The 57,227-nt window shown below is 65.1% G+C and carries 52 protein-coding genes (2 of these 52 cut by a window edge); 24 read left to right on the top strand and 28 right to left on the bottom strand.

The window, feature by feature from the left end:
- The 3 genes from I6F28_RS23035 to rpmB all read right to left on the bottom strand — a co-directional run.
- A protein-coding gene (locus I6F28_RS23035; RefSeq protein WP_225141205.1) for a serine/threonine-protein kinase crosses the window boundary here: on the bottom strand, positions 1–203 show its 5' portion. 796 nt of this gene lie to the left of the window's left edge; 203 of the gene's 999 nt are visible here — the first part of the coding sequence; its start codon is at positions 201–203; its stop codon lies beyond the left edge, outside the window.
- Entirely contained in the window at positions 203–670 is a 468-nt protein-coding gene (locus tag I6F28_RS23030; protein WP_225141203.1) for a hypothetical protein, read from the bottom strand. The genes I6F28_RS23035 and I6F28_RS23030 overlap by 1 nt, the downstream gene beginning before the upstream one ends.
- A 297-nt stretch (positions 671–967) precedes the next feature.
- Positions 968–1,276, bottom strand: coding sequence for a 50S ribosomal protein L28 (rpmB, locus tag I6F28_RS23025; protein WP_036045358.1), 309 nt, complete (start codon positions 1,274–1,276; stop codon positions 968–970).
- Positions 1,277–1,858: 582 nt separating this feature from the next.
- Here rpmB and I6F28_RS23020 point away from each other — a divergent pair.
- From I6F28_RS23020 to I6F28_RS23000, 5 genes are all read left to right on the top strand, one after another.
- The gene (locus I6F28_RS23020; RefSeq protein WP_420887893.1) at positions 1,859–2,662 is read left to right on the top strand and encodes a DUF3108 domain-containing protein; all 804 of its coding nucleotides are present in this window, start codon (positions 1,859–1,861) and stop codon (positions 2,660–2,662) included.
- 703 nt (positions 2,663–3,365) lie between these two features.
- Positions 3,366–6,809: a helicase-related protein gene (locus I6F28_RS23015; protein WP_225141201.1), complete on the top strand. Its 3,444-nt coding sequence runs from the start codon at positions 3,366–3,368 to the stop codon at positions 6,807–6,809.
- A gap of 28 nt (positions 6,810–6,837) precedes the next feature.
- Positions 6,838–7,089, top strand: coding sequence for an RNA-binding S4 domain-containing protein (locus I6F28_RS23010; RefSeq protein WP_081494484.1), 252 nt, complete (start codon positions 6,838–6,840; stop codon positions 7,087–7,089).
- Positions 7,090–7,221: 132 nt separating this feature from the next.
- Positions 7,222–7,560, top strand: a complete 339-nt coding sequence (gene fdxA, locus I6F28_RS23005; RefSeq protein WP_018643465.1) for a ferredoxin FdxA — start codon at positions 7,222–7,224, stop codon at positions 7,558–7,560.
- Positions 7,561–7,904: 344 nt separating this feature from the next.
- Positions 7,905–8,729, top strand: coding sequence for a CarD family transcriptional regulator (locus I6F28_RS23000; RefSeq protein WP_225141199.1), 825 nt, complete (start codon positions 7,905–7,907; stop codon positions 8,727–8,729).
- A gap of 84 nt (positions 8,730–8,813) precedes the next feature.
- Here I6F28_RS23000 and I6F28_RS22995 read toward each other — a convergent pair whose 3' ends face one another.
- Together I6F28_RS22995 and I6F28_RS22990 are read right to left on the bottom strand one after the other, a co-directional pair.
- Positions 8,814–10,202 carry an adenylate/guanylate cyclase domain-containing protein gene (locus I6F28_RS22995; protein WP_225128588.1) on the bottom strand — a complete coding sequence of 463 codons (1,389 nt, stop codon included), beginning with the start codon at positions 10,200–10,202 and terminating at the stop codon, positions 8,814–8,816.
- A gap of 28 nt (positions 10,203–10,230) precedes the next feature.
- Positions 10,231–10,608, bottom strand: a complete 378-nt coding sequence (locus I6F28_RS22990; RefSeq protein ID WP_057028499.1) for a winged helix-turn-helix transcriptional regulator — start codon at positions 10,606–10,608, stop codon at positions 10,231–10,233.
- 108 nt (positions 10,609–10,716) lie between these two features.
- Between I6F28_RS22990 and I6F28_RS22985 the strand changes: the two genes are divergently transcribed.
- On the top strand, positions 10,717–11,421 hold the full coding sequence (locus tag I6F28_RS22985) for a glutathione S-transferase family protein (protein ID WP_225128411.1): 705 nt from the start codon (positions 10,717–10,719) through the stop codon (positions 11,419–11,421).
- Positions 11,422–11,606: 185 nt separating this feature from the next.
- Here the strand turns inward: I6F28_RS22985 and I6F28_RS22980 are convergent, their stop codons facing one another.
- Genes I6F28_RS22980 through cyoA form a run of 7 tightly spaced genes read right to left on the bottom strand, consistent with a single transcriptional unit; the run spans position 11,607 to position 18,543 of the window.
- Positions 11,607–12,140, bottom strand: coding sequence for a response regulator transcription factor (locus I6F28_RS22980; protein WP_225128413.1), 534 nt, complete (start codon positions 12,138–12,140; stop codon positions 11,607–11,609).
- Positions 12,130–13,533 carry an ATP-binding protein gene (locus tag I6F28_RS22975; RefSeq protein WP_225128415.1) on the bottom strand — a complete coding sequence of 468 codons (1,404 nt, stop codon included), beginning with the start codon at positions 13,531–13,533 and terminating at the stop codon, positions 12,130–12,132. Before I6F28_RS22975 ends, I6F28_RS22980 begins: the two co-directional genes overlap by 11 nt.
- Complete coding sequence (locus I6F28_RS22970; RefSeq protein ID WP_225141197.1) at positions 13,505–14,356, bottom strand: SURF1 family protein; 852 nt, start codon at positions 14,354–14,356, stop codon at positions 13,505–13,507. The genes I6F28_RS22975 and I6F28_RS22970 overlap by 29 nt, the downstream gene beginning before the upstream one ends.
- Positions 14,353–14,733 (bottom strand): cytochrome o ubiquinol oxidase subunit IV, encoded by a 381-nt coding sequence (gene cyoD, locus I6F28_RS22965; protein ID WP_036001948.1) that lies wholly within the window; start codon positions 14,731–14,733, stop codon positions 14,353–14,355. Before cyoD ends, I6F28_RS22970 begins: the two co-directional genes overlap by 4 nt.
- Complete coding sequence (gene cyoC, locus I6F28_RS22960) at positions 14,730–15,359, bottom strand: cytochrome o ubiquinol oxidase subunit III (protein WP_225141195.1); 630 nt, start codon at positions 15,357–15,359, stop codon at positions 14,730–14,732. The genes cyoD and cyoC overlap by 4 nt, the downstream gene beginning before the upstream one ends.
- Positions 15,360–17,357: a cytochrome o ubiquinol oxidase subunit I gene (cyoB, locus tag I6F28_RS22955; protein WP_225141193.1), complete on the bottom strand. Its 1,998-nt coding sequence runs from the start codon at positions 17,355–17,357 to the stop codon at positions 15,360–15,362.
- Positions 17,358–17,382: 25 nt separating this feature from the next.
- Entirely contained in the window at positions 17,383–18,543 is a 1,161-nt protein-coding gene (cyoA, locus tag I6F28_RS22950; protein ID WP_109142143.1) for a ubiquinol oxidase subunit II, read from the bottom strand.
- A gap of 181 nt (positions 18,544–18,724) precedes the next feature.
- Between cyoA and I6F28_RS22945 the strand changes: the two genes are divergently transcribed.
- Positions 18,725–20,053 carry an MFS transporter gene (locus I6F28_RS22945; protein WP_225128423.1) on the top strand — a complete coding sequence of 443 codons (1,329 nt, stop codon included), beginning with the start codon at positions 18,725–18,727 and terminating at the stop codon, positions 20,051–20,053.
- A gap of 59 nt (positions 20,054–20,112) precedes the next feature.
- Here I6F28_RS22945 and I6F28_RS22940 read toward each other — a convergent pair whose 3' ends face one another.
- A complete protein-coding gene (locus I6F28_RS22940; protein ID WP_225114901.1) occupies positions 20,113–20,607 on the bottom strand; it encodes a VOC family protein in 495 nt (164 codons plus the stop codon).
- An 89-nt stretch (positions 20,608–20,696) separates the two neighbouring features.
- Positions 20,697–21,242: a carboxymuconolactone decarboxylase family protein gene (locus I6F28_RS22935; RefSeq protein WP_036001930.1), complete on the bottom strand. Its 546-nt coding sequence runs from the start codon at positions 21,240–21,242 to the stop codon at positions 20,697–20,699.
- A 127-nt stretch (positions 21,243–21,369) separates the two neighbouring features.
- Here I6F28_RS22935 and I6F28_RS22930 point away from each other — a divergent pair, with 127 nt between their 5' ends.
- Together I6F28_RS22930 and I6F28_RS22925 are read left to right on the top strand one after the other, a co-directional pair.
- The gene (locus tag I6F28_RS22930) at positions 21,370–22,584 is read left to right on the top strand and encodes an acyl-CoA dehydrogenase family protein (protein ID WP_225128424.1); all 1,215 of its coding nucleotides are present in this window, start codon (positions 21,370–21,372) and stop codon (positions 22,582–22,584) included.
- A 145-nt stretch (positions 22,585–22,729) separates the two neighbouring features.
- Positions 22,730–23,869, top strand: a complete 1,140-nt coding sequence (locus tag I6F28_RS22925) for an acyl-CoA dehydrogenase family protein (RefSeq protein ID WP_225128425.1) — start codon at positions 22,730–22,732, stop codon at positions 23,867–23,869.
- A 169-nt stretch (positions 23,870–24,038) separates the two neighbouring features.
- Here the strand turns inward: I6F28_RS22925 and I6F28_RS22920 are convergent, their stop codons facing one another.
- The 10 genes from I6F28_RS22920 to I6F28_RS22875 form a co-directional block, all read right to left on the bottom strand.
- Entirely contained in the window at positions 24,039–25,076 is a 1,038-nt protein-coding gene (locus tag I6F28_RS22920) for an amino acid ABC transporter substrate-binding protein (protein WP_036001959.1), read from the bottom strand.
- A 130-nt stretch (positions 25,077–25,206) separates the two neighbouring features.
- The gene (locus I6F28_RS22915) at positions 25,207–25,800 is read right to left on the bottom strand and encodes a L,D-transpeptidase (RefSeq protein ID WP_057028489.1); all 594 of its coding nucleotides are present in this window, start codon (positions 25,798–25,800) and stop codon (positions 25,207–25,209) included.
- 383 nt (positions 25,801–26,183) lie between these two features.
- Entirely contained in the window at positions 26,184–27,155 is a 972-nt protein-coding gene (locus I6F28_RS22910) for a hypothetical protein (RefSeq protein ID WP_225141190.1), read from the bottom strand.
- A gap of 103 nt (positions 27,156–27,258) precedes the next feature.
- Positions 27,259–27,822: a thioredoxin family protein gene (locus I6F28_RS22905; protein ID WP_036020278.1), complete on the bottom strand. Its 564-nt coding sequence runs from the start codon at positions 27,820–27,822 to the stop codon at positions 27,259–27,261.
- Positions 27,823–27,853: 31 nt separating this feature from the next.
- Positions 27,854–28,552: a cytochrome c biogenesis CcdA family protein gene (locus I6F28_RS22900; RefSeq protein WP_225141188.1), complete on the bottom strand. Its 699-nt coding sequence runs from the start codon at positions 28,550–28,552 to the stop codon at positions 27,854–27,856.
- Positions 28,553–29,035: 483 nt separating this feature from the next.
- Entirely contained in the window at positions 29,036–29,647 is a 612-nt protein-coding gene (locus I6F28_RS22895) for a sigma-70 family RNA polymerase sigma factor (protein ID WP_036020284.1), read from the bottom strand.
- A 408-nt stretch (positions 29,648–30,055) separates the two neighbouring features.
- Positions 30,056–30,787 (bottom strand): response regulator, encoded by a 732-nt coding sequence (locus tag I6F28_RS22890; RefSeq protein ID WP_036020286.1) that lies wholly within the window; start codon positions 30,785–30,787, stop codon positions 30,056–30,058.
- Positions 30,788–30,826: 39 nt separating this feature from the next.
- Entirely contained in the window at positions 30,827–32,572 is a 1,746-nt protein-coding gene (locus I6F28_RS22885; RefSeq protein ID WP_109142153.1) for an ATP-binding response regulator, read from the bottom strand.
- Positions 32,542–34,572 carry a sensor histidine kinase gene (locus I6F28_RS22880; RefSeq protein WP_192893386.1) on the bottom strand — a complete coding sequence of 677 codons (2,031 nt, stop codon included), beginning with the start codon at positions 34,570–34,572 and terminating at the stop codon, positions 32,542–32,544. Before I6F28_RS22880 ends, I6F28_RS22885 begins: the two co-directional genes overlap by 31 nt.
- 54 nt (positions 34,573–34,626) lie before the next feature.
- On the bottom strand, positions 34,627–35,637 hold the full coding sequence (locus I6F28_RS22875; protein WP_346656743.1) for a TRAP transporter substrate-binding protein: 1,011 nt from the start codon (positions 35,635–35,637) through the stop codon (positions 34,627–34,629).
- Between the two features lie 299 nt (positions 35,638–35,936).
- On the opposite strand from I6F28_RS22875, the gene ugpB reads away from it, so the two are divergent.
- From ugpB to I6F28_RS22820, 11 genes are all read left to right on the top strand, one after another.
- Positions 35,937–37,259: a sn-glycerol-3-phosphate ABC transporter substrate-binding protein UgpB gene (ugpB, locus tag I6F28_RS22870; protein ID WP_197424430.1), complete on the top strand. Its 1,323-nt coding sequence runs from the start codon at positions 35,937–35,939 to the stop codon at positions 37,257–37,259.
- Positions 37,260–37,510: 251 nt separating this feature from the next.
- Positions 37,511–38,470, top strand: a complete 960-nt coding sequence (locus I6F28_RS22865) for an aminoglycoside phosphotransferase family protein (protein ID WP_225141185.1) — start codon at positions 37,511–37,513, stop codon at positions 38,468–38,470.
- A 352-nt stretch (positions 38,471–38,822) separates the two neighbouring features.
- Positions 38,823–40,442, top strand: coding sequence for an ABC transporter substrate-binding protein (locus tag I6F28_RS22860; RefSeq protein ID WP_225141183.1), 1,620 nt, complete (start codon positions 38,823–38,825; stop codon positions 40,440–40,442).
- Positions 40,443–40,660: 218 nt separating this feature from the next.
- The gene (locus I6F28_RS22855) at positions 40,661–41,674 is read left to right on the top strand and encodes an ABC transporter permease (protein ID WP_225141181.1); all 1,014 of its coding nucleotides are present in this window, start codon (positions 40,661–40,663) and stop codon (positions 41,672–41,674) included.
- Between the two features lie 3 nt (positions 41,675–41,677).
- Positions 41,678–42,577, top strand: a complete 900-nt coding sequence (locus tag I6F28_RS22850) for an ABC transporter permease (RefSeq protein ID WP_225141179.1) — start codon at positions 41,678–41,680, stop codon at positions 42,575–42,577.
- A 94-nt stretch (positions 42,578–42,671) separates the two neighbouring features.
- Positions 42,672–44,501 (top strand): dipeptide ABC transporter ATP-binding protein, encoded by a 1,830-nt coding sequence (locus I6F28_RS22845; protein ID WP_225141177.1) that lies wholly within the window; start codon positions 42,672–42,674, stop codon positions 44,499–44,501.
- 26 nt (positions 44,502–44,527) lie between these two features.
- Positions 44,528–44,707 carry a DUF4089 domain-containing protein gene (locus I6F28_RS22840; RefSeq protein WP_036001861.1) on the top strand — a complete coding sequence of 60 codons (180 nt, stop codon included), beginning with the start codon at positions 44,528–44,530 and terminating at the stop codon, positions 44,705–44,707.
- Between the two features lie 4 nt (positions 44,708–44,711).
- Positions 44,712–46,106, top strand: a complete 1,395-nt coding sequence (locus tag I6F28_RS22835; protein WP_225141175.1) for an AtzE family amidohydrolase — start codon at positions 44,712–44,714, stop codon at positions 46,104–46,106.
- A 1-nt stretch (position 46,107) separates the two neighbouring features.
- Positions 46,108–46,503, top strand: coding sequence for an oxalurate catabolism protein HpxZ (gene hpxZ / locus I6F28_RS22830; protein ID WP_036020310.1), 396 nt, complete (start codon positions 46,108–46,110; stop codon positions 46,501–46,503).
- Positions 46,500–47,222 (top strand): GntR family transcriptional regulator, encoded by a 723-nt coding sequence (locus tag I6F28_RS22825; RefSeq protein WP_025033634.1) that lies wholly within the window; start codon positions 46,500–46,502, stop codon positions 47,220–47,222. Before hpxZ ends, I6F28_RS22825 begins: the two co-directional genes overlap by 4 nt.
- A gap of 100 nt (positions 47,223–47,322) precedes the next feature.
- Positions 47,323–47,463 (top strand): hypothetical protein, encoded by a 141-nt coding sequence (locus I6F28_RS22820; protein WP_225141173.1) that lies wholly within the window; start codon positions 47,323–47,325, stop codon positions 47,461–47,463.
- A 90-nt stretch (positions 47,464–47,553) separates the two neighbouring features.
- Here I6F28_RS22820 and atzF read toward each other — a convergent pair whose 3' ends face one another.
- Positions 47,554–49,362, bottom strand: a complete 1,809-nt coding sequence (gene atzF / locus I6F28_RS22815) for an allophanate hydrolase (protein ID WP_225141171.1) — start codon at positions 49,360–49,362, stop codon at positions 47,554–47,556.
- A 185-nt stretch (positions 49,363–49,547) separates the two neighbouring features.
- Positions 49,548–50,054 carry a MarR family winged helix-turn-helix transcriptional regulator gene (locus I6F28_RS22810; RefSeq protein WP_225141169.1) on the bottom strand — a complete coding sequence of 169 codons (507 nt, stop codon included), beginning with the start codon at positions 50,052–50,054 and terminating at the stop codon, positions 49,548–49,550.
- A 151-nt stretch (positions 50,055–50,205) separates the two neighbouring features.
- Here I6F28_RS22810 and I6F28_RS22805 point away from each other — a divergent pair, with 151 nt between their 5' ends.
- Entirely contained in the window at positions 50,206–52,053 is a 1,848-nt protein-coding gene (locus I6F28_RS22805) for a feruloyl-CoA synthase (protein ID WP_225141167.1), read from the top strand.
- A gap of 345 nt (positions 52,054–52,398) precedes the next feature.
- Here the strand turns inward: I6F28_RS22805 and I6F28_RS22800 are convergent, their stop codons facing one another.
- Positions 52,399–52,905 (bottom strand): MarR family winged helix-turn-helix transcriptional regulator, encoded by a 507-nt coding sequence (locus I6F28_RS22800; RefSeq protein WP_036001836.1) that lies wholly within the window; start codon positions 52,903–52,905, stop codon positions 52,399–52,401.
- Between the two features lie 83 nt (positions 52,906–52,988).
- Between I6F28_RS22800 and I6F28_RS22795 the strand changes: the two genes are divergently transcribed.
- The 3 genes from I6F28_RS22795 to I6F28_RS22785 are packed head-to-tail and all read left to right on the top strand — an operon-like array spanning position 52,989 to position 55,790.
- Positions 52,989–54,197, top strand: a complete 1,209-nt coding sequence (locus tag I6F28_RS22795) for a cytochrome P450 (RefSeq protein ID WP_225141165.1) — start codon at positions 52,989–52,991, stop codon at positions 54,195–54,197.
- Positions 54,198–54,208: 11 nt separating this feature from the next.
- Positions 54,209–54,532: a 2Fe-2S iron-sulfur cluster-binding protein gene (locus I6F28_RS22790; RefSeq protein ID WP_225141163.1), complete on the top strand. Its 324-nt coding sequence runs from the start codon at positions 54,209–54,211 to the stop codon at positions 54,530–54,532.
- A gap of 46 nt (positions 54,533–54,578) precedes the next feature.
- Positions 54,579–55,790, top strand: a complete 1,212-nt coding sequence (locus tag I6F28_RS22785; RefSeq protein ID WP_225141161.1) for an ABC transporter substrate-binding protein — start codon at positions 54,579–54,581, stop codon at positions 55,788–55,790.
- 220 nt (positions 55,791–56,010) lie between these two features.
- Here the strand turns inward: I6F28_RS22785 and I6F28_RS22780 are convergent, their stop codons facing one another.
- Positions 56,011–57,227 carry the 3' portion of an NAD(P)/FAD-dependent oxidoreductase gene (locus I6F28_RS22780; RefSeq protein WP_036001827.1) on the bottom strand. Its footprint extends 46 nt past the window's final position, so 1,217 of the gene's 1,263 nt are visible here — the last part of the coding sequence; its start codon lies beyond the right edge, outside the window — the gene reads right to left on this strand; its stop codon occupies positions 56,011–56,013.

Raw genomic sequence — 57,227 nt, 5'->3', positions numbered from 1 at the left:
TTGTCGTGTTTGCACTTATGAAGAATTTGTCCTTCGTAATGCGCTTTGAATTCTGTTGGATTCGTATTTTCTACGAACTTCAGCGCGCAATCTCGCGCAAGAAGGTTGTCGCGCATCTCGTAGACAGTGCCAAAAGAACCCTGTCCCAAGTGCTGCTTGGTCGTGTACTTGGGACCGATCTGATCTCCGGGCGCCAGCTGCATCAATTGTTCTCCAACAATGCTCGCCAAGCAACTAACACGGCGCCGCGGTGGAGATCGTCCCAATGAGGAGGATGGTCTCCGAACAGAGCGTCTACTTCCCTGATTGGCTTCTTCGACCTATCCAGACCGAACGCCTTCCCTGAGCGAAGAGCCTGTGGTGTATATTGATAGAGTGTTCGCCCCTTCTCGTGGCAGATCAAAGCGAGAAGTCCGGCAGGCATGATTTGCGATTTTGCGGCATCGAGGCTGGCTGATTCGTAGACAAGCCGAACAGCGACCGAATCCGTTGGCGTTTCATCGAGTAGTCCACGAAGGTTCGAAACGTACCTGTGTGTGAGCTCCGGCAAAGGTAGGTTTGGATCGATGTCGACCAACTTTCTGCTCAAGAACGTTGCCTTGCCTTCGATGAATTCCAAGACGACGACTCGGATCCTGCCTTTGTGAAAATTGAAGCCGATAGCTTTCATTTCTTGTCCGTTAGTAGGCGGCCAATGTGGGATACGCCGCGAATCTAAAGGAAAAGCTGTCACAACCTTTGAGCGATCACAATCGCCTCGCTCGATTTGGTCGGAGGCAGCTGTTGAACAAAGGCGCAGCAGAGGAAAACAGGATATCCGGCGGTCAACGCGCTGCACTCCGGAAGCTGCTCTCCTGTGTACAAACAAAAACGGCCGGATCTTCCGATCCGGCCGCTACTCGAACTCTTACTCGGCTAAGCCTACGCCACGCGACGCAACTTAGCCCCCGCCCTATCCTGAAAAATCTCAGCTTGCCTGCTTGGCCGGCTGGGTGTCGCCGACCTTCTTCTGGATGGCGCGCTTCAGCTCGACCGCGCGCGGGGAGAGCGCGTCGGCGTTGGCCTTGAGCAGGTAGGCATCGAGGCCGCCATTGTGGTCGACGCTCTTGATCGCGTTGGTGGAGACGCGCAGGCGCACGTTGCGGCCCAGGGCTTCCGAGATGAACGTCACGTTGACGAGGTTCGGCAGGAAGCGGCGCTTGGTCTTGATGTTGGAGTGGCTGACCTTGTGGCCGACGAGGGGGCCCTTGGCCGTCAGTTCGCAGCGGCGAGACATGGCATAAATCCTTTAGTTCGAACCCCCAACGAGTGCGGCCGCCATTTCGGCGCCACGGGGGCAAATTCTTTCGTCCTTGCAGGGAGCGGGCGGACGTATAGGGGGGAAGGGGCCTTGCGTCAAGGCGACGGGCCGTTTTTGGCCCGTCGTCCCGGGGCGGGCAGAGCCCGAACCCGGGATCTCGCGCCCCACCTCGGTGTCATCGCCCGCGAAGGCGGGCGATCCAGTACTCCGCGGCGGCGCGGCTGACCAGAGGCGCTGCGGCGTACTGGATGCCCCGCCTTCGCGGGGCATGACAGCGGAGGTGGGGAGAGGTCGGAACGCCCCCCGTTACCGCCCGATCACCAAAACGGCAATGATTGTCGCGCCTTACCATCACATAAAGGGCGTATTCGCCGTCGAAGAGTCCGGTGGAGTTCCCGGGGCTGCGCGCCCCGACACATTGTTTGCCGCCGGTTTTGGCTTAAGTAACAGCATATCGCGCTCTGATTGGATTGTTTCGTGCCGACAACGGTTCATTTCGCGCAAGTCCTGCGCTCAGCCTGTCTGCTTCCGGCCGGCCGGCTGATGGCGCTTTGTGGCCTGGCGGCGGTGCTGGGCCTGGCGTCCGGCGCAGCGCCCGCGGCGGCGCAAGGTAAGCTCGAGGCGCAATATGAGGCGACGCTGGCGGGCATTCCCGTCGGCAAGGGCGCCTGGAACATCGATATCCAGGACGACGTGTTCTCGGCGGCGGCCGCCGGCGGCACCACCGGGCTTTTGAAGTCGTTCACGGGCGGGTCCGGCACCGGCGCCAGCCAGGGGCGCGTCGTTGGTGGCGCGCTGGTTGCGACCGGCTACCAGGCCTCCACCACCACCCAGAAAAAGACCGAAGAGATCCGCATCACCCTCGACAAGGGCAATGTGAAGGATTTTGCCATCCTGCCGGAGCCGCCGGTCGATCCCGATCGCATCGTCGTCACTGAGGCGCATCGCCGCGGCGTTTGGGACCCCATGACCGCTTCGCTCTTGCGCGTCCCGGGCACCGGTGATCCCGTCTCGCAGGACGCCTGCCACAGCTCCGCGCCCGTGTTCGACGGCCGCATGCGCTACGAGCTCAAGCTCGATTTCAAGCGCATGGAGACCGTGAAGGCGGAGAAGGGGTACAAGGGCCCGGTCGTGGTCTGCGCGATCTATTTCGTGCCGATCGCCGGCTACATCCCCGACCGCCCGGTGATCAAATACCTCGCCGCCCAGCGCAACATGGAGATCGCGTTCGCCCCCATCGCCGGCACGCGCATCCTGGTCCCGTTCTGGCTGAAAGTGCCGACCCCGCTCGGCCCGGCCATGCTGGAAGCCACCAGCTTCATCACCGCCCCCCAGCCGCCACGGGTCGCCAAGACGCAGTAGGCGAGGAGGCCGCACCGCTCTCTCCGCCGTCATTCCGGGGCGCGCCCCTTGGCGCGAACCCGGAATCCATCGGGCTTCAGGGATGGTTTCACGATGGATTCCGGGCTCGCGACTGCGTCGCGCCCCGGAATGACGAGCGTTCGGCGCAGGCTAAGCAATTTCAATCACTTAGCTACTGTGCATGGGGTTGTTTTCGCACTCTTCGTTTGACCAACCCCCGCCGCAGGGAATCCATTTGACTCCTCCCCGATTCTGATTCGACTCGCCGCCATCCCCAGCTTTAACCACCCCGGTCGCTTGTGCGCCCCCGCAAAACTCCATCTAGTGCGCAACCAAGACGAGTCCCGCGACATGTTGCGTGAACGGAACGGGACTCACAGGGGAGTCAGCGATTCGGCCGCGATTCGTTCTAGAGTCGTTCCGAAGCTTAAAGCGAACGGGAAAAGCGTCGCAAAGTGAGACAGTTGCGCGGGATTTGGGGAAGGCGTTTTCACGCCCGCGGTGTGCCCCTCACCCTGAGGAGGCCGCGCAAGCGGCCGTCTCGAAGGGCGAGGGGCTTGGCTCGCCCAGCAGCACCAGCCGGGCCTTCATCCTTCGAGACGCGCTGACGCGCTCCTCAGGATGAGGAACCAAGAGCCAGCCCCCTCACCGCCCCATCCAGCACTGACATTCGCCCAAATCGCCATTACCTAATCCGATAGACATGGCTTTTTCCTCCTCCCCCTTCGCTTCCGAGCGCGCCCCCGGCGCGGGCGTCACTGCGGTGCTCGGTCCGACCAACACCGGCAAGACCCATCTCGCCATCGAGCGGATGCTGGCGCATCCCTCGGGCATGATCGGCCTGCCGCTGCGCCTGCTCGCGCGCGAGGTCTACAACAAGATCGCCGCCAGAGCCGGCGAGGCCAGCGTCGCGCTCGTCACCGGCGAGGAGAAGATCAAGCCGAAGAACCCGCGCTATTGGGTCTCGACCGTCGAGGCGATGCCGCGCGATATCGACGTCTCCTTCCTCGCCGTCGACGAGGTCCAGATCGCCGCCGATCTCGAGCGCGGCCACGTCTTCACCGACCGCATCCTCAACCGCCGCGGCCGCGACGAGACGCTGTTGTTGGGCGCCGCCACCATGCGCCCGATCATCGAGCGCCTGTTGCCTGGTGTCTCCATGATCACGCGGCCCAGATTGTCGCAGCTCGAATTCGCCGGCGACCGCAAGATCACGCGCCAGCCGCGCCGCACCGCCATCGTCGCGTTCTCGGCCGATGAAGTCTACGCCATCGCCGAGCTGATCCGCCGCCAGCACGGCGGCGCCGCCGTGGTGCTGGGCTCGCTGTCGCCGCGCACACGAAACGCGCAAGTCGCGATGTTCCAGAACGGCGACGTCGATTATCTCGTCGCCACCGATGCCGTCGGCATGGGCCTCAATCTCGACGTCGACCACGTCGCCTTCGCCTCCGACCGCAAGTTCGACGGCTATCAGTTCCGCCGCCTGACACCGTCCGAATTCGCGCAGATCGCGGGCCGCGCCGGCCGCGCCACCCGCAACGGCACCTTCGGCACCACGGGCCGCTGCGCGCCGTTCGAGCCCGAGCTCGTCAACGCGCTGCAGAACCACACCTTCGATGCCGTGAAGGTGCTGCAATGGCGCAATTCCAAGCTCGATTTCTCCTCGCTCGGCGCGCTCCAGGTCTCGCTGAACCTCGCCCCCGGCCACGAGACGCTGACGCGCGCGCCGATCGCGGAGGACATGCGCGTGCTCGATCACGCCGCCCGCGACGGCGAGGTGCGCGATATCGCGCATGGCAAGGCCGCCGTGGAGCGGCTCTGGGAAGCCTGCCAGGTCCCGGACTACAGAAAGCTGTCGCCGGCCGCCCATGCCGAGCTGGTGACGACGCTGTACGGCTTCCTGATGCGCAAGGGCTGCATTCCCGATGCCTGGTTCGAGTCCCAGGTCACCCAGGCCGACCGCATCGACGGCGACATCGACACGCTGTCGGCCCGAATCGCCCAGATCCGCACCTGGACCTTCGTCGCCAACCGCCCGGACTGGCTGAAAGACCCGGAACGCTGGCAGGGGATCGCGCGGGAGGTCGAAAATAAATTATCGGATGCGCTCCATGAACGCTTGACTGAGCGTTTCGTTGATCGCCGGACCAGTGTATTGATGCGCCGCCTGCGGGAGAACACGAGCTTGAATACTGAAATCGGCAAGACCGGCGAAGTCATCGTCGAAGGCCATGTCATCGGCCGCCTCGATGGCTTCACCTTTGCACCGGATGCGGCGGAAGCCGGCTCCGATGCGAAGGCCTTGCAGGCTGCAGCGCAAGCGGTCCTCGCCGGCGAGATCAATGCGCGCGCCGAAAAGCTGGGCAATGCGCCGGACGATCAGTTCGTGCTGACGTCCGAAGGCATCATCCGCTGGACCGGCGATGCCGTGGCCCGCCTTGCCGCCGCGGACGAGGCGCTGCATCCGCGCATCCGCATCATCTCGGACGAGCGCCTGACCGGCGCGCCCCGCGACAAGGTGCAGGCGCGGCTCGAGCTCTGGCTCAAGACGCACATCGAAAAGCTGCTCGGGCCGATGTTCGAGCTGTCGAAGGCCGAGGACGTCACCGGCATTGCCCGCGGCATCGCCTATCAGCTGGTCGAGGCGCTCGGCGTGCTTGAGCGGCCGAAGATCGCCAGCGAGCTGAAGGATCTCGACCAGCCCTCGCGCGCCGTGTTGCGCAAATACGGCGTCCGCTTCGGCGCCTATCACATCTATTTCCCCGGCCTGCTCAAGCCCGCCGCGCGTGCGCTTGCCGCGCTGCTCTGGGCGCTGAAGCAGGACAATGTCGATCTCTCCGCGCTCTCGGGCGCGCAGCATCTGGCCTCCTCGGGGCGTACCTCGTTCCCGGTCGACAAGGCGCTGCCGCGCGATGCCTATCGCGTGCTCGGCTACAAGCAGGCCGGCGAGCGCGCCGTGCGCGTCGACATCCTGGAGCGCCTCGCCGACCTGATCCGCCCGGCGCTGGCCTGGCGCGAGAATTCGCCGGGCGAAAAGCCCGCCGGCGCGTTCGATGGCCGCAGCTTCGTGGTCACGCAGGCGATGACCTCGCTGACCGGATCTGCCGGCGAGGATTTCGCCTCCGTGCTGCGCGCGCTCGGCTATCGCATGGAGAAGCGCCCGCCGCTGCCGCAAAAGCCTGTGGTCGCCGAGCAGGTCGTGACCGAGCAGATCGTCACTGAGACCGTCGCGGCCGAGACGCCGCCCGCTGAAGGCAGCGCGGAGACCTCGACCGAGGCTGCAGCGGAAGCCGTTGCCGGCCTGCCGGCTGAGGCTCCGGCCGCTGAGGCTACGGCCGAATCCGTCACCGTCGAAGACGCGCCCGGCATGGAGCCGCACGACGAGCCCGCTCCTGCGGAGGCTCACGAGGAGCCGGCGCTGGAAGCGTCTCCGGAAGCGCCCGTCACGCCCGAGGACGCCCCCGGAATCGCGCCGCCCGCAGAAGAGGCTGCGACGCCCGCCGAGGCTGCCGGCCTCGAAGCGGCTGCCGCCGAGACCGCCGCGACGGAAGCTGCTGCATCCCCCGATGCTGCCGCGCCTGAGGCAACAGTCGCACCGGCCGAGCCTGAGCTGGTCGAGGTCTGGCGCCCTGCCGGTCGTCACGAAGATCGCAAGCCGCGCCACGAGCGCCATCGCCATCAGCGCCACAACAACCAGCGTCCGCGGCCCGGCGCTGAGGCTGGCGCTGCACCCGATGCTGCGAGCGCCGCGCCCGGCGAAGCCGCCGACGGCGCGAAGCCGGGCCATCGTCACGGCGGCGGCCATCGCCGCGATGGCGGCCGCGACTTCCGCAAGCCGCGTGAAGGCGGCGAGGGCGGTGAGCGTCGCGACGACCGCAATCGCAGCTTCCAGGGCAAGGGAGACCGCGACAAGGATCGCGATCGCAACCGCGACAACAAGAAGTTCGGCGGCGATCGTGACAAGGGCCGCGACAATCGTGGCCGCGACCGCGACAAGGGCCGTGACCGCCGTGATCGCGAGTCCGGTCCGTCACTGCGTCCCTACGCCTCGAGCGCGAACCCGCGCGAGCGCGATCGTCCGATCGATCCGAACTCGCCCTTTGCCAAGCTCGCCGCGTTGAAGGAGCAGCTGGGGCGGAAGGAGTAATCCCACGACGACGACCGAGCGGCAGCGCATCGACAAATGGCTGTGGCACGCGCGGGTGGTGAAGGCGCGCACCTCGGCGGCCGAGCTCGTCGTCACCGGTCATGTCCGCGTCAACGGCGTGCGCGAGACATCGCCGGGCCATGCGATCAAGCTTGGCGACGTCCTCACCATCGCGCTCGATCGCACCGTGCGCGTGCTGAAGGTCACCGCCTTCAACGAGCGCCGTGGCGATGCCGCCTCGGCTCGCATGCTCTATGAGGAGCTCGGCACGCGCAATTAATTGCGCTTTGCATTCATTTCTTGATCGATCAAACACACAAAGCCGTCATGATCGGGCCTTCCCGACCTTGCGGCGCCCGGCCATCCGCGCTAGGCAAGCCGCGACTTCTAAAAGAGCTTTTCGGAGCGTTGGATGACTTACGTCGTCACTGAAAACTGCATCAAGTGCAAGTACACCGACTGCGTCGAGGTCTGCCCGGTCGATTGCTTCTACGAGGGCGACAACATGCTCGTCATCCATCCCGACGAGTGCATCGATTGCGGCGTGTGCGAGCCGGAATGCCCCGCCGACGCCATCAAGCCGGACACGGAACCGGGCCTCGAAAAGTGGCTCCAGGTCAACGCCGACTACGCCAAGAGCTGGCCGAACATCACCCAGAAGAAAGAATCACCTGCCGACGCCAAGGAATTCGACGGTATGGAAGGCAAGTTCGAGAAATATTTTTCTCCGAACCCCGGCTCTGGGGACTAATTCGCGCCCAAACTTAACCCTAATAGCGGCGCTGCCGCCGAAAACCAGCCCTCAAGACCCCTAAATCATTGATTTTTGCGGGAAATGTGCTATATTGGGCACATTAAGCCGAACCCCGTCAGCCCCGTTGGCCCCTCTGGGTTCCCGTGAAACCAAATGTCGAACAGGGGCGTGGCAGTTTCCGCGCGCAGGCTGTGTCACAGAAAACGCGTAAAAAGAGTACTTCAGCGAGGGCTTCCCATAAGGAGGCCAAAAAAGTCGCCGCGGCCAGCCGTAGCGCATCCAAGGGTCGGACCGCGACGAAGGCGCCGGCTGCAAAGTCCTCGAAGAACAAAAGAAGCGCAATGCCTAACAAGACTGCCAAATCGGCCGCGAAAGCGACCGCTGCCAAGCCTGCTGCCGCCAAGCCTTTGAATGTCAAGCCTGTGACTGCCAAGGCCCCCGCTGCCAAGCCCGCCGCGACGAAGGCCCCTGTTGCCGTTGCGCCCGCCAAGGCTCCCGTCGCCGCCAAGCCGGCTGCCAAGCCCGCGGCTGCGCCGAAGGTCGAGGAAAAGAAGGTCGTGACCCAGCGTCAGGGCTTCAAGGCCAACGAGTTCGTGGTCTATCCCGCTCACGGCGTCGGCCAGATCCTGGCCATCGAGGAGCAGGAGATCGCCGGTGCGAAGCTCGAGCTGTTCGTCATCAACTTCATCAAGGACAAGATGACGCTGCGCGTGCCGACCGCCAAGGTCGCCAATGTCGGCATGCGCAAGCTGTCCGATCCGGCGCTGGTCAAGAAGGCGCTGGAAACGCTCAAGGGCCGCGCCCGCGTCAAGCGCACCATGTGGTCGCGCCGCGCCCAGGAATACGAAGCGAAGATCAATTCGGGCGATATCGTCGCGATCGCGGAAGTCGTGCGCGACCTCTATCGCTCGGAATCGCAGCCCGAGCAGTCCTACTCGGAACGCCAGCTCTATGAAGCGGCGCTCGACCGCCTGTCCCGCGAGATCGCGGTGGTGCAGCACTCGACCGAGACCGAAGCGGTCAAGGAGATCGAGGCGCAGCTCGCCAAGAGCCCGCGCCGCAATGCCAAGGCGGAAGCTGCCGAGGGCGAAGCTGACACGGATGCCGAGGGCGATACCGACGATACCGATGGCGACGACAGCACCGTCGCCGACGAGGCCGCGTAAGCCGGCACCGAACGCAAGCAATCAAAAGCCCGGCCGTTTGGCCGGGCTTTTTGTTTGGCTTCCTGAGGCCGCGGGAGTTCGGTTCTACGCGCCGCGCGGCTGGGTCCAGATCGCGATCGGCTGCTGAATGCCGCGGACCGCCCGCGCCTCTCGCGCTTCCAATGTCTGAAACGTTGTGGCTGCACCGCCCAGCTCGGCCTTCGCCTGGCTGACGAGGTCGTCACTTGCCACCAGCGCGCAGCCCAAGGTGCGGGTCAAGGCCTCGAGACGGCTTGCCACGTTGACGGTCGCGCCGATCACGGCAAATTCCAGACAGGTCTGCCCGAGGTCGCCGAGCACCACCGGCCCATAATGCAAGCCAAAGCTCACATGCAGCTTTGGCTCGCCTGACGCTGCCCGCTGATCGTTCCAACTCTCCGCCGCCGCGATCATCGCCTGGGCACATCGCAGCGCGTTGCTGGCGTCGTGCTCGCCGGCAAAGGGCGTGCCGAACGTTGCCATCAATCCGTCCCCGAGATATTTGTCGAGCGTGCCGCTATGGCGGAAAACCTCCTGCTCCATCAATCCGTGGAATTCCCGCAACGTCCGCACAACCTCCTGCGGCGATCGTCCATCGGCAAAGGCCGTGAAGCCGACGATGTCGACGAACAGCACCGCGACGTGTTGCGTGCGCACCTGCTTCAACGGCTCGTCCTGTTTCGACAATTCCGCCACGACATTGGGGGAGAAGTAGCGCGCCAGGTTGCCGCGCTCGCGCTCCACCGCGGCATGCCGGACCAGGAGGTCGTTGCTGCGGCGGACCGCGAGCGCCAAGGTCATGGCCACGATCATGAAGACGACGATCTCCTGGATGCGAACGTGGAACACGATCTCGCTCGGCGAGATCATCGCAAACAAGCGCTCATCGTTGCCTGTCGCGGCCGCGATGCGGGCCGTCAGCGCAGGATCGCGATCGGGTTGCCACCAGACCCAGGCGATGCCGATCAACCAGAGCGCAGCCGTCCAAACGCCGACCGCAATCACGGTCCGCCAAGTATAGGCCAGTGTGGCGCCCGCGAGCAGGACGAAGAAATAGATGAAGTTGCCGAAATGGTACTGCATCGCGACCGGCCAGTGCGAGGCTCCGAACGGATTGGGAACCACGATGAGGCACGTGAGCAGCGCCAAGTCGCAAAACAGGAGTGCCAATTCCGGCCGCGACACGCCAACCCGCCCAACCCTGACCTGGGCCCAGCCGATCAGCGCGAACAAGCCGAGCAGCGCCACGTAGTAGAGCTGCTCCCAGGCCGGGTTGATCACCATGATCAGGCAGCCAATGACGACGAGGGCGACATAGCGCGCCCGCACTGCGAGTTGCAGGCCCTCCCGCTTGGCGGACGTCAGCGCGGCCTGTGCGAACTGAACTGTTTCGGCATCGCGTTCGCTCGGCGCGGGCGAATGCGCAGCCGGCAGGTTGAAGCGCTCGACGAGCATTGTCACGGCAGTCTCCTCGCTTGGGCCTTCAGCCGCTGGTTCGCTGCGCCCTTGCCGAGACGCTGATTTCGTTCCGGCGGCCTTCTCCGTCAGCCGCCGCCGCAACCGACGTCCACCAGTCCCCCAAAGCATCGATCAAGGGCACGAGCGCGTGACCGGCGGAGGTCAGATCGTACTCCACGCGCAGCGGATATCCGCCGAATTCGGTGCGGCTGACGATGCCGGCGTCCTCCAGCTTGCGAAGCTCGAGCGCGAGCATCCTGTGTGAGATGGTCGGATTATCGCGGCGCAAGTCGCTGAAGCGCTTGGTGCCCTGCTTCAAATAATAGATCAGCAGAGTCGGCCAGCGACCGCTCAGAATCTGCATCACTTCCTCGATGGGACATCTCGACACGAGATCCTTCATCGGCGCCTCCAGGTTACAAAAAAGTTCGTAATTTACTTGATGCGGCGAGCGGCTAGGGTCGCATCACCGCTGCGCAGCGTGATCATCAGAAATCACGGAGAATGGATCATGGACCCAATTCTACTCTACGGCTTCCCGAAGGGAAGCTCCATGGGGCTCGTTGCGGCTCTCGAATGGCTGGGCAAGCCATATCGGCTGTGTCGGGTCGATATGTTGGGCGAGATGCGAAACCCGTCATACGCCCGTATCAATCCGCGACACGAGACGCCGGTCTTCATCACCGAGCAGGGCGAGGTGCTGACGGAAACGATGGCGATCGCGGCCTGGCTAGAGGCCAGGGATGTCGAACGGCGCATCAGCTTCGATCCGCTGTCGCGGCAAGCCGATCGCATGCATCAGCTCATGGCGTTCGTGAATACCGGTTTCACCGCCGCGTTCGCGCCGCTGTGGGCCGCATTGGAAGCCGAAGCCATGGAGCCTGCCGCGAAGTCGGTCCTGCGCGCCTTCGGCACAGCAAGGGTCATCGAGCGTCATGACAAGCTCGAAGAAATGATCGAAACGCAGCAATTTCTGCTCGGGGACCGGCCGACCCTCGCCGACGCCGTGCTTGTCGGTGTCGCACGCTGGCTCGACTTCCACGCGGTCGCGGAGAGGAGCCGCTGGCCGAAGCTGGCGGCGCTGCGCGCGCGCCTCGAAGCCGATCCCGCGGTCCTCTACGCCACCGCTCTGGAGGACGGCGGGTCTGATCCGGGAACGGGATCGTGCACAGGCCACGTCGCGCTAGCCGAATTGATCGCGCAGTTCGGCAAATAGCGGCCGGTGCGCACGCCTCGTCCTTCGAGACGGCGTTGACGCGCCTCCTCAGGATGAGGCTCATCAGCATCAGTGCTCGTTGAAAACTGCTGCCGCGCACTCCTCCCTCATCCTGAGGAGCCCGCTTAAAGCGGGCGTCTCGAAGGATGGGCCGCAGGGAATGCTCTCAAATGGCGATAGCGCTCCTACTTCACCGGGCGCTTCTCGAGCTTCCTCGCCAGCGTCCGCCGGTGCATGCCCAGCCGGCGGGCCGCTTCCGAGATGTTGAAGTCGGTCTCGATCAAGGTCTGGTGGATGCGTTCCCATTCCAACGTCTTGATCGAGGTCGGCCGCGAATCGAGCGCGACCTCGGCGTTGCCTTCGGCCTTGTGGAAGGCGGCCTCGATGTCGTCGGTGTTCGACGGCTTTGCCAGATAGTGACAGGCCCCCAACTTGATCGCCTCGACCGCGGTGGAGATGCTGGCAAAGCCGGTCAGCACCACGATCAGCATGTCCGGGTCATGCGTGTGCAGGAGCTCGACGCAGGCAAGGCCCGAGGCGCCGCCGAGCTTGAGGTCGACCACGGCATAACCGAAAGAGCGTTCCTCCAGCACCTGGCGCACCTCCTCGATCGAGGCGGCGAGTACCACCTCGTAGCCGCGGCGCTCGAACGAGCGCTTCAGCGTGCGGGCAAAACCCGCATCGTCCTCGACGACGATCAGCGAACGGTCAGGCGTCAAAATTCCCTCCGATCGCCAATGTTGCGAGCGGCAGCGTGAGGCGCACCGTGGCGCCGCGCTTCCTGTGGTTCTTGGCGCTCACGGTGCCTCCCAATTTGCGCACGACGTTCACCACCAGGAACAGGCCGAGCCCGCCGCCGGCGCGACCCTTGCTCGACTGGTAGGGCTTGCCCAGCTGCGCCAGCATCTCCGGCGCAAAGCCCGGGCCGCGGTCGGAGATCGACAGCACGAGATTGTCGCCCTCGCGCTCGGCGACGAGCTCGACCCACTCGCGCGAGACCTCATAGGCGTTGTCGAGCACGTTGAAGATCACCTGCTTCAGCGCGACGTCGGAGACGATTGCGACGTCCTCGCCGAAGGTGTTGACGAAGTAGAGCGTGCGGGCGGAGCGCGCATTGCGCCATTCGTCGACCAGCGCGGTGACGAAGGCCGTCACCGTCGTCGGTGAGGAGCCTTCACCGCGCGCTTCGCCCGCCGACACCAGGATGCCTGTCACGATCGACTTGCAGCGCTGCAACGAGGTTTCCATCTCCGCGAGGTCCTCGGCAAGCTCCTGATCGGCGGCAAGATCGGGCATGCGGCGCCAGTCGCTGAGGATTACCGAGAGCGAGGCGAGCGGCGTGCCGAGCTCATGCGCCGCACCGGAGGCGAGCAGGCCCATGCGCACGATATGGTCCTGTTCGGCGGCATGCTGGCGCAGCGCCGCCAGATGCGCGTCGCGCTCGCGCAAATTCCTGTTGATGCGGGTGACGAACACGACGAGCAGCACGGCGTTGAGCACGAAGCCCAGGAGCATGCCTGTTACGGTGAGCGTATAGGTCTCGCTCAACGGATTGGGCGGCAGATCGAGCGGCCGGTAGGCCAATGTCAGCCAGACGAAGCTGGCGCAGGTCAGCGCCACCAGCGACCAGGTCGATCGGGCATCGAGCAGCACCGCACCGAGCGTCACCTGGAGCAGGAACAGCGAGGTGAAGGGATTGGTGGCGCCGCCGGAGAGATAGAGCTGCGCGGTCAGCGCGGCGACGTCCAGTATCAAGGCGACCAACAGCTCGTTGTTGGTGATCGCAGCGCGATGGCGCACCCAGACCAGGCTGGAGACGTTGAGCAGCACCAGCGCGCCGATCACCGCGCCCATCCGCTCCAGCGGCAGGGGGATGCCGAGGCCGAAATGCACGGCACCGATGGTCACGATCTGGCCGACCACCGCGGTCCAGCGCAGCTGGATCAGCAGCGCCATGTTCTTGCGGTTGGTCTCGTCCTCGGTCGGCATGGTGCCGATCAGCTCGCTGCGCGCGTCGGCCTGCGATTGCAGCGTGACGGCTTGCCCGTCACGCCCAAGCGTCTGGGAAAGCGTTTTCCCGTCGTCAGGTCGGCTCGACGATCGTTCCAGCATCTGATCCCGTCCTGCGGGCGTCGGCATCCGAGCCGCCGGCCTTGTCGTGGACGAAGCGCTTGCGACGGAACAGCCCGCCGCCGAATATGACGAAAAGTCTGCCGGCCAGCATGAAAACCAGGGCAAACCACGTCAGCGCGTAGATCAGGTGGTTATTGGGAAAGCGGATCACGGTCAATCCGCCGATTGGGCCGCCGGCGATTTGTGATCCGGCGTCGGCGTCCACGAAGAAGGGCGCGACCTCGCGAAGACCGCGCGCCGCCGCAATGGCGGCGACGTCCCGCGAGTACCAGCGGTTGTGCTGGGGCACGTTGGTCCGCAAGAAGCCGCCCTTCGGCTCGGTGATGCGCAGGAGGCCGGTGATCTCGACTCGACCTTGCGGATTGCCGTCCCGGCGCGTCGATGCGTCGCGGCGCTCGGACGGCACGAAGCCGCGATTGATCAGGACCAGCATGCCGTCGTCGCGCGCAAGCGGCGTTAGCACCCAATAGCCGGGGCCTTCCTCGGTGACGGCCTGAACCAGCGTCTCGCTCTCATGCAGGAAGCGCCCGCTGAGGCTGACGTGCCTGTATTCGTCGCTTGCGGCGCTGACGGTGGACCACGAAGCGGGCGAGGGGATCGGCTGAGCCGGCGCGTGGACGCGCTGCTCGACCCGGTCGATCAGCGCCAGCTTCCAGGCGCGGCGCTCGATCTGCCAGACGCCAAGCGCGATCAGAAGCACGAAAGCAATGAGCGAGAGGACCGTGAGCCACAAGGACGGCGACCGCGCAGCCTTGCTGCGCGCATCTCCGTCCTCACCCGTCACGGTCCCGGTTTCGCTCACTTCATGCCGCTCATCTGGTGCATCGGCATCATGTTGCTGTTGAGGTGGCTCATCACCCACAGCGAACCCGACAGCGCGATCACCACCATCACGATGGTGAAGATCAGCGCCATCATGGTCCAGCCGTTCTCGGACGTCGTGTTCATGTGCAGGAAGTAGACCATGTGCACGACGATCTGCACGATTGCGAAGGCCATGATCACCAGCGCGGTGATCTGCTTGCTCGGCAGCGCGCCGCTCATCACCAGCCAGAACGGGATCGCGGTGAGCACGACCGAGAGCACGAAGCCGAGCATGTAGCCCGAGAACGTGCTGTGGGCGTGGCCGCCCTCGTGGTGATGGTCGTGCGCGCCAGCTGCGTGGGTATCAGTGCTCATCGCAGAACTCCCAGGAGATAGACGAAGGTGAAGACGCCGATCCAGACCACGTCGAGGAAGTGCCAGAACATCGACAGACACATCAGGCGGCGGCGGTTGGCCTCGATCAGGCCGAACTTTCCGACCTGCACCATCAGCGTCACCAGCCAGATCAGGCCGCAGGTGACGTGCAGGCCGTGGGTGCCGACCAGGGTGAAGAAGGCGGAGAGGAAGGCGCTGCGCTGCGGCGTGGCGCCCTCGTGGATCATGTGGGCGAACTCGAAGAGCTCGATGCCGATGAAGGCGAGGCCGAACAGGCCGGTGATCGCGAGCCAAACCTGCGTCTGCGCGACCTTGTTCTGCTGCATCGTCAGCATCGCAAAGCCGTAGGTGATCGACGACAGCAGCAGCATCGAGGTGTTCACCGCGACCAGGGTGAGGTCGAACAGGTCCTTCGGCGCGGGGCCGGCGGCATAGTTGCCGCCGAGCACGCCGTAGGTGGCGAACAGGATCGCAAAGATGAGACAGTCGCTCATCAGATAGATCCAGAAGCCGAGCGAGGTGCTCCAGCCTTCCGGATGCGGATGCTCGTCAGCGAGGTAGAAGACCGGTTCGCCGGTCTGCGAGGGATGAACAGCGGCAGTCATTTACTTGGCTCCGGCGAGCAGCTTGGTGCGCGCGTCCTCGGTCCGGATGACGTCGTCAGCCGGAATGTCGAAGTCGCGGTGATAGTTGAAGGTGTGGCCGATCCCGACGGCGAGCATCGCGATGAAGCTCAGGGCGGCGAGCCACCACATGTACCAGACGAGAGCAAAGCCCATCGCGGTGGCGAAGCCGGCGAGGATGATGCCGGTGCCGGTGCTGCTGGGCATGTGGATCGGCTTGAACCCGGTGAGCGGACGCTGATAGCCGCGCCGCTTCATGTCCCACCACGCGTCATTGTCGTGAACGACCGGGGTGAAGGCGAAGTTGTAGTCCGGCGGCGGCGAGGACGTCGCCCATTCCAGCGTGCGCGCGTCCCAGGGATCGCCGGTGACGTCCTTTAGCTGCTCGCGCTTGAGCAGGCTGACCGCGAACTGCATCAGCATCGCGAGGATGCCGATGAAGACGAACACGGCACCGATCGCGGCGATGACGAACCAGATCTGCAGGGACGGATCGTCGAACACGCGCAGGCGGCGGGTCACGCCCATCAGGCCGAGCACGTAGAGCGGCATGAAGGCCAGGTAGAAGCCCGTGACCCAGAACCAGAACGACATCTTGCCCCAGAACGGATCGAGCTTGAAGCCGAACGCCTTCGGGAACCAGTAGTTGATGCCGGCGAACGCGCCGAACACCACGCCGCCGATGATCACGTTGTGGAAGTGCGCGATCAGGAACAGGCTGTTGTGCAGCACGAAGTCGGCCGGCGGCACCGCGAGCAGAACGCCGGTCATGCCGCCGATCACGAAGGTCAGCATGAAGGCGATGGTCCACATCATCGGCAGCTCGTAGCGGATGCGGCCGCGATACATCGTGAACAGCCAGTTGAACATCTTCGCGCCCGTCGGGATCGAGATGATCATCGTGGTGATGCCGAAGAACGAGTTGACGCTGGCACCCGAGCCCATCGTGAAGAAGTGGTGCAGCCACACGAGGTAGGACAGGATGGTGATGACCACCGTGGCGTAGACCATCGAGGTGTAGCCGAACAGCCGCTTGCCCGAGAAGGTCGAGGTGACCTCGGAGAAGATGCCGAAGGCCGGGAGAACCAGGATGTAGACTTCGGGGTGGCCCCAGATCCAGATCAGGTTCACGTACATCATCGGGCTGCCGCCGAAATCGTTGGTGAAGAAGTTGGTGCCGACGTAGCGGTCGAGCGACAGCAGCGCGAGCACCACGGTCAGGACCGGGAAGGAGGCGACGATCAGCACGTTGGTGCAGAGCGAGGTCCAGGTGAACACCGGCATCTTCATTATGGTCATGCCGGGGCAGCGCAGCTTGACGATGGTGCAGATCAGGTTGATGCCGGATAGCGTCGTGCCGACGCCGGCGACCTGCAGCGCCCAGATGTAATAGTCGACGCCGACGTCGGGACTGTAGCCGATGTTCGACAGCGGCGGATAAGCCAGCCAGCCGGTGCGGGCGAATTCGCCGATGAACAGCGAGGCCATCACCAGCACCGCGCCGCCGACCGTCATCCAGAAGCTGAAATTGTTCAGGAAGGGGAACGAGACGTCGCGCGCGCCGATCTGCAGCGGCACGACGTAGTTCATCAGGCCGGTGACCAGCGGCATCGCCACGAAGAAGATCATGATCACGCCGTGGGCGGTGAAGACCTGGTCGTAGTGATGGGCGTTGAGATAGCCTTCGGAGCCATTGAAGGCGAGCATCTGCTGGCCGCGCATCATCAGCGCATCGGCAAAGCCGCGCAGCAGCATCACGATGCCGAGGATCATGTACATGATGCCGATGCGCTTGTGGTCCACGGTGGTGAACCATTCGCGCCAGAGATAGCCCCAGAGACGGAAATAGGTGAGGGCGCCGAGCAGCGCGGCGCCGCCGAGCGCGACCACGACGAAGGTGCCGACGACGATCGGCTCGTGCAGCGGCAGCGATTCGAGGCCGAGCCGGCCGAAAATGAGCTTGAGAAGATCAGGAGACATGCGCGTTCTCTTTAGGAATCTGACTTCAGGAATCGGACTTGGGACGCTGTCCGAGGAAGAAGGACGAGGACTTCAGCGGCGTGAACGACGGCCGCTTCAGGCCGGCACCCAGGAGCGGCGCGAAATCGGTCGGAGCCTTGATCGAGGCGGTGGTCTGCCCCTGCGGCGCATCCGGCGTGCAGGTGCCGGCGACGAAGGTCGGCTCGGGTCCGAGCACCGTGCCGCGGCGGGCATACTTGTCGTAGGCGAGCGGCAGGGTGTTGTTCAGGCCCTGATGGCCGTTGCCGCCCTTGGCGTCGATCGCCATCATCTCGCTCTGGCACATCTTGCCGGTCTCGACGCACATGTTGAGGATCAGGCGGTAGAGATCGGCATCGACGGCGCCCCAGCGCCGCACCGGCTCGTTCTGGCTGGGCTTCTCCAGCTGAAGATATTCGGCCCGGCCGAGCGAGCCGCCGGCCGACTTGGCGCTGGCGATCCAGGCGTCAAAGCCGTTGTCGTCGAGTCCCTTGAAATTGAAGTGCATGCCCGAGAAGCCGGCGCCGCTATAGTTCGCCGAAAAACCCTTGTAGGTGCCGGCGTGGTTGACGACGGCGTGGAGCTTGGTCTCCATGCCCGGCATCGCATAGATCTGGCCGGCGAGCGCGGGGATGTAGAACGAGTTCATCACCGAGGACGCGGTGATGCGGAAGGTGATCGGGCGATCGACCGGAGCTGCGAGCTCATTGACGGTGGCGATGCCGTAGTCCGGGTAGATGAAGAGCCACTTCCAGTCGAGCGCGACGACGTCGACCTCGAGCGGGGCCTTGGACTTGTCCACGGCGCGCTCGGCATGAATGCGGCCGAGGGTGCGATAAGGGTCGAGCAGATGCGTGCCCATCCAGGTTAGCGCGCCGAGGCAGATGATGATGAGAAGTGGCGCCGACCAGATCACCAGCTCGAGCTTGGTCGAGTGATCCCAGTCCGGCTCATAGCGGGCCTCGGTGTTGGACTGGCGGTAGCGCCAGGCGAACAGCACCGTCAGCGCCATCACGGGCACGACGATCAGCAGCATCAGGACGGTGGAGATGATGACGAGGTCACGCTGTTGCGCGGCGATATCGCCGGCTGGCGCCAGCACGACGTAGTCGCAGCCGCTGAGCGCGGCAGCCAGAGGTAGTAGCGCCAGGATCTTGAGACGGGACACGGGCCGAGCCTTATGAGATTGAGTTTCCTTTGCGGGGCCAAGGGGTAGCTGCGGCGCAACAATGGGGACATTGGACAATTTGTCCAATGTTGCAGTGCGGGAGGTTGGGCCAGATAGGGCCAGATTGCCTGGGCCCCGCCGGGCGGTCGGCTTTGGTTTTCAGGACGTTAAGGGCGCACGAATGGCGACGGCACAGACCCCCGCAATGGCAAACCTCCACACGGGCGAGCACGGCCACGACCAGGCCAGTCCCGGCGAGATCGCCATCGGCGTCATCATCGGCCGTACCTCGGAATTCTTCGACTTCTTCGTCTTCGCGATCGCCTCGGTGATCGTGTTTCCGCGTCTGGTTTTTCCGTTCGCGAGCGAGCTGACCGGGACCCTCTATTCCTTCATGGTCTTCGCGCTGGCCTTCATGGCCCGTCCGATCGGCACCGTCGTTTTCATGACGATCGACCGGGAATACGGCAAGACGGCCAAGTTGATCTCGGCGCTATTCCTGCTCGGCACCGCCACCGTCGCGCTCGCGTTCCTGCCCGGATATCAGGAGATCGGCGTCGCCGCGATCTGGCTGCTGGCGCTGGCGCGCATCGCGCAGGGTCTGGCCTGGGGCGGCGCCTGGGACGGCATGGCTTCGCTGCTGGCGCTGAATGCGCCGGCCTCCCAGCGCGGCTGGTATGCGATGGTGCCGCAGCTCGGCGCGCCGCTCGGGCTGATCGTGGCGAGCGCGCTGTTCGCCTATTTCGCCGGCCTCCTCTCGGCCGATGATTTCTTCGACTGGGGCTGGCGCTATCCGTTCTTCGTCGCCTTCGCCATCAATGTCGTCGCGCTGTTCGCGCGTCTGCGCATGGTGACGACGGAAGAATACGCTACGCTATTCGAGACCCGCGAACTCCAGCCGGCGCGGATCTCAGAGACGGTCGCGCGCGAAGGCCAGAACATCATGCTAGGGGCCTTTGCGCCGCTGGCGAGCTTCGCGCTGTTTCACATGGTCACGGTGTTCCCGCTGTCCTGGGTGTTCCTGTTCACCCACGAAAGCCCGGTGCGCTTTTTGATCATCGAGATCGTCGCCGCCGTGTTCGGCGTCGCCGCGATCGTGGCCTCCGGCATCATTGCCGACCGCGTCGGGCGCAAGTCGCTGCTGATGGGATCGGCGATCGCGATCGCAGTCTATAGCGGCTTCGCGCCGCAGCTGCTCGACGCCGGCGCGTTCGGCGAGACCATCTACATGGTGATCGGCTTCATCCTGCTCGGCCTGTCCTTCGGCCAATCCTCCGGTGCTATCGCCTCGAACTTCCGGCAGGCCTATCGCTATACGGCGTCGGCGCTGACCTCCGACATGGCCTGGCTGTTCGGCGCCGGCTTCGCCCCGCTGGTCGCACTGCTGCTCGCCACCAATCTTGGCGTCATCGCCTCGGGTGCGTATCTGCTGTCCGGCGCGTTCTGGACCCTGCTCGCGCTCTGGCTCAGCGGCCAGCGCGAGGCGGGGGACATGGACGCAGGGCGCTGATCACGCAGCGCATGCAGGGTGGGCAACGGCGCTGGTGGCGCCGGGCCCGCCTCTAGGCATCACCCCTCCCGCTGCCGCAACAGCGCTTCGACATCCAGCCGCTTGGTGAACATCGCGAGCTTCCCGTCAGGCCCGAACGGCCATTGCTCCCGCGGCTTGTCCCAATACAGCTCCACGCCGTTCTGGTCGGGATCACGCAGGTAAAGCGCCTCGCTGACGCCATGGTCGCTGGCGCCATCGAGCGCAATCCCGGCCGTGAGCACCCGATGCAGCGCATCCGCCAGCGCGGGGCGCGTCGGAAACAGGATCGCGGTGTGATAGAGCCCGGTCGCATCACGCGGCGGCGGTGAGCCGCCCTTGCTCTCCCAGGTGTTGAGCCCGATGTGGTGGTGATAGCCGCCGGCCGAGATGAAGGCCGCCCCCGAGCCCATCCGCTGCATCAGCTCGAAGCCGAGCACGCCGCAATAGAAGCCGAGCGCACGATCGAGATCGGCGACCTTGAGATGGACGTGGCCGATCCTGGTGCCGGCAGGAATGGTGGGGCTTTGCGACATGTGAATGCTCCCTCGAAAACATGCACGTAAGCCCCGCTTCGAGCCAGTGCTACGGCCAAACTCGAAACCCATCGTTTCTGAATGGGAAACTAAGCCAGCTCCGACACCTCGCCCTCGGGCAGGCCGAACTCGAACGTGTTCAGCGTCATCGACACCAGCGTGTAGTAGCCGCACAGTCCGATGACCTCGACGACGCCGCGCTCGCCGAGCAGCTTGACCGCTTCGTCGTAGAGACCTTTCTCGACGCCGTGGCCCTCGTGCAGCGACTTCGCGAGATCGTAGATCATCTTCCCCATGGGATCGTCGAAATCGGGGGTGCGGCGGTCGCGGATCGCATCGATGATCTCGCCCTTCATGCCGCCGGCGAGCGCGAGGCGCTTGTGCGCGTACCATTCGTAATGCGCGGTCCAGTGCCGCGCCGTCACCAGGATCGCGATCTCCGACAGCTTGGCCGGGAAGATCGTGTCGAAGCGCATGACCTCGCCGAGCCGCGTGGCGTGCCGGGCCATCTCGGGACTATTGAGCCAAGCCATCATCGGAGGCGGCGGCTTGCCGCGCTTGCCGGCGATCGACTCGTCATAGGTCTGCCGCTGGCTCTCGTTCATTTCGCCAGGCGAAAGAAGTTTTAGGCGCATTGTCGTTTCCTCTTTGTTTTCAAGGCTCGCCGCAGCAATGACTATAACCGATAAGTGGTTGAATTCCGCGGGGGCTTGGCCCAGACTCGCTGTCAACAATTCGAATGTTGGGTGATGGAAACGACCAATGACCGATCTCAAAACCAGCGATTCTGAATTCGCCGATCTCGAAACATTCCGCAACGAGACCCGCGCCTGGCTGGAGGCAAATTGCCCGCCGGAGATGCGCAAGCCCGCAACGTCCGATGCCGACGTGTTCTGGGGCGGACGCAACGCGAAATTCTCGTCCGAGCCGCAGCGCATCTGGTTCGAGCGCATGCGCGACAAGGGCTGGACCGTGCCCGACTGGCCGAAGGAGTATGGCGGCGGCGGCTTAAGCGCTGCCGAGCACAAGGTGCTGCGTGCGGAGATGGCGCGGATCGGCGCGCGGCCGCCGCTGTCGAGCTTCGGCATCTGGATGCTCGGGCCGGCGCTCTTGAAATACGGCAACGAGGCCCAGAAGAAGGAGCATCTGCCGAAGATCGCCGCGGGCGAGATCCGTTGGTGCCAGGGCTATTCGGAGCCGAACGCCGGTTCCGACCTCGCTTCGCTCCAGACCCGCGCCGAGAGCGATGGCGACGACTTCATCATCAATGGCCAGAAGATATGGACGTCCTACGCCAATTACGCCGACTGGATCTTCTGCCTGGTCCGCACCGATCCGGCCGCGAAGAAGCATGACGGCATCAGCTTCATCCTGTTCGACATGACCTCCAAGGGCGTCTCGACCAAGCCGATCCTGCTGATCTCGGGCTACTCGCCGTTCTGCGAGACCTTCTTCGACAATGTCCGCGTGCCGAAGTCGCATGTCGTCGGCACCATCAACCGCGGCTGGGACGTCGCGAAATATCTGCTCCAGCACGAGCGCGCGATGATCTCGGGGATGGGCGAGCGCGGCGTCGGCCGGCCGCTCGGCCAGATCGCGGCCGATTCCGTCGGCACCGATGGGCAGGGCAGGCTCGACGACGCCATGCTGCGCGGTAGAATCGCGACCTTCGACGTCGATGAAGCCGCGCTGGCGGCCTGCGCCGAGCGCGCGGTCGATCTCGCTAAGGCCGGGCAGGCGCATCCGGCGTTCTCCTCGGCGATGAAATATTACGGCACCGAGCTCAACAAGCGCCGCCACGAGATCCTGATGTCGGCGGGCGGCGTCGATGCGCTGGAATGGGAGAGCGAGCGCTCCAGGCAGGGCGCGCGCCCGCGCGCCTGGCTGCGCACCAAGGCCAACTCGATCGAGGGCGGCACGTCCGAGGTCATGCTCGGCATCGTCGCCAAGCGCATCCTAGATCTGCCGGGGGCGTGAGGTTTCCGTCATTCCGGGGCGCGACGAAGTCGCGAGCCCGGAATCCATTCATCCTCCCCCTCTGCCGCCCGATGGATTCCGGGCCTGCGCCTGCGGCGCATCCCGGAATGACGAACCAGATAGATTTCGAATCGGAAACACGCATATGGCCCTCGTCCTCACCGAAGAACAATCCATGCTCCGCGACTCCGCGCGCGGGCTGATCAGCGACAAGGCGCCGGTGTCGCACCTGCGCCACTTGCGCGACAGCAAGGACCCCACCGGCTTCTCCAAGGATCTTTGGCATTCCTTCGCCGAGATGGGGTTTGCCGGCTTGCTCGTGCCGGAAGAGTTCGGTGGCAGCGATCTCGGTTTCGTCGAAGCCGGAATTATCATGGAGGAGATCGGCCGCACCTTGATGCCATCGCCCTTCCTCGCGACGTCAGTGGTGGCGGCATCAGTGCTGACCCGCGGCGGCAATGCCGCGCAGAAATCGGAATATCTGTCGAAGATCGCGAACGGCTCGCTGCTCGCGACGCTCGCGATCGACGAGGGCGCCAAGCATCGCCCGCTGCAGACCAGCCTCAAGGCTGTGCGCGCCGGCAACGGCTTCAAGCTCTCCGGTGCCAAGGCGCTGGTGATCGACGGTCATGTCGCCGATCTCCTCATCGTCGCCGCGCGCACCGCGGGCTCTGCCGGCGAGCGCGAGGGCCTGACGCTGTTCCTGGTCAACCCCAAGGCCAAGGGCGTTGCGATCGAGCGCACCATCATGGTCGATGCGCACAATGCGGCGCGGATCGAGTTCGCCAATGTCGAGGTCACCGCCGACAGCGTGCTCGGCGAGGTCGACCAGGCGGCCGGCCTGCTCGATGGCGTGCTCGATATCGGCCGCGGCGCGGTCGCCGCCGAGATGGTCGGCCTTAGCGACGAGGTGTTTGGCCGCACCGTCGAGTATCTGAAGAGCCGCAAGCAATTCGGCAAGCTCATCGGCGAATTCCAGGCGCTGCAGCATCGCGCCGCCGAGCTCTACATCGACATCGAGATCACCCGTGCTGCCACCATGAAGGCGCTGCAGGCACTCGATGCCGACGTCGTCAAGGCCGCACCCGCCGTAGCCGTCGCCAAGGCGCGCGCCGGCACCACCGCCACGCGCGCGGTGCAGGAAGGCGTGCAGATGCACGGCGGCATGGGCATGACCGACCAGTTCGACATCGGCTTCTTCATGAAGCGCGCCCGCGTTTGCGAGGAGCTGTTCGGCGACGCGAACTATCACACCGAGCAGCTGGCCAAGTCGCGGGGGTATTGAGATGCTCTCGTAGGGTGGGTTAGCACTGCAGAAGCGCGAAGCGCATCTGCAGTGCGTAACCCACCATCTTCGTCCGGCAAACGCGGAAGCATGGTGGGTTACGCCGAGCAATTGCGCTTAGCGCAATTGCAAGGCTAACCCACCCTACGACGTTCCCCGGAGACACCCCTTACCGCATCGGCGGTGCGTACTGCACGCCACCTGCGTTCCACAGCTGGTTCATGCCGCGCGGGATCTTCAACTTCGACTTCTCGCCGATGTTGCGATCATACATCTCGCCGTAATTGCCGACGTGGCGGATGATGCGCGCGGCCCAGTCCTTGGTGAGGCCGAGCTGCTCGCCGTAACGGCCTTCGGTGCCGACGAGGCGCATCACCTCCGGCTTCTTCGACTTCAAGGCCTCGTCGATGTTCTCCGAGGTCACGCCGAGCTCCTCGGCGTTGATCATCGCGTAAAGCGTCCACTTCACGATCATCATCCAGTCGTCGTCGCGCTGGCGCACCACGGGGGCGAGCGGCTCCTTGGAGATCATGTCCGGCAGGATCATGTGGTCGCCGGGCTTCGTCAGGTTCAGCCTGAGAGCATAGAGCTGAGAAACGTCGGCGGAGAACGTGTCGCACTTGCCGGTGTCGTACGCCTTCACCACGTCGTTGAGGTTATCGAACTTCACCTCTTCATACTTCATGTTGTTGATGCGGAAGTAATCGGCGACGTTGAGTGTCGTCGTGGTTCCGTTCTGCACGCAGACCTTGCTGTCTGCCAGGTCGAGCGAGGTCTCCTTGTTGCGCGTGCGCGGCACCATGAAGCCGACGCCGTCGTAATAGGCCACGGCCGGGAAATACAAATCGTAGTCGAGCTCGCGCGCCATGCTCCAGGTCGTGTTGCGCGAGAGGATGTCCACCTTGCGGCTCTGCAGCTCCTTGAAACGCTCGTTGGCGTCGAGCGGAACGAACTTCGCCTTGCCGGGGTCGTTGAAGATCGCAGCGGCCACCGCGCGGCAGAAATCGACGTCGAAGCCGGTCCAGTTGCCCTTGTCGTCGGGGATCGAGAAGCCCGGCAGGCCCTTGTTGACGCCGCACAGCACCTCGCCGCGGCGAACCGTGCGCCTCAGGGTGCGGGTGTCGTAAAACTCGTAAATGATCGCGCCGATGGCGACCAGCACGGCGATGGCGACCCCGATCAGCAGGCCGCCACGAAAAGTGCGCATCATGTTGCTCTCTCGAAAAATCGGGAAAAGGAATCAGGCGAGGACGGAGTGCATGATCCGGATCCGGACGACCGCGTTGGCGCAAGGCACGCTGCGGCCGTCCGAAGCAATCATGCCGGGATCATGAACCTTAGAGCTCGGGCTTCTGCCGGATGACCACCTTGGTGCCGACAGGGACGCGATCGTAGAGGTCGGCGACGTCGGCGTTGACTAGGCGGAAGCAGCCGGACGACACCTTGGTGCCGATCGTGTCGGGTCGGTTGGTGCCGTGGATGCGGTAGACGGTGGTGCCGAGATACATGGCGCGGGCGCCCAGCGGATTGCCGGGTCCGCCGGCCATGAAGCGCGGCAGATAGGGCTGGCGCTGGATCATCTCCGGCGGCGGCGTCCAGTCCGGCCACTCCTTCTTGTTGGTGATGGTCACCAGCCCCTGCCACTGGAAACCGTCGCGGCCGACGCCGATGCCATAGCGGATCGCGCGCCCGCCGGGCTGCACCAGATAGAGGTGACGCTCGGCCGTCGAGACGATAATCGTGCCCGGCGGCTCGGTGGTGCGGAAGTAGACCACCTGCTTCTGCCATTCCGGATCGAGCTGGTATCCGTCATCGGCGATCAGGCCTGGCTCGTCGCCGCGGTCCGGCTGCTGGGCGAAGGCGTGCGGCGTGGACAGGACCAGTCCCATCGCAGCCACGAAAATCCCGGTCAGGCGACGAAAATCCGTCATTCAAGCTCTCCCCGCTGCCACACAGCGCAAATTATTCGGAACCATCAAACCTGAGGGGCAAGTTCATGGCAAGTTGATGGCGCGCCGTCCTGGCATGTCACGAGAATGCTTTGGTTTTTTGACGGGCCCGGCGCAATGCCACGAACAGGGGATGGCGCGAAAAGCATAGGATGTGCGGCTGGGCGGGGTGCGCTCCCTTCCCCGCTTGCGGGGGAGGGTTGGGGAGAGGGTGCTTCCGCAATGGGACACTCCCCCAGAGGATAGAACCCTCACCCGCTGCGCGGGACGATGCTCGCATCGCCCGGAACGCGGCGACCTCTCCCGCAAGCGGGAGAGGCTTAGATCGAACGCGTGGTGAGATCGAGGCCGACAATTTGCGCCAGCTAAATCTTGTTGCTCTCCGCCGGGATCCCGAGCCGCCGCACGATCTCCGCCGCGACGGCGCGGGCTTCGACGCGCGAGCCGATGCGGGGGCTGCGAAACCGCCGCCCCGAATGCAGCCGGATCACCACGATGCAATGCTCGTCCTCGGAGCGGCCGCGGCGCTCGACCGTGATCGTTTTCACGTCGGGTCCGGCGATGCGGTCGGCGCGCAGGCTGCCGTCGCCCCACAGGCGCTCGACGCGAATATCGTTCGGCCCGATGATCCAGAACGCGCCAGTCGCAAGGTTGGCATAGCGATAGACGGCGAATGCGGCGATCGCGCCCAGCGGCAGCAGCAGGATATCAACATGGCTCGGCGAGAGGCCGCGCCACAGCTTGTAAGCATAGGGGGCCGCGGACAAAGCCACCGCGATCAGTGCGACGATGCGGATCTCCCGTGCAGGAAACGCCTCGAGAGGCTCGCCGAGATGCATCTCGGGATTGCTGGCATCGAGCGGGTTGCTCGGCGCCTCGACATTGGGAACGTCGAAATGCGCCGCGATCCACGCCACGGTGTCGCGGACATGGGTGACATCGGAAATCGGCGGCGAGGTCAGCCGCTCGCCCGAGGCCAGGGTGAAGACGAGCTGGAAGCGGGCCTTCACCCGCTTGCTGCCGGGGACCTGTAGCGCGGCGATCTCGTCCTTGCCGACGAGGCGCGTCCGGAGCTTTCCGAACGGCCGCTGCCGGCCGATCAGGATCTCGTCCGGCGTGATGATCCACACCACCGCCGGCGCCATCATGATGCCGACGACGAACCCGGCCCCCACCAGCAGCGCCACGGACGATATCGCGATTTCCAGGACGTCCTTCGTGAACAGTCCCGGCGTGAAGCAGAGTGCGACGGCAGCCGCACAGCCGGCCACGACCAGCCGCTGCGCGATCGAGGAACCTTCACGAAGGCGGATGTCGGTGCTGGTGGTCGCGTCCATTGCGGGCGGCTGATTGCGTCGGTTGCGAAACTCCACGGACGGCTCGGTGGAGTCAAGCAACAAGGGCGACAATTGAAGCCCGCCGCGCGATGACCGTGCGGCGTCAGCTGCTCGCGTTCAGCAGCTTGGCCACCGTGCGGTCGATCTCGTCATAGCTGCCTTCGCCCGCGTGCTGGAACACGATCTTGCCGCTCTGGTCGACGATGTATTGCGCCGGCCAATATTGATTGCGATAGGCGTTCCAGGTCTTGGACTCATTGTCCTGCGCCACCGGATAGGTGATGCCATGGCGCTTCAGCGCGGCCTGCACGTTGGCGGCGGAGCGCTCGAACGGGAATTCCGGCGTGTGCACGCCGACCACGACGAGGCCTCGATCCCGGTACTTGGCGTAGAGGCCGGTGACATGCGGCAGCGTGTTGACGCAGTTGACGCAGCCATAGGTCCAGAAATTGACCAGCACGACCTTGCCGCGGAGATCGGCGATATGAAGCGGCTTCGAGTTGAACCAGTTGGTGATGCCGGTGAAGTCGGGCGCGGCCTGCTGGTTCGCGGCGGCGGTGACGACAGGCGCGGCGCGTGCGGCCTCGTCGCAGATGCCGGGGATCACGGCGCCGGTCACGGTGATGCCGATCAGTGCAGCAGACATTGCGAGCAGCTTGAGAGTCATGGAAAGTGTCCTCCGGTGAAGATGAGGGGGATCACAGGCCGATCTGGCCGGTGGGGTAGAAGCCGGTGAGCCACGCCACGATCAGCGTGTCGTATTGGAAATAGGCGGCGACCGCGAAGCCGATCACGACGACGCCAAAGCCCTGCTGCAGCCGCGGCGAGATCCGGGCCAGGCTGCGCACGCGCGTGGTCGCGGCCTGTCCGCCGTAGGCTATTCCCAGCATCGGGATCGCAGCGCCAATGGCATAGGCGACCAGCAGCGTGCCGGCCCAGGCAACGTTCTTCGATGTCGCCACCAGCGTCAGGATCGAGCCGAGCACGGGCCCTGCGCAGGGCGTCCAGACCAGTCCCAAGGTGGTGCCGAGGATCAGCCCACCGAGCGCGCCGTCGCGCTGCGTGGCGCCGATGTTGCCGAGATCGAGCCAGCCGTTGATCCGGAGCGACAGCCATTCGAACGGCGCCGGCCACAGCATCAACAGGCCGAAGCCGAGCAGCAGGACCGCTGCCGCCTCGCGCAGCACGTTCGGATCGAAATCGAAGGCCCGCGTGATCGCGCCGAGCGCCAGCGCGACCATCGAGAAGGAAAAGACGAAGCCGAGCGCGATCATCGCGGGTCGCAGATGCCTCGCGCGCCCGATCGAGGCGCCGAGCAGGATCGGCAACATCGGCAGCGTGCAGGGCGCGGCGATGGTGAGGATGCCGGCGAGGAGAGCAAAGAGCAGGTCGAGCATGAGGCACTCGTGAGGGAGGTCACGAGGGCTGTTCGCGTGCGGTGGGGCGGTCGTTACGCAGCGTCACGGCTTCGTGACGGGGGCTGTTGCTTTGCAGAGCACGGTGGCCGCGGGCTCCCGCCTCTCCCGCTTGCCGGAGAGGCCGGCGCACTCGCAGAGTGCGGCGGGTGAGGGTTCTTTCCTCTGGGGGGAGTGCCCCGTTGCGGAAACACCCTCTCCCCAGCCCTCCCCCGCAAGCGGGGAGGGAGCGCACCGACCGCGGAGCCGGCAACCGCTCAGGCCCAAATAAAAACGACCCGGACGGGGCATCGTCCGGGTCGCTGGAGGTTTTGGGAGGTTTAACGAAACCGTATGGGAGCTTTATAGAGGGGAAGTTTTTCCGCCTGATGTTGTCGTTTGTTTCAATTGTTTCGTCAGTGGTAACGCTTCCGTGTCCGGGGAGAGGGCCAAAACGGAGGTCCTATCCCCTTGAAAACATTGTTGTTAAGCGGCGAAACGGTCGACGCCGGCGCCCTTAAGCAAATCGGCGAGTTGCTTGCGCGCATAGAACATCCGCGTCTTCACCGTGCTCTGGGGGATGCCGATGATCTGGCCGACCTCCTCCACCGACTTCTCGTGGTAATAGACGAGGTTGATGATCTCCCGATGCGCCGGCGACAGCTTCTGCACGCAGGCGCGCAGGATGGCGCTGGTGTCGCTGCGGTCGAGCGAGGTCTCCGGCGTGTCGCAACCATCAGGGATCTGACGTACGTCCTCCTGATCGATGTCCTCAAAGCGGCGCTGGCGCATCGCGGTCAGCGCCTTGAAGCGGGCGATCGAGAGCAGCCAGGTGGACACCTGCGAGCGGCCCTGGAATTGGCCGGCGGTCCGCCACACGTCCAGAAACACTTGGCTGACCAGATCTTCCGCCGTGGTGGCGTCGCGCACGATGCGCAGGATGAAGCGGTACACCCGTACATTGTGCCGGCAGTAAAGGATGTGCATGGCCGTCCGGTTGCCGTCGGCAATGCTTGCGAGGAGCATGTCGTCCGAGGTCGCCTGAGCGGCAATGATGCTCTGGCTGGCTTGGGCGTTGATGGCAATGACGTTCGGCATGGACTTGGCTCCCCGTAGCGCCGCAACCGAGCGGCGTTTCCTTGGGTCAAAGTGTTAATGAGCCAACGTTTCGGGACGTCTGCACGAAAAGCGGAAAATGGTTTCGTGCGCCGTCAAATTGTTTCGCCGGACAGGGTGCGACGAAACATTCGGGGCAAAAAACCTTGTGATTTCAACGTACGGAAAATACGGGGGTGGGGATTCGGGGCCGGACGGGCGCGCCGCGGAACGAATTTAGGAGGATTGCGTTTGGTCGCGCCGCACCTACCGCTGTCGTCCCGGGGGCGATAATCTCGTAGCCCGGATGAAGCGCAGCGAAATCCGGGGCAACTCCATCCGCGGCTACAGCACCCCCGGATTGCGCTGTGCTCCATCCGGGCTACGGCAGAGCGGGTTGTGCCGCTCGCCCTACGCCTTCTCGCCCTGCGGCGAGAACAGATAGCCGCCGCCGCGGATGGTGCGGATTACGGCAGGCTTGGCCGGGTCGGGCTCGATCTTGCGGCGGATGCGCATGATGCGCAGATCGACCGCGCGGTCGAAGGCTTCGGCGTCGCGGGCGTTGGCAAGCTCGAGCAGGCGCTCGCGCGACAGCACGCGCTTCGGATTGGCCGCGAACACCTTGAGCAGCCCGAACTCGGATGCGGTCAGCGGATGCTCGTTGCCCTCGTCGTCGCGCAAGGCCTGCGCTTCGAGGTCGAGCCATTTGGTGCCGAAGCGCACCAGCTGCTCCTTGTCCGACTTCGCCGCCGGCGCGTCTGCCGCCTTGGCCGGCCCGCTCCGCCGCAGCACCGAGCGGATGCGCGCCATCAGCTCGCGCAGCTCGCAGGGCTTCGCCACGTAATCGTCCGCGCCGAGCTCGAGGCCGACGACGCGGTCGATCGGGCTCGCGGTCGCCGTCAGCATGATGACGGGCACGTTGATGCGGCTCTTGAGGTCGCGGATGATCGAGAGCCCGTCTTCCTCGGGCATGTTGAGGTCGAGCACGACGAGATCAGGCATGCTGCCCTGGATCGCGGCGCGCAAGGACTTGCCGCCGTCGCACAGCGTCACGGTGAAGCCGTGCATCTTGAGGTAATCGCCGACCATCTCCCGGGCCGGAGCCTCATCGTCGACGATCATGATGTGCTGGCTTTGGGTCATGGTCTTTGCATCATGGGCTTTGCATCACGGGCTTTGGCATCACGGCATTTCAGTCGCGGGGAGGGTGATGGTGAAGGTCGAGCCCTTGCCGGGGCCCTCGCTCTCGGCGGTCACTTCGCCGCCGTGCATGTCGATGATACGCTTGACGATGGAGAGCCCAAGTCCCGTCGAGCTCTCCCCGGCGGTTGGCTTGGCCGACAGCCGCTGGAACCGGCCGAACAGCCGGCCGAGGTCCTCCGGCGACAGCCCGGCGCCCTCGTCGCTGACGCTGACGATGGTGTCGCTGCCCTCGTGGACCACGGTGACGTCGATCTTGCCGCCGATCGGTGAGTATTTGATGGCGTTGCTGATGAGATTGTCGATCGCCTCGCGGATGCGGTCGGTGTCGCACATGGTGACGATGTTGGGCGGCGCCGTGACGCTGATCGCCTGCTGCTTGTTGACCGCGAGCGGCTGGTTGGCCTCGGCGACCTCCTTGACTAGGGCGGCGACGTCGACCGGCTCGCGGCGGATGGTGATGTCGAAGGCATCGGCCATCGCGTCCGAGATCAAATGATCGACCATCGTGGTCAGGCGCTTGGTGGCGTCGCGGATGTGGTCGACCTGGGCGACGACCCCGCTTTCCGAGGCGCCGGTCGAGATCAGCTCCTTGAGCATCTCGGTGCGCCCGAGAATGACGCCGAGCGGGTTCTTCAGGTCGTGCGCGACGGTGCCGAGAATCTCGTTCTTGAAGCCGTTGGCGCGCTGCAACCGCAGCCATTGCGCCGAGAGGCGGCGGTTGGCCTGCATCAGGGCGCGGGTGCGCTGGGCGACGCGGTCCTCCAGCTGGGTATTGGCGTCCTGCAGCTGCTGGTAGAGGATGACGTTGTCGAAGGCGATCGAGAGCCTGGAGGAGAAGATCTCGACCAGCGAACGGTCGGTCTCCGACAGCTCGCGCTCGGCCTGGAGGAGCACCACGACCTCGCGGCCCGATCCGGTGCGCAAATAGATCACGCTGCGATGGTCGGCGAACTCGTTCTTGCGGCGCTGGAACGCGGCCTCCACCATCTCGCGCAGCTCGGGGTCGAGCGCCTTCGACGAGGTGGTGCCAATGAAGCGGCTGTAGCAGCCGCTGCCGGCGAGCACCGAGAGCTCGGGATCGATGCCGCCATTGTCGCGCAGCACCAGGATGCCGGCGCAATCGACGTTGAGTAGCGAAGCGAGCTGGGTCAGGACGCCCTCGGCGAGCCGCTGCATCGACTTGAAGTCGTACAGCGTGGACGCCGCATCGATGATGATCTCCAGCCCGCGCCGCGTCTGCACCATGCGCTCGAGCTGCTGATAGGAGCGCAGCGCCGCGGTCAGCGAGGTGAACAGCTTGTCGGCGGTGAGCTCGGTCTTGGCCTTGTAGTCGTTGATGTCGTACTGAACGATGACGCGCCGCTCCGGCGCCTGGCCGGGCTGGCCGGTGCGCAGGATGATGCGCACGGTCTCGTTCCGGATCTCGTTGCGGATGAACTCGACCAGCTCGAGGCCGGCGACGTCGGTCTCCATGATGACGTCGAGCAGCACGGCGGCGACGTCGCGGTGCTCGGCCATCAGCTTGCGCCCTTCGGCCGCGGAATAGGCCGACAGGATCTCCAGGCTCTGGCCGTTCAGGCTGTAGTCCGACAGCGCGAAACGCGTACCGTCATGCACGGCCGGATCGTCATCGATGACGGCGATCTTCCATTTCCGGGCGTTGCTGTCCTCCGACGCGGTACCGGTGTCGTCGATCAGGTGGAGGACATCGTCCTGTTCGGCCATTGCGAAGATCCGTCACTTTCTGTGCTTTGCGCGCCGCCCTTGGCGACGCGGGGCATGATAATGCGAAAAGTAGTGCCTTGTCCCAGCTTGGATTCCAGCATCATCCGGCCGCCGAGCTGCTGGGTGACGAGGTTATAGACGATATGAAGGCCAAGTCCCGTGCCGCCTTCATTGCGCCGGGTGGTAAAGAAAGGGTCAAAGGCCTGGCGCTGCACGTCCGGGGTCATGCCGGCCCCGTCGTCGGAGAAGCTGATCTCGATGTCCTCGGTGCCGCGCGGCCGCGCCGAAATCGCGATCCGGCCGGCGCGGCCGTCGGCGAAGGCGTGGTTGGCGGCGTTGAGGAAGAGGTTGGTCAGGATCTGGCCGTAGGAGCCGGGATAGCCGTCGAGCAGCAGCCCCTCGGGGACGTCGACCTCCAGCGTGATCGGCGAGCGTTTCAGGACCGGCTTGAGGCTGGCGATGATCTGGTCGGTGGCTTCGCTTAAGGAGAACTGCCGCCGCTCGGCATGGGAGCGGTCGACCGCGACCTGCTTGAACGACTGGATCAGCTCGCCGGCGCGGGTCAGGTTGGCGACGAGCTGCTGCGAGGCGTCGCGCGAGGACTGCACGAATTCCTCCAGCTGTGAGCGGCGCAGGCCACCCTCGCCCTTGAGCTGGGCTTCGAAAATCTCGGTGCGCCGGGCAAAGCTCGAAGCCACCGTCAGGCTGATGCCGATCGGGTTGTTGACCTCGTGCGCGACGCCGGCAACCAGGCCGCCGAGCGCGGCCAGCCGCTCGGCGTCGATCAGGTTCTGCTGCGCGGTGTTGAGCTCGAGCAGGGCGCTCTCGGCCTTTTCCTTGGACGCGCGCAGCTCGTCCTCGGTCCGGCGCTTGGCGATCGCGTTCTCGCGGAATACCTCGACCGCGCGTGCCATGGCCCCGACCTCGTCGCGCGCTTTCGTGCCCTGCACCTCGCGGTCGAGGTCGCCGAGCGTGATCGCCCGCATCGCGGTCATGATCTGCTGCAGCGGCAGGCGGATCGACAGCGCGATCAGGACGCCCGCGGTGAGGATGATGCCGAGGAAGATCACCGCGATCGACAGCACCCGGCGTGAGATATCCGCCAGCGTGCGGTCGAACACCTCCTGCGCCTTCTGCTCGCGCTGGCGCATCTTGGTCGAGAGGTCGTCGATGGCGCCGATCGCCTCGGCCTGGCTGGCGTCGATGGTGTTGCGGAGCAGCTCGGTGCGGCTCGCAAGCTGCTCGGAGAGCTTTGCAAAACCCTCGCGAAGTGCGGCGGTGCGGGCCGCGAGCCGCCGCAAGGCCATCTTCTGCAGGTCGTTGTCGGCGAGATCGATCATGACCGGGATGGTCCTCTCGATCGTCTCGGTATGGCGGCGCGCGTCGTCGGCGGCGCCCGACGACTGCGATAGATAGTAGGAATTGGCCGCGACCAGCATCGCGGTGAAGGCTTCGCGGGATTTGCCGAGCGAGGGCCAGATCAGCGCGTCGCGATGGCCAGTGGCACCCTCGATGATGGAGTAGAGGCCCGCCATGTCCCTGGCTGGGCCCTGCACCTGCTCCTCATAGGTCTTGGCGATGGTGGACTGCACGCTGCGCAGCTCGCCGAAGCCGTTGAGGAAACGGTCGGTGGTGCGCTCCAGCTCCTCGACCGAGCCTGATAGCATCGGGTCCTTGGCGGCGCGATTGGTCAGCGTGCCCAGCACCGCCTCGCGCAGCAACAGGATCTCGGCGAACAGGTCCGGACTCGGCTGGTTGATGTAGCGGTGGATCAGGTTCTGCAGCCGCCCGGTCTCGCTTTCGAGCAGCGCCAGGATCCGGTCGGACTCGCGCACCTGGCGCACATCGTCCCAGGCCGAGCCGAGCACCTTGGCGCCGTTCCAGATCATCGCCACCAGCACCACGACCACGGCGGAGTTCAGCGCGGCGATCGACAGGATGCGCCAGCGGATCGGCACCGCCCGTAAGAGGCCGACGATGCGCGCGCGCAGCTGCCCGATCGGGCCGGGTGGCTTGTCCGCGTGATCGCTATGTCCAAGCGCAGCCAACAGGCCTCACTCCACCTTGCGAATCCGTTCGATCAGCGCGGCCGCCGCGGGGTCGCGCGCGGCCTTGGCGTAGATTGCGGCCATGGCGTCCTCGAACGGCTTGCGGTCGATGTCCCTGATGATGGTGACGCCGGCTTCCTGCGCCTTGCGCTGCGACTGTTCCTCGAGGTCGCGCCACTTCTCGCGCATGAACCGGCTGGAGCGCTGCGCGGCCTCCTTAAAGATCGTCTGCTCCTCCGCCGACAGGCTGTTCCAGGCCTTCAGAGAGATCACCAGCACCTCCGGGCTCATCGTGTGCTCGGTCAGCGTGTAATGGCCGGCATGCTTGTAATGGTTCGTGGTCACGAAGGATGGCCAGTTGTTTTCGGCGCCGTCGATCAGATGGTTGGCAAGCCCGGTGAGCACCTGCCCGTAGGGCAGCTCGACCGGTTCGGCGCCGAGCGCGCGCATCATCTGGCTCATCAACTCCGACTGCTGCACGCGGATCCGCAATCCCTTGAGGTCCGCGATGGTCTTCACCGGGCGGACCCCGTTATAGATCGAGCGCGCACCCGAATCGTAGAAGGCGAGCCCGACGAAGCCGTAGGGCTCGAAGCTACCGAGGATCTCGCTGCCGACAGCTCCGTCCAGCACCTTCTGCATGTGCTCGATGGACCGGAACAGGAACGGCATCGCCAGCACGTTCATCGCCGGGACGAAATTGCCGATCAGGGCGACATTGGTCCGGTTGAGGTCGATCGCACCGGCCCGGGTCTGCTCGATCGTCTCCTTTTCCTCCCCGAGCTGGCGGGAGTGGAACACCTTGATCTCGTGGCGGCCCTTGGTGCGCTCGGCGATCAGGGCGCCCATGTAGCGCAGCGCCTGGACGGTCGGGTAGTCCTCGGCCTGGGTGTCGGCGGCGCGAAATTCGCGCGCAACCGCACTCGTCGCGCGCATGCTCGACGAGACTGCGGCAAGCAGAAGCGCGACGAAGACCACCCCGGTCCGCGAGAGTTCGGCACGGCTCAACACTGGCACACTCAACCCCTCAGTGGTGGAGTCTATGGCGGAAGGAAAAGGTTCAATGCAATCTAAAGCGTTTTCAAGCGAAGTAGATACCGGTTCGCGTAAAGAAAACCCGTCAAATTAATAATTTAGAACCCATTCCGATTGGAACGGGGCTGCAGCAGATGTTAAGAGGAAGTCCCATCCCGCCCCCGGCCAGCGGGCTGATTGTGCGGCGCGGCCGGCGTTCATTCCCGGTTGAAACGACCAATGCCGGGCCTTAAGCAGGACAGCCGCCTCGTCGTCGCCGCGGCCTGGGAAGAGCCATCCTGATGTCAGCCTTGCGCCTTTTGCAGCTCGTTGCCGCCTTTGCGGCCCTCGCATTGGCCGCCCCTGCGCGGGCCGCCACCGAGATCGCCTGGTGGCACGCCATGTCCGGCGAGCTCGGGCGGCAGCTGGAAAAGCTCGCCGCCGACTTCAACGCCTCGCAATCCGATTACCGCATCGTGCCCGTCTACAAGGGCAATTACACCGAGACGGTGACGGCCGCGATCTTCGCCTTCCGCTCGCGCACCCAGCCCGCCATCGTCCAGGTCAACGAGGTCGCCACCGCCACCATGACCGCGGCCAAGGGCGCGATCTATCCGGTGTTCAGCCTGATGCGGGACCAGGGCGAGCCGTTCTCGCTCAGTGATTACCTGCCCGCGGTCTCCGGCTATTACACCGATGCGGCCGGCAATCTGTTGTCCTTTCCGTTCAATTCCTCGACGCCGATCCTGTACTACAACAAGACCATGTTCCGCGACGCCGGCCTCGATCCGGAGGCGCCGCCGAAGACCTGGCCGGAACTGGGAGCGGCCGCCAAGCGCCTGCGCGACCGCGGCGCTGCTTGCGGCTTCACCACGTCCTGGCCGTCCTGGATCCATGTCGAGAATTTCGCCGCCTTCCACAACCTCGCGGTCGCGAGCCGGGCGAACGGCTTCGCCGGGCTGGATGCGGAATTGACCATCAACAATCCGAGGCTGGTGCATCACGTCGCGGCGCTCAGCGAGTGGCAGAAGACCAGGCTGTTCGATTATAGCGGCCGTGGGCAGTCGGCCGAGCCGCGCTTCCAGAAGGGCGAGTGCGGCATCTTCATCGGCTCCTCGGCGACGCGCGCCGACATCAAGGCCAATTCGAAGTTCGAGATCGGCTACGGCATGATGCCCTATTGGCCCGACGTGAAGGGCGCGCCGCAGAACTCGATCATCGGCGGCGCCACGCTGTGGGTGCTGCGCGACCGTCCGCGCGAGGAATACAAGGGCGTGGCGCGCTTCTTCGCCTATCTGTCCCAGCCCGGCGTGCAGGCCGCCTGGCACCAGAACACCGGCTATCTCCCCGTGACCCGCGCAGCCTTCGAGCTGACGCGCTCGCAAGGCTTCTATGAGCGCAATCCGGGCTCGGCGATCTCGTTCGAGCAGATCACGCTCAATCCGCCGACCGAGAACTCCAAGGGCATCCGGCTCGGCTCCTTCGTCCTGATCCGCGGCGTGATCGAGGACGAGCTCGAGCAGGCCTTCGCCGGCCACAAGAGCGCGCAATCAGCGCTCGATTCCGCCGTCGAGCGCGGCAACAAGCTCTTGCGCCAGTTCGAGCGCGCCAGTCCCGAGCGGTAGGGTGTGTTGCGATTAGGTCTCGCCGCCGCTGCGAACGAGGTGCGCTCCCTCCCCCGCTTGCGGGGGAGGGTTGGGGAGAGGGTTCTCTCCACGTTGGGATTGTCTGAAGTCTGCGGAGAGTGTCCCCACGTGGAGAGAGCCCCCACCCGGCGCTTCGCGCCGACCTCCCCCGCAAGCGGGAGAGGTGCACCGTCTCCTTGGCTCGCACCGAGTCAACCAAAGTTGCCCCTGCATTCGATACGCGAGTGCAGATGACAATCACGCAGTCGCAACAGCTGCCTCACCTCGCCGACGCCGCAAGCTTCCGCGCCTTTCGCTCCGATTCCTCACAATGGCTGCCGATCGCCCTCGACATCGCACGTAGCCATGGCCTCGATGCCGGCTCGCCGCATGTGTTTGCGACCGGCACCAATCTCGTGGTCGGCCTCGGCGAGACGCTGATCCTGAAGATCTTTCCGCCGCTGCTCGCAGCGCAATTCGTCTCGGAGCGCGCGTCGCTGGCGCAGCTCAAAGGCCGTCTGCACCTGCCGATCCCCGAGATCGTCGCGGAGGGGATGCGCGACGGCTGGCCCTATCTCGTCATCACGCGCCTTGCCGGCACGCTGGGTTCGGAGGTCTGGCCATCACTGCCGGAGCCGCAGAAGGAGCGGCTGCTGCGCCAGATCGGCGAGACCATTGCGAGCGTGCAGCGCGCGCCGCTTGGACCGCTCGCGCATATCGAGCCGCGCTGGGACGCGTTCTTGCGCCGGCAGATGCAGGCTTGCCGCGCGCGGCACGAGCGTCTCGGCCTCGCACCAAAATTCCTCGAGGGCCTCGACGACTTCCTGCGCGATGCCGCAAAGCTGATCCCGATGGACGCGCCGCCGGTGATCCTGATCGGTGAATACATCCCCGAGAACTTTGTGCTCGCCTGTGACGACGGCCAATGGTCGCTCGGCGGCCTGTTCGATTTCGGCGACGTGCTCACGGGGTGGCGCGATTACGATCTGCTCGGCCCCAGCGCCTTCATGGCGGCGGGCCGTCCGGGCAGAGTGAAGAGCCTGCTCGAAGGCTTTGGCTATACGACACTGGATTTTACCCTCAAGCGCCGCCTGATGGCCCTGATGCTGCTGCACCGCGCCAGCGACCTGAACAGCCACATCTGCATCGAGGGCTGGCAGGAGCGGGCGGATGATCTGGTTGAGCTGCAGGAGTTGATCTGGCCCAACTGAGTGCCCCCTCCGTCATTCCGGGGCTCCGCGCAGCGGCGAGCCCGGAATCCATTGTGCCGCGCGTTCTGCCGCCCGATGGATTCCGGGTTCGATGCTGCGCATCGCCCCGGAATGACTCTGGGGCCGGGGCGAGCGCCGGCGGCTGCCTCCATAATGATCCCTCAAAGTCGATCAGCCTAAGTTTTACGCAATTGTGCGTCTTTGTATGCAATTGCGCGTTGCGGTGCAGAGTGCTGAGAACAGGAATAACTTGTGATATCAGCGACTTAGATGGACTTTAGTCTTCCGTTAAGCCTTGGCACAAACCTTGCGAATCCAGTTCCAGCCAAAAACTTTGTGTTGGAGCGATTTCATGAAGCGCCGCGATTTCCTCAAATCCGTTTCCGGGTTGGCCGCTGGCGCGGCGCTCCCGGCCATGCCGTCCGTGATCTCCTCGGCCAAGGCCGATGCCCGCTCGGAGACCTTGCTGATCGTCTCGGAAGGCGGCCCCAACAATCTCGACATCCATGGCATCGGCACCAACGTGCCCGGCTATGAAGTCTCCTGGAATTGCTACGACCGCCTGATCAGCCACGAGATGAAGAGCGGTCCTGGCGGCGTGCCCTATTACGACCGTGACAAGTTCAAGGGCGAGCTCGCCGACGACATGAAGATCGACGACATGTCGGTCACCTTCAAGCTGAAGAAGAACGCCAAATTCCACGACGGCGCGCCTGTTACCGCGAAAGACGTGAAATGGTCGCTCGACCGCGCCGTCAGCGTCGGCGGCTTCCCGACCTTCCAGATGAGCGCGGGTTCGCTCACCAAGGCCGAGCAATTCGTCGTGGTCGACGATCACACTGTGCGCGTCGACTTCCTGAAGAAGGACAAGCTGACGATCCCCGATCTAGCCGTGATCGTGCCCTGCATCGTCAATTCCGAGCTGGTGAAGAAGCACGCCAGCGAGAAGGATCCCTGGGGCCTCGAATACACCAAGCAGCAGACGGCGGGCTCCGGCGCCTACAAGGTCACGAAGTGGACCGCCGGCACCGAAGTGATCATGGAGCGCAATGAGGATTGGGTCGGCGGTCCGCTTCCCAAGATCAAGCGCGTGATTTGGCGCATGGTGCCGCAGGCCGGCAACCGCCGTGCGCTGCTCGAGCGCGGCGATGCCGACATCTCCTATGAGCTGCCGTTCAAGGATTTCCAGGAGATGAAGGCGAACGGCAAGCTCAACGTGGTGTCGCTGCCGTTCTCCAACGGCATCCAGTATATCGGCATGAACGTCACCAAGCCGCCGTTCGACAATCCGAAAGTGCGGCAGGCCATCGCCTATGCGTTGCCGTACCAGAAGATCATGGACGCCGTGCTGTTCGGTCTCGGCAATCCCATGTTCGGCGCAAAGGACAAGGCCACCGAAGTCGCCTGGCCGCAGCCGCACAAGTACAACACCGACATGGAGAAGGCGAAGGCCCTGCTGGCTGAAGCCGGTTACGCCAACGGCTTCGAGACCACGATCTCGTTCGATCTCAACTTCGCCGGCGTCAACGAGCCGCTCTGCGTCCTCGTGCAGGAGAGCCTCGCCCAGCTCGGCATCAAGACCACCATCAACAAGGTGCCCGGCGCCAACTGGCGCACCGAGCTCAACAAGAAGGAGATGCCGCTCTTCACCAACGTCTTCTCGGGCTGGCTCGATTACCCCGAGTACTTCTTCTACTGGTGCTATCACGGCAACAATTCCGTCTTCAACACCATGAGCTACAAGTCGGCGGCGATGGACAAGTTCATCGACGGTGCGCGCACGGCGGCCGCCACCGGCGACAAGGCCGCTTACGATGCCGACGTGAAGGGTTTCGTCGATCTCGCCTTCGCCGACGTCCCGCGCATCCCGCTCTACCAGCCCTTCGTCAACGTCGCGATGCAGAAGAACGTCAGCGGCTACCAGTACTGGTTCCACCGGCGGCTGGATTATCGCGCGATGGCGAAGGGGTAAGGGGTCATGAGTGAGGTGCGCACGCCTCTCTCATTCCCTCTCCCCTTGTGGGAGAGGGTGGCTCGCCGCGTAGCGGCGAGACGGGTGAGGGGTAGCCACGAACTCCGATCTCGCTTGTCGCTACCCCTCACCCCAACCCTCTCCCACAAGGGGAGAGGGGGCGCAGCGGCGCAAGCCGTGCGAGCTTGTTCCCAATCGGAATGCGGAAGGAGGTTGCTATGCTGACCATGATCGGCAAGCGCCTGATGTTCGCGATTCCCTCGCTGATCGGCGTCGTCATCGTCACCTTCCTGCTGACGCGCGCGCTGCCGGGCGATCCCGCGGCTTACTTCGCCGGCCCCGCCGCGACCAAGGAAGCCGTCGAGCAGATCCGCAAGAAGCTCGGCTTGGACAAGCCGCTGGTCGAACAGTTCTTCCGCTATGCCAACGATCTCGCGCATGGCGATTTCGGCAACTCGCTGACGACGGGCCAGCCGGTCGCCACCGAGATCCGCAACCGACTGCCGGCCTCGGCCGAGCTGACGCTGCTCGGCCTCTTCGTGTCCGTTGCGATCGCCATTCCGCTCGGCGTGCTCGCGGCAACGCGGCCGGGATCATGGATCGACCATCTCTGTCGGATCACGACCACGGCCGGCGTGTCGCTGCCGGTGTTCTTCACCGGCCTCGTGCTGGTCTATGTCTTCTATTTCCGGCTCGGCTGGTCGCCGGCGCCGCTCGGCCGTCTCGGCGTGTTCTACAGCGCGCCGCCGACGGTGACAGGCTTCTATCTGATCGACACCCTGATCGCGCGCGATCTCGAGGCGTTCCGCTCGGCGCTGAGCCAGCTCATTCTTCCCGCAACGACGCCCGCAATCTTCTCGCTGGCGCCGATCGCGCGCATGACGCGCGCGTCGATGCTCGCGGTGCTCGCATCCGAATTCGTCCGCACCGCGCGCGCCAGCGGCCTGTCGCCGGCAACCGTGATCGTCACCTACGCGTTCCGCAACGCGATGCTGCCGGTCATCACCACGCTCAGCATGGTGTTCTCGTTCCTGCTGGGGGCCAACGTGCTGGTCGAGAAAGTGTTCGCATGGCCGGGCATCGGCTCCTACGCGGTGGAAGCGCTGATCTCCTCCGACTTCGCGCCGCTGCAGGGTTTCGTGCTGACCATGGCGGTGATGTACGTGCTGCTCAATCTGATCATCGACATTTTGTACGGCGTGATCGACCCGCGCGTGCGGTTGGAGGGCTAGGCTATGAGCTCCGTTGCGCCTGCTGTTGAACCTGTCGGCCCCGCCCGCACGTCAGGCCTCGTCGCGGTGCTTGAGCAGACCCGTTACGTCCTCAGCGAGAACAAGGTCACGGGCTTTGCCTTTGCGCTGCTCCTGATCATCGTGTTCGCTGCGCTGTTCGGCCCTTACGTGGTGCCGTACGATCCGCTCGCTTCGGACACCGCGGCTGCGTTGAAGCCGCCGTCGGCGGCGCATTGGTTCGGCACCGACCAGCTGGGCCGCGACATCTTCAGCCGCGTCATCGTCGCCACGCGCCTCGACTTCTTCATCGCGATTGCGTCAGTTACGCTGGTGTTCTTGATGGGCGGCCTTGCCGGCATTGCGGCCGGCTATTTCGGCGGCTGGACCGATCGCGTCGTCGGCCGCATCGCCGACACCATCATGGCCTTTCCGCTGTTCGTGCTGGCGATGGGCATCGTCGCCGCGCTCGGCAACACCGTGCAGAACATCATCCTGGCCACCGCGATCGTCAACTTCCCGCTCTATGCCCGCGTCGCGCGCGCCGAGGCCAATGTCCGCCGCAATGCCGGCTTCGTGCAGGCCGCACGTCTCTCTGGCAACGGCGAATTCCGCATCCTGCTGGTGCACATCCTGCCGAACATCATGCCGATCATGATCGTGCAGATGTCGCTGACCATGGGCTACGCCATCCTCAACGCGGCCGGCCTGTCCTTCATCGGCCTCGGCGTCCGCCCGCCGACCGCCGAATGGGGCATCATGGTCGCCGAAGGCGCGGGCTTCATGGTGTCAGGCGAATGGTGGATCGCGCTGTTCCCCGGCCTTGCGCTGATGATCGCGGTGTTCTGCTTCAATCTCCTCGGCGACGGCCTGCGCGACATCGTCGATCCCCAGCGGAGGACGTGATGGCAGCCGTGCGTCCGAAATTCTCCAATGATTTCAGTCGCCGCTCTACTGTGCATGGGGTTGTTTTCGAGTGTTCGAGTGACGGGAGCCGTCCATGACTTCCCAGCCGCTGCTCGACGTTCAGGACCTCACGGTCGAATTCACCACCCGCCGCGGCATCGTCAAGGCGGTGCAGCACGTCAACATCTCCGTCGCGAAGGGCGAGACGCTCGCCATCGTCGGCGAGTCCGGCTCCGGCAAGTCGGTGACCTCCTACGCGGTGATGCGCATTCTCGACCGCGCCGGCAAGATCGCCGAGGGCTCGGTGATGTTCTCCGGCATCGACGTCAAGGCCGCCACCGAAGACCAGATGCGCGATCTGCGCGGCCGCGAAGTCTCGATGATCTTCCAGAACCCGCGCGCCGCGCTGAACCCGATCCGGAAAGTGGGCGATCAGATCGAGGACGTGCTGCGCACCCATGTGCAGCAGGCCCAGGTCGCAGATCACGGCGAGAAGGCGATCGAGGCGCTCGAGCAGGTCAAGATCGCCCGCCCGCGCGAGCGCTATCACGCCTATCCGTTCGAGCTGTCGGGCGGCATGTGCCAGCGCGTCGTCATCGCGCTCGCGCTGGCCTGCAATCCGCAGCTGCTCATCGCCGACGAGCCGACGACCGGATTGGATGTCACCACGCAGAAGGCGGTGATGGACCTGATCGTCGAGCTGACGAAACGTCGCGCCATGTCGACCATCCTGATCACGCACGATCTTGGCCTCGCTGCCGCCTATTGCGACCGCGTCGTCGTCATGGAGAAGGGCCGCGTCGTCGAGACCGCCACCGCCGCCGACATTTTTGCCAACCCTCAGCACCCCTACACCAAGAAGCTGATGCGCGCGACGCCGCGGCTCGGGGTGAGCTTGCGCGATCTGCTGCCGGAAGAGGAGACTCTTGCCTCTCCCCGCGTGCGGGGAGAGGCCGACGCACGAAGTGCGGCGGGTGAGGGGGACTCTCCACGAGTCGAGTTCGCAGAGGCAGCCCCTCACCCCAACCCTCTCCCCGTGAAGGACGGGGAGAGGGAGCAGAGCGGTGCAAGCGGGGAGAGGGAGAAGACGCTCCTCCTCCGCGTTGAAAAGCTCGTCAAGGAATATCCCCGCCAGGGCGCGACCGCCGTGCTCGGTAAACTGTTCGGCCGCAAGCCGGCTGTGGAGCCGGACGTGTTCCGCGCCGTCGACGGCATCAGCTTTTCGATCGGCCATGGCGAGAGCGTCGGTCTCGTCGGCGAATCCGGCTGCGGCAAATCGACCACGTCGATGATGGTGATGCGCCTGCTCGACCAGACCTCCGGCCTGATCCAGTTCGACGGCGAGGACATCGGCGGCATTCAGCCTGCCGCCTTCGCCCGGCTGCCGCAGCGCAGCCGCATCCAGATGGTGTTCCAGGACCCGACCGACAGCCTCAACCCGCGCTTCACCGCCGCGCGCGCGATCGCCGACCCGATCATGCAGCTTGGCGATATCAAGGGCCGCGACGCGCTCCGCGCCCGCTGCGAGGAACTCGCCACCATGGTCGGCCTGCCGCACAATCTGCTCGACCGCTTCCCGCACCAATTGTCCGGCGGCCAGAAGGCCCGCGTCGGCATCGCCCGTGCGATCGCGCTGCATCCCAAGCTCGTCATCCTCGACGAGCCGACCGCAGCGCTGGACGTCTCGGTGCAGGCTGTCGTCCTCAACCTGCTGCAGGACCTCAAGGCGCGGCTAGGTATGAGTTATCTGTTCGTCTCGCATGATTTGAACGTGGTGCGCTTGTTGTGCGATCGTGTCATTGTGATGCGGACCGGACGGATCGTCGAGGAAGGCTCTTCCGAGCAGGTTCTCGGCGATCCCAAGGACGACTACACCAAGGAGCTGCTGACGGCGATCCCGCATCCGCCGTTGCCGATCCACTGAGACTGCACTGATTGCTTGAGAGCGTGATGGCCGAACCCCTGGACGACTATATCGACGCCGTATCGAAGGCGCTGGCGCTGCCGATCGAGGAGGCCTGGCGGCCTGCCGTGCGCGCCAACCTCGAGGTCTCGTTGCGGCTTGGCCGTCTGGTCGACGAATTTGCGCTGCCGGACGAAACCGAGCCGGCGCCGATCTTCACGGCCTGACGCCATGTCCGCCAAGCCAGAGATGACGGCCTCCGAGATCGCAAGTGCGGTTGCGGGGCGCAAGATGTCCGCGCTCGATGCCACTGAAGCTGCGCTCGCGCGCATCGCGCGGCATGACGGCATCCTCAATTCCTTCACCGACGTCACCGCTGAACGCGCCCGCGCGAAAGCGCGCGCGATCGATGCGGATCTCGCGGCGGGCAGGACAATCGGTCCGCTCGCCGGCGTACCCTTCGCGGTCAAGAACCTGTTCGATGTCGCGGGCCTGCCGACGCGCGCCGGCTCGAAGATCAACCGGGACCTAGCGCCCGCCAAGCGCGATGCGACGCTGATCGAGCGGATGGAGGCGGCCGGCGCCGTTCTCGTCGGTGCGCTCAACATGGGCGAATACGCCTACGATTTCACGGGCGAGAACATCCACGACGGTCCCTCGCGCAATCCGCACGACACCACGCGGATGAGCGGCGGCTCCTCCGGCGGCTCGGGCAGCGCCGTCGGCGGCGCGCTGGTGCCGATCGCGCTCGGCTCCGACACCAACGGCTCGATCCGCGTGCCGTCGTCCTTCTGCGGCATCTTCGGCCTGAAGCCGACCTATGGCCGGCTGTCACGCGCGCGCTCCTTCCCGTTCGTGGCGAGCCTCGATCATCTCGGCCCGTTCGCGCGCTCCGTCGCCGATCTCGCGCTCGCCTATGACGCGATGCAGGGTCCGGATGCCGACGACGGCGCCTGCACCACGGGCGGGCCAGAGCCCGTCACGCCGCGGCTCGATGAGTCCATCTCCGGCCTGCGCGTTGCGATCGCCGGCGGACACTTCCAGAAGAACGTGTTTCCGGAAGCGGTCGAAGCCGTCAGCCGCGTCGCCCAGGCGCTGGGCGCGACGCAAGTGGTGGATGTTCCCGAAGCATCGCGCGCCCGTGCGGCGGCTTACGTCATCACCACCACCGAAGGCGCTTCGCTCCATCTCGATCGCCTGCGCAAGCGCCCTGGCGATTTCGACCCGGCGGTGCGCGACCGGCTGATCGCGGGCGCCATGGTGCCGGCCTCGCTGGTCGACCGCGCGCAAAAATTCCGCCGCTGGTATCGCGCGCAGCTTGCCGAGATCTTTCGATCGGTCGACGTGCTGCTGGCGCCGGCGACGCCCTGCACCGCGCCGAAGCTCGGACAGGTCAATTTCAATCTCGACGGCGTCGAGCTGCCGGTGCGCGCCAATATCGGAATCCACACCCAGCCGATCTCCTTCATCGGCCTGCCGGTGGTCGCGGTCCCCGTGCCGCTCGAGCCGCTGCCGATCGGCGTGCAGATCATTTGTGCGCCCTGGCGCGAGGACATCGCGCTGCGCGTCGCGCACGCATTGGAGAAGGTGGGCGTCGTCGCTGCGCCCGCGCCGAGAGGGTTCTAAGATGCAGATCGATCTCCCCGACGTGATCGCGGAAGTCAAAGCCGCGTTCGAGCGCTATGAGCAAGCCCTCGTCAGCAACGACGTCGCCGTGCTCGGCGAGCTCTTCCGCAACGATCCGCGCACCTTGCGCTACGGCATCGGCGAGAACCTCTATGGCTACGAGGCAATCTCCGGTTTCCGCGCCGGCCGTTCGCCGGTCGGGCTGAACCGCCGCACCGCCAAAACCGTGATCACCAGCTATGGCCGCGACACGGCCGTGGCGTCCACCTTGTTCTATCGCGATACGGCTCCCGGCAAGGTCGGCCGGCAGATGCAGACGTGGATACGTTTCCCGGAGGGCTGGCGCGTCGTTGCCGCTCATGTCAGCCTCATCGAGGAGCCGAAAGAGACCGTATGACGCTTGATGATCTTCCGCAGGGCGCATTGCCGGCCGAGCCGGTGGTGCCGCGCGTTGACCGTGCATCGCCGTCGCTGCTGAAGGTCACGCGCGCCGAGGAGCTGCGGCTGCAGCTTGCCGACGAGATCGTGCGGGGAACGCTGGCGCCGGGCTCGCCGCTGGACGAGACCGACATCGCGCGGCGCTTCAACGTCTCGCGCACGCCGGTGCGCGAGGCGCTGCGCCAGCTAGTGGCGAGCGGCCTCGTCGAGGCGCGGCCGCATCGCGGCGCCGTGGTGGCGCGGCCATCCGTCGAGCGGCTGAAAGGCATGTTCGAGGCGATGGCGGAGCTCGAGGCCTTGTGCGCCGGTCTTGCCGCCGAACGCATGTCGGCGGCGGAGCGTCACGGCCTGGAGGCCGTCCACGAGGAGCTGCGGGTGCTGAGCTACACCGGCAATCCCGAGCGCTTCCACGAGGTCAACGAGCGCTTCCACAACGCGATCTACGCCGGCTCGCAGAACGGCTACATCGCCGAGATCACGCTCGCGACCCGCGTCCGCGTGCAGCCGTTCCGCCGCGCCCAGTTCCGCAACCTCGGCCGCCTCGCCAAGTCGCAGGCCGAGCACGACCGCGTCGTCGTCGCCATCATGCGCGGCGACAAGCAGGGTGCCGCCGCCGCCATGCGTGCGCACATCGAGCTGGTGCGCGGGGAGTATGAGATCTACGCGGTGTCGGTGTGAGTTGCGTGTTCACCACGAGGTGAAGGAGAGGCGTCGGTTCTCAGGAACCCGGCTTTGCACCGATCGTTTCCTCCCATCGATCCGATAAGGAGAAAACACCATGGCCTCCTCCGAGAAAGATCCGCGCCATCACACCCAGAAGATGAAGCAGCGTCTACAGGAGACGGTGACGCATCTGCGCGAAGACATCCGCAAGGTCGACGAGCCCCAGCTCACCGCGATGTTCGAAACGTCCGCATAGGTGCTGTCCGGCCTCGTCAAGGCGTTCGACGATTACGACAAGAAGAACGAAGCCGCCTGGCGCAAGTCGGCGTGAGGCCGCGGTCGCTGTCTACGCCGTCGTAGCTTCAGCCATAAACTTGCGCCAGCCGCCATAGGCGGTGATGTCGCGAGCTTCGCCCAGCACTTCCGGCTCGACCAAAAATCCCTTCACGCTGCGGCCGTCGGCGAGCCTGATCGTGCCGATCGCCATGGGCGCGGGAATCGCGTTGACGAACTTGCCGAAGGCGGAGGACGACAGCGACCAGATCTCCAGCTCGATCGCAGCGCCTTTGCTGGCCTCAACGCGCAGCATGCCCGGCTTCGGCGGCGTCGTCTTGAGCGCATAGAGCTTGTAGTCGGGCGCGGTCTTCGTCGCCTCGATCAGCTTTCCGTTCAGCGCCGTCAGCTCGCCGTTCAGCGCCATGCCAGTGAGATGCGCGCCGACCACCGCAATCGGGATTTCATCGCCATTGCTTGCGGGCAGTGGCGCGAGCGGGGCCTGTGCCACACCTTTCGCGCCGACCGTCAGTTTGGTATCGGCATGGAACACCCGGCCGATGCTCGCGAGCAGCGCGTCGCGCCCTGCGGGCGCCAGCAGCGTGATGCCGAACGGGATGCCGTCGCTGCGCATCGCAGCCGGCACGGCGAGGCCGCAGAGGTCGAGCAGGTTGACGAAATTGGTGTAGGTGCCGAGCCGGCTGTTGAGCTCGATCGGATTGGCCAGCACCTGCGCGGTCGTATAGGCCGTCGGCGCCGTCGGCAGCACCAGCGCGTCGATGTTGGCGAACGTGCGCTCGGCGATCTTGCGCAGGCCCTGCAGGCGATAGAGCGCCGAGAAGGTTTCCGCCGCGGTCAGCCGCGCGCCGGCCGCGGTGATCTCCCGCGTGACGGGGTGGATCGTGTCTGGCGCGGACGCCAGCAGGTTCTTGATCACGAGGTAACGCTCGGCGACCCAGGGGCCCTCATAGAGCAGCCGCGCCGTCTCGTAGAACGGCTCGAGGTCGAACTCGACCAGCTTTGCCCCGAGCGCGGTCCATCGCTTCAGCGCATCGTTGTAGGCGGCTTCCGCTTTCTTGTCGCCGAAGAAGATCAGCTGGCCGTTGCGCGGCACACCCAAGCGCAGGTTTGCCGGCATCGGCGTGATCGCGCCGAACGGCCGGTCGCGCGAGAATGGATCGGCCTGGTCGGGGCCGGCCATCACCGACAGCGCGAGCGCGGCATCGGCCACCGTCAGTGCGAACACCGAGATGCAGTCGAGCGTGCGGCAGGCCGGTACCAGGCCTGCGGTGGAGATCATGCCGAGGCTCGGCTTCAGCCCGACGATGTTATTCAGCATCGCCGGCACGCGGCCCGAGCCGGCGGTATCCGTGCCGAGCGACAACGGCACGAGCCCGGCGCCGACCGCAGTGGCCGAGCCCGAGCTCGAGCCGCCGGGAATGAGATCCTCGCGGATCGAATTCCGGGGAATGCCGTAGGGCGAGCGGACGCCGACGAGGCCGGTCGCGAACTGGTCGAGATTGGTCTTGCCGATGATGATCGCCCCCGCTGCGCGCAGGCGCTCGACGGCGGTCGAGTCGTGCGTGGGCGTGTAGGAGAAAGCCGGGCAGGCCGCTGTAGTCGGAAAGCCGAGCGCGTCGATATTGTCCTTCACCGCGACCGGCACGCCGTAAAGCGGCAGGCTGGCAGCATCCGCCCGGGCCGCGAGCTTCTCCGCTTCCGCGATCGCGTCCTTCTCGTCGCGCAGGCTGATGAACACGGCAGGATCGTCGTGATCACGGATGCGCCGATAGGTCCGCGCGACGGTCTCTGCCGGCGTCAGCGTCCCCGCGCGGTGCGCGGCCACAATCGCGGCGATCGTTTCAGGCTGCTCGGCCCCCATGGCGGCAAAACTCCGGCAATTCGACTTCGCCCGGAGCGAAGCAAGCGATGTGCCATTGTGTACAGAATCCGGGCAGGATGATCGTGCCGGATCTTATCGTGCGATCAGTGGCTTGGGGGACATTTCGGCCGGCGCCCGGCCGGTCGCCTCAGTGACCTATCTGCCCAAATCATAGGCAGTCGGGATCAGGTGAAGCCGGAGAGGATCCGGAGCAGCTGTGCCCGGTTCTCCTTGCCGATCTTCGCCTCGACGTGCCGCTCGTGCTCGGCCGCGAGCCGCTTGAATTTCGTCAGCGCCGTCTCGCCCTGCGCAGTGAGGTGCAGCGCATGCGAGCGCCGGTCCTCTTTCGACTTGATCCGCTTCACCAGCTTGCGCTGTTCGAGGCTGTCGAGCAGGTGCACCAGCCGGGCACGCTCGATGCCGAGGCGTTTGGCCACCGCCATCTGCGACAGGCCCGGATTGGCGCCGATCACGGTCAGCACCGAATATTGCGTCGGCCTGATGTCGACCTCGCCGAGCGTCTTGATGAAGTCCTGAAAGATCCAGATCTGGAAGCGCCGCACTGCATAGCCGGCGTGGCCGACCAGCGCGTCGAGGCCGACGCCGTCGGCGCCATCGCCTGGTGCCGCGCCGTTGCCGGCGCGCTTGCGTGGGGCGTGGCGGCCGTGGGCCCGGGATGCTGTGGCTGTCACGTCGTGTCTCCTGTCGCGCAACCCTAGCGCCCTTGGGCCAAGAGCGAAAGATTGTTGTTGACGACAACAATTGCCACGCCCAACATTATGACCAAAGCGGCCCGGAACGAGGCTGCGCCGATCCTGTAAACCGGGATGGAGGAGGAAACACATGACAGCCGCCTCACATGGTGACGTTGCAGGCCTGTTCGCAGTCCCAAGGACCGTCGCGGAGCATCGGCCCGACGGCAGCATCGTTCTGCGCTCGCCCGAGCCTCTCGGCGAGACTGCGCGCTGCACCGGCGATTGGCTGGAGCAATGGGCGCAGCAAAGGCCGGATGCGATCTTCCTCGCCGAGCGCGGCAATGTCGAAATGCCCTGGACCACCGTCACCTATGCGCAGGCGCTTCGCAAGGTGCGCGCCGCCGCGTCCTGGGTCCTGGCACAAGGGCTCAGCGCGGACCGCCCCGTCGCGATCCTCTCGGACAACAGCATCGATCATGCGCTGCTCGCGCTCGCCGCCCAGCATGTCGGCGTCCCCTCGGCGACGATCTCGCCGGCCTATTCGCTGATGTCGAAGGACTTCGACAAGCTCAAGAGCATGATTGCGCTGCTCGATCCGGGCGCGATCTACGTCTCTGCGCTCCAGCCGTTCGCGCCAGCGCTGGCCGCCATCAAGCCGTTGCACAGCGCACACATCATCAGCGGCAATGCCGATGACGTCGACGCGCTCGCGTTCCACGCCATTGCGGCAACGCCCGAGACGCCTGACGTCGCAAGAGCCTTCGCCGCGGTGACGCCTGATACGATCGCAAAATTCCTGTTCACCTCGGGTTCGACCGGCACGCCGAAAGCCGTCATCAACACCCAGCGCATGCTGACGTCGAGCCAGCAGGCCAAGGCGCAGACCTGGACCTTCCTCGAACGGAGCCGCGATCTCGTCATTCTCGATTGGCTGCCCTGGAGCCACACCTTCGGCGCCAACCACAATTTCAACCTCGTGCTGCGCAACGGCGGCGCGCTCTACATCGACGGCGGCAAGCCCGCGCCCGGCCTGTTCGCGACCTCGCTCGCCAACCTTAGAAGCGTGATGCCGACGGTCTATTTCAACGTGCCGCGCGGCTTCGACATGCTGATCGCCGCGCTGCGCAGCGACGAGGAATTGCGCCGCCGCTTCTTCGACGAGGTGAAATTCGCGTTCTATGCCGGCGCGGCATTGCCGCAGAATCTGTGGGATGCTCTCGAAGAGCTCTCACTCGAGACGGTCGGCCGCAAGCTGCCGATGGTCTCGGCCTGGGGCTCGACGGAAACCTCACCGCTCGCCACCGACTGTCATTTTCTCGCCGAGCGCTCCGGCAATATCGGCGTGCCCATTCCCGGCACCGAGCTGAAGCTCGTCACCTCCGGCGACAAGCTGGAGGTGCGGGTGCGTGGCCCCAACGTCACGCCCGGCTATTGGAAGGCACCCGAGCTGACCAGGCAAGCGTTCGACGAGGAGGGCTTTTACTTAATCGGCGACGCGGTGAAGCTTGCCGATAGCGCGCGCCCCGAGCGCGGCCTGTTCTTCGACGGTCGCGTTGCCGAAGACTTCAAGCTCAATTCCGGCACCTGGGTCAGCGTCGGCGGCTTGCGCGTTGCCGGCATCGCCGCGCTGGCGCCGCTGGCTCAGGACATCGTCGTCGCCGGCCACGGCGGTGACGAGGTGCGTTTCCTCGTGTTTCCGAACATCGTGGCCTGCCGCGCCCATGCCGGTCTGCCCGAAACGGCGGCGGCCAGCGACGTGCTGGCACACGACAAGGTCCGCAGCGCCATCGCGCAGGGTCTGGCGAAGCTGAAACAGCAGAGCGCCAACTCCTCCGGTCACGCCACCCGCGCGCTGCTGCTCGCCGAGCCACCGTCGGTCGACGGCGGCGAGATCACCGACAAGGGCTACATCAACCAGCGCGCCGTGCTGACGCGCCGCGCCGATGCGGTAGCGCGGCTGAACGATGATGCGTCGGGTGAGTGGATCGGATTGTAAAGGCCGAGTTAGCGACGCCACATTCCGCTGTCATTCCGGGGCGCGCCTCTTGGCGCGAGCCCGGAATCCATTTCACCGTAGGGGTGGTGCACGATGGATTCCGGGTTCGCGCTACGCGCGCCCCGGAATGACGAGTGGGATACGCCAACAACCCTGTCGCAATATCCTGCTGATTCTTTTGTTGCCTAAGCAACTAATCTGTGCGAACCGTTCCAGACAGAGATGACGGCGGGCGAACCGCCGCGTTCTTTTCTGGAGGAAGCAATGCGCGGCAGAAGGGGTGCCGTCGGCAAATGCCGGCGCATGATCGGGAGTGACGGGAGCTTGCGCGCCGCGCGCGACCCGTCAGGTGTCGACGCTGCCGGTGACTGCGCCGAGATTTTCGTGCAGCCGGCGCAAGAGATCGATCAGCACCTCGCGTTCGTCCTTGCTGAGGCAGGACAACAGCCGTCGCTCGCGTTCGAACGCAGCGACGATCACCTTGTCATGGGTGGCGCGGCCCCTTGCCGTCAACGAGATCGAGTGGGTGCGGCCGTCGTTCGGGTCGGTGCGGATCGACACCAGCCCGCGCTTTTCGAGGCCGGCAAGCGTCCGGCTCACCGGCCCCTTGTCGAAGCCGATGACGTGGCAGATGCGCGAGGCCGGGATGCCGGGTTCGATCGCCAACAGCGACATGATCCGCCATTCGGTGACGTTGACACCGAACTCGCGCTGATAGAACGCGGTCGCGCTGTTCGAGAGCTTGTTGGCGATGAAGGTGATGAACGCCGGGACGTAACGGTCGAGATCGAGCGTAGGCCCTGCATCATGGGGCGCGGGCTTGTGGCGGGCTTTGGTCGAGGACGGCGGCATATCGGGTTTCTGACTCGCGGCGGGCCCAAAGACCTAAGGGCATGCGTCGTCCTTTCACAAGATCAAAATGAGGGAGGTCTTCCATGACCGCATCCGGCTGCGCGGGATCGGGTGTCCCGCATCTCGACGTCGACCCCTTCGACATGAGCTTTTTTGCCGACCCCTATCCGGCGCATGAGCTGCTGCGGGAAGCCGGCCCCGTGGTCTATCTCGACAAGTGGAACGTCTACGGCGTGGCGCGCTATGCCGAGGTCCACGCTGTGCTGAACGATCCCGCAACCTTCTGCTCCAGCCGCGGCGTCGGCCTTTCCGACTTCAAGAAGGAGGCGCCGTGGCGACCGCCGAGCCTGATCCTCGAGGCCGATCCGCCGGCGCACACCCGCACCCGCGCCGTCCTGTCAAAAGTGTTGTCGCCGACCGTGATGAAGCAGGTTCGTGACCGCTTTGCCGAGGCGGCCGAGGCGCGTGTCGATGCCCTGCTGCAGATGCGCAGCTTCGATGCGATCGCGGATCTCGCCGAGGCCTATCCTCTGTCGATCTTTCCGGATGCGCTGGGCCTGAAACCGGAAGGGCGCGAGCATCTGATTCCCTACGCAAGCGTGGTATTCAACGCGTTCGGCCCACCCAACCAGTTGCGCCAGCAGGCGATCGAACGATCGGCGCCGCATCAGGCCTATGTCGCCGAGCAGTGCCAGCGCGAGAATCTGGCGCCCGGCGGCTTCGGCGCCTGCATCCATGCACAGGTCGACGAGGGCGCCATCACGCCCACCGAAGCGCCGCTGCTGGTGCGCTCGCTGCTGTCGGCCGGACTCGACACGACGGTCAACGGCATCGGCGCTGCGGTGTATTGCCTCGCGCGCTTTCCCGATCAATGGCAGCGGCTGCGCGACGACCTCACGCTCGCGCGCGGTGCCTTCGAGGAGGCCGTGCGCTTCGAGAGCCCGGTGCAGACCTTCTTCCGCACCACCACCCGTGAGGTCGAGCTCTCCGGTGCGCGAATCGGTGAGGGCGAGAAGGTGCTGATGTTCCTTGCCGCCGCCAACCGCGATCCGCGGCGCTGGGATGCCCCCGACAGGTACGACATCACCCGCCGCACCTCCGGCCATGTCGGCTTCGGCTCCGGCATCCACATGTGCGTCGGCCAGCTCGTCGCCCGCCTCGAAGGCGAGGTGATGCTGACGGCGCTGGCGCGCCGCATCGCGAGAATCGAGCTCACGGGCGAGCCGAAGCGCCGTTTCAACAACACGCTGCGCGGGCTCGACAGCCTGCCTGTGACGATCACCCCGGCCTGACGAGGAGCTTGATGCCTGCCATTACCTTCATCCATCCCGACGGCAAGTCCGATCGCGTCGAGACCGCAGGCGGCGAGAGCGCCATGCAGGCCGCGACCCGTCACGGCCTCGACGGCATTCTGGCCGAATGCGGCGGCAACGCGATGTGCGCGACCTGCCATGTCTATGTCGACGAGAGCTGGCTCGCGCGCCTGCCTGCGATGGCCGACGACGAGGATGCGCTGCTCGACGGCACCGCCGCTGAGCGGCGACCGACGAGCCGGCTGTCCTGCGAGATCACGATCACGCCCGATCTCGATGGGCTCGTCCTGAAGTTGCCAGAGCGGCAGGTCTGATCTGCCAAGCCGTCGGATCTTCAAAATATCAAACAGGGAGGGAATGATGAAACATCTGAAGTGGACGCTCGCGCTGACTGCGAGCTTGGTGACCGGCGCGGCCAACGCCGAAATATCGGACAACGTCGTGCGCATCGGCGTGCTCAACGACATCTCCGGCATCTTCCAGGACACCAATGGCATGGGCTCGGTCGAGGCCGCGCGGATGGCGGCGGAGGATTTCAACGGCGGCGGCAAGGGCATCAAGGTCGAGATCGTCTATGCCGATCACCAGAACAAAGCCGATGTCGGCAACGCCATCGCGCGCAAATGGCTCGACGTCGAAGGCGTCGACGCCATCGTCGACGTGCCGAACTCGGCCGTCGGTCTTTCCATCAACGCGCTTCTGCGCGACAGCCGCATGACCTTCCTGGCGTCCTCGACGGCGAGCTCGGATCTGACCGGCAAAGCGTGCTCGCCCAACACCATCCAATGGGTCAACGATGCCTGGGCGACCGGCAACACCACCGCAGCCGCCATGGTGTCGCGCGGCGGCAAGGATTGGTATTTCCTCACGGTCGATTACGCGCTCGGCAAGGGCATCGAGGCGGAGGCGCAGAAATACATCGAGGGTCACGGCGGCAAGGTGATCGGCTCGTCCAAGCATCCGCTCGGCACCTCCGATTTCGCGTCCTTCCTGCTGCAGGCGCAAAGCTCGAAGGCGCAGGTCATCGGGCTCGCCAATGCAGGCGGCGACACCATCAACGCGGTGAAACAGGCCGCCGAATTCGGCATCCAGCAGAGTGGGCAGAAGCTCGTCGCCTTCCTGCTCTTCATCAACGACGTTCACGGCATGGGCATCAAAGTCGCGCAGGGCCTCCAGCTCATGGAAGCCTTCTACTGGGACATGAACGATGATACCCGCGCGTTCGCCAAGCGTTTTGCTGCACGGCCCGGCATGAACGGCAAGATGCCGAGCGGCAATCAGGCCGGAGTCTATGCTTCCACGCTCGCTTATCTCAACGCCGTCGCCGCCACCGGCAGCGACAATGCCAAGCAGGTCGTGCCCGAGATGAAGAAGTTCAAGGGCAAGGACAAGCTGTTCGGCGACACCGCGATCCGTCAGGACGGTCGCGTCGTGCATCCGATGTACCTGTTCGAGGTGAAGAAGCCGGAGGAGTCGAAATATCCGTACGACTATTACAAGCTGGTCGCGACGATTCCGGCAGACCAGGCGTTCCGCCCGCTCGCGGAAGGCGGGTGCGAGCTGGTGAAGTAGCGGCCGCGAGCGCGGCGCAATTGCACCCTCTCCCCTTGTGGGAGAGGGTGGCTTCGCGAAGCGAAGCCGGGTGAGGGGTCTCTCTCCTCACGAACAATCGCGAGAGTTGAGAGAACCCCTCATCCGGCGCCGTAGCCGAAGCTCTGCTTCGGCGTTCTTAAGAACGGCGGCCGAAGGCCGCCTATGCCACCTTCTCCCACAAGGGGAGAAGGAAGTAAGACTACACCACCTTGCTCGACCCCTGCGTGATCAACCGCGCTGCGCGCTGGTCTCGCGCGTAGATCCACAGCCAGCTCAGCGCGACGCTGAGGCGGTGGCGCAGGCCGATCAGGAAGTAGATGTGGGCGATGCCCCAGATCCACCACGCGATGGTGCCGCGCAGCTTGATCTTGCCGAAATCGATGATTGCGAGCCGCTTGCCGATCTGCGCGAGGTTACCGGAATGCTTATAGCGGAACGGACCCGCTGCAGCGCCGCGGAGGCGCGCTTTGATGGTCTCCGCGACGTGACGGCCCTGCTGCTTGGCGGCCGGCGCGATGCCGGGCACCGGCTTGCCGTCCCAGGCGTTGATGCTGACGGTATCCCCGATCGCGAAGATCTCTGGATGGCCTGATATGGTGAGGTCGGCCTCGACCAGCACGCGCCCGGCGCGATCGTGCGCTGCGCCGAGCCATTCGGCCGCGGGCGAGGCGCGCACGCCGGCGGCCCAGATCCGTGTCTTGGCCTCGAGCAGTTTGCCGCCGAACACGACGCCCTCGCGATTGATCTCGGTGACGGCCTGCCCGAGCACGACCTCGACGCCGATCTTTTCCAGCGAGGCCTGCGCATAGGCTGATAGCTCGTCGGGAAAGCCGGCGAGCACGCGCTGGCCGGCCTCGATCAGCACGACGCGGGCCTTGTGCGTGTCGATGTTGCGGAAATCGGCGGGCAGGGTGTGATGCGCCATCTCGGCGATAGTGCCGGCGAGCTCGACGCCGGTCGGGCCGGCGCCGACGATCACGAAGGTCAGCCGTGCCGCGCGCCGCTTTGGATCGATCTCGCGCTCGGCGCGCTCGAACGCCACCAGGATGTGCCGGCGCAAGGTGGTCGCATCCTCCAGCGTCTTCAGGCCGGGCGCGAACTGCTCCCATTCATCGTGGCCGAAATAGGCGTGCCGCGCGCCCGTGGCCAGCACCAGCGTGTCGTAGGGCACCTCGCTGCCGTCGTCGATCAGCACGCAGCGTCGTTCGGCATCGACGCCGCTCACGGTGGCGAACAGCGTCGTCACCTCGCGCCGGTCGCGCATGAGATGACGGATCGGCCAGGCGATCTCGCTGGTTGCGAGCGAGGCGGTCGCGACCTGGTAAAGCAGGGGCTGGAACAGATGATGATTGCGGCGGTCGATCAGCGTGATCTCGACGGGAGCGCCCGCAAGCCGGTAAGTCGCCTCCAGCCCGC

The organism is Bradyrhizobium sp. NBAIM14 (assembly GCF_020193895.1).
Lineage (GTDB): Bacteria > Pseudomonadota > Alphaproteobacteria > Rhizobiales > Xanthobacteraceae > Bradyrhizobium > Bradyrhizobium yuanmingense.
Note: the sequence above shows the minus strand (reverse complement) of the source record. Positions and strands in the feature narration are given on the sequence as shown.

Coding starts and splice junctions, on each gene's coding strand:
- I6F28_RS23015 (WP_225141201.1), top strand. CDS start 3,366: ATGGCTTTTTCCTCCTCCCCCTTCGCTTCCGAGCGCGCCCCCGGCGCG.
- I6F28_RS22790 (WP_225141163.1), top strand. CDS start 54,209: ATGCCTGCCATTACCTTCATCCATCCCGACGGCAAGTCCGATCGCGTC.
- I6F28_RS22990 (WP_057028499.1), bottom strand. CDS start 10,608: ATGAAGGATCTCGTGTCGAGATGTCCCATCGAGGAAGTGATGCAGATT.
- I6F28_RS22850 (WP_225141179.1), top strand. CDS start 41,678: ATGAGCTCCGTTGCGCCTGCTGTTGAACCTGTCGGCCCCGCCCGCACG.
- cyoB (WP_225141193.1), bottom strand. CDS start 17,357: ATGTCTCCTGATCTTCTCAAGCTCATTTTCGGCCGGCTCGGCCTCGAA.
- I6F28_RS22995 (WP_225128588.1), bottom strand. CDS start 10,202: ATGCTCGTCGAGCGCTTCAACCTGCCGGCTGCGCATTCGCCCGCGCCG.
- I6F28_RS22910 (WP_225141190.1), bottom strand. CDS start 27,155: ATGGACGCGACCACCAGCACCGACATCCGCCTTCGTGAAGGTTCCTCG.
- ugpB (WP_197424430.1), top strand. CDS start 35,937: ATGTCAGCCTTGCGCCTTTTGCAGCTCGTTGCCGCCTTTGCGGCCCTC.
- I6F28_RS22885 (WP_109142153.1), bottom strand. CDS start 32,572: ATGGCCGAACAGGACGATGTCCTCCACCTGATCGACGACACCGGTACC.
- I6F28_RS23030 (WP_225141203.1), bottom strand. CDS start 670: ATGAAAGCTATCGGCTTCAATTTTCACAAAGGCAGGATCCGAGTCGTC.
- I6F28_RS22865 (WP_225141185.1), top strand. CDS start 37,511: ATGACAATCACGCAGTCGCAACAGCTGCCTCACCTCGCCGACGCCGCA.
- rpmB (WP_036045358.1), bottom strand. CDS start 1,276: ATGTCTCGCCGCTGCGAACTGACGGCCAAGGGCCCCCTCGTCGGCCAC.
- I6F28_RS22945 (WP_225128423.1), top strand. CDS start 18,725: ATGGCGACGGCACAGACCCCCGCAATGGCAAACCTCCACACGGGCGAG.
- I6F28_RS22860 (WP_225141183.1), top strand. CDS start 38,823: ATGAAGCGCCGCGATTTCCTCAAATCCGTTTCCGGGTTGGCCGCTGGC.
- cyoD (WP_036001948.1), bottom strand. CDS start 14,733: ATGAGCACTGATACCCACGCAGCTGGCGCGCACGACCATCACCACGAG.
- I6F28_RS22915 (WP_057028489.1), bottom strand. CDS start 25,800: ATGACGGATTTTCGTCGCCTGACCGGGATTTTCGTGGCTGCGATGGGA.
- I6F28_RS22785 (WP_225141161.1), top strand. CDS start 54,579: ATGAAACATCTGAAGTGGACGCTCGCGCTGACTGCGAGCTTGGTGACC.
- I6F28_RS22975 (WP_225128415.1), bottom strand. CDS start 13,533: ATGCTGGAACGATCGTCGAGCCGACCTGACGACGGGAAAACGCTTTCC.
- hpxZ (WP_036020310.1), top strand. CDS start 46,108: ATGCAGATCGATCTCCCCGACGTGATCGCGGAAGTCAAAGCCGCGTTC.
- I6F28_RS22795 (WP_225141165.1), top strand. CDS start 52,989: ATGACCGCATCCGGCTGCGCGGGATCGGGTGTCCCGCATCTCGACGTC.
- I6F28_RS22805 (WP_225141167.1), top strand. CDS start 50,206: ATGACAGCCGCCTCACATGGTGACGTTGCAGGCCTGTTCGCAGTCCCA.
- I6F28_RS22820 (WP_225141173.1), top strand. CDS start 47,323: ATGGCCTCCTCCGAGAAAGATCCGCGCCATCACACCCAGAAGATGAAG.
- I6F28_RS22890 (WP_036020286.1), bottom strand. CDS start 30,787: ATGACCCAAAGCCAGCACATCATGATCGTCGACGATGAGGCTCCGGCC.
- fdxA (WP_018643465.1), top strand. CDS start 7,222: ATGACTTACGTCGTCACTGAAAACTGCATCAAGTGCAAGTACACCGAC.
- I6F28_RS22845 (WP_225141177.1), top strand. CDS start 42,672: ATGACTTCCCAGCCGCTGCTCGACGTTCAGGACCTCACGGTCGAATTC.
- I6F28_RS22895 (WP_036020284.1), bottom strand. CDS start 29,647: ATGCCGAACGTCATTGCCATCAACGCCCAAGCCAGCCAGAGCATCATT.
- I6F28_RS22905 (WP_036020278.1), bottom strand. CDS start 27,822: ATGACTCTCAAGCTGCTCGCAATGTCTGCTGCACTGATCGGCATCACC.
- I6F28_RS23000 (WP_225141199.1), top strand. CDS start 7,905: ATGCCTAACAAGACTGCCAAATCGGCCGCGAAAGCGACCGCTGCCAAG.
- I6F28_RS22840 (WP_036001861.1), top strand. CDS start 44,528: ATGGCCGAACCCCTGGACGACTATATCGACGCCGTATCGAAGGCGCTG.
- I6F28_RS22800 (WP_036001836.1), bottom strand. CDS start 52,905: ATGCCGCCGTCCTCGACCAAAGCCCGCCACAAGCCCGCGCCCCATGAT.
- cyoC (WP_225141195.1), bottom strand. CDS start 15,359: ATGACTGCCGCTGTTCATCCCTCGCAGACCGGCGAACCGGTCTTCTAC.
- I6F28_RS22900 (WP_225141188.1), bottom strand. CDS start 28,552: ATGCTCGACCTGCTCTTTGCTCTCCTCGCCGGCATCCTCACCATCGCC.
- I6F28_RS22935 (WP_036001930.1), bottom strand. CDS start 21,242: ATGCGCCTAAAACTTCTTTCGCCTGGCGAAATGAACGAGAGCCAGCGG.
- I6F28_RS22925 (WP_225128425.1), top strand. CDS start 22,730: ATGGCCCTCGTCCTCACCGAAGAACAATCCATGCTCCGCGACTCCGCG.
- I6F28_RS22825 (WP_025033634.1), top strand. CDS start 46,500: ATGACGCTTGATGATCTTCCGCAGGGCGCATTGCCGGCCGAGCCGGTG.
- I6F28_RS22855 (WP_225141181.1), top strand. CDS start 40,661: ATGCTGACCATGATCGGCAAGCGCCTGATGTTCGCGATTCCCTCGCTG.
- I6F28_RS22930 (WP_225128424.1), top strand. CDS start 21,370: ATGACCGATCTCAAAACCAGCGATTCTGAATTCGCCGATCTCGAAACA.
- I6F28_RS22835 (WP_225141175.1), top strand. CDS start 44,712: ATGTCCGCCAAGCCAGAGATGACGGCCTCCGAGATCGCAAGTGCGGTT.
- I6F28_RS22920 (WP_036001959.1), bottom strand. CDS start 25,076: ATGCGCACTTTTCGTGGCGGCCTGCTGATCGGGGTCGCCATCGCCGTG.
- I6F28_RS22985 (WP_225128411.1), top strand. CDS start 10,717: ATGGACCCAATTCTACTCTACGGCTTCCCGAAGGGAAGCTCCATGGGG.
- atzF (WP_225141171.1), bottom strand. CDS start 49,362: ATGGGGGCCGAGCAGCCTGAAACGATCGCCGCGATTGTGGCCGCGCAC.
- I6F28_RS22940 (WP_225114901.1), bottom strand. CDS start 20,607: ATGTCGCAAAGCCCCACCATTCCTGCCGGCACCAGGATCGGCCACGTC.